Below are 57,671 nucleotides of genomic sequence, written 5' to 3'. Positions count from 1 at the left end.
GTTTCAGCTGGGAATTTCGCCAGCAAATGGCGCACGGTAGCGGGCAGGGTGCCGATAAACACCGGCACGCTGGCTTTCGGCTGTGCCAGGGAACTGCCGCTGGCATCCATCAGCAGGCAGGAGTAGTCGCCTACTTCACGGATGATGCTGGAAAACGCCATGTTAACCAGCGTGGCCGCCGCTTCTTCAGAGATACTCACCAGGCGATCCCAGGTAATACGCAGGCTGATAGGATCATCGAGAAATCGCAGATTGTCAGGGGTGGTTGTCGCCATCAGTTCAGCTCCATCAGAATATTGCCTTGTTCATCCAGCTGCGCAGAAGCACCCGGACCGACATAAATTGCACACTCTTTCTCCTGCAGCAGTGCCGGACCCTCTACTGCCACGCCCGTGACCAGCAAACTGCGTGGGATCACGCGGCACGGGCGGTAGCCCTGTTCACGGCCGAGATAGACCTGCAGGCTTTTTTCACGCGCGTCAGGTTCGGGGTGACGCAGTTGATCGGTAGTGTTGAGTTTCGGAGGCGTGGTTTGTACACGCCCACGCCAGTTCACCACTTCCACACCTTGCCCCGGCAGCGTGCGGCCAAAGCGCGCCAGATGGGCGGCTTCGAAGGTATCGACCAGCGCTTGCACATCGCCGTGGCTCAGGAAGGTGTCAGGCAGGGTGATGGTCAGTTCCGATCCCTGACCGACATAACGTACGCCGGCGAGCTTCTGCTGTAGCGCGGTGGCAGGATCGGCATTCGCTGCGGCCAGTGTGGTCATCGCTTCGTCAAACCCTTCGGCGAATATCGCGCTGATGGCTGCAACATTAATACCGGGTTGCAGGCGGCAGCGATCGGCACGCACAAAGTCAGCACTCGGCGGCGCGGTTAACAGACCGAAGGCGGAATAAACGCCCGCGCCGTTCGGGAAATAGACGCGTTTGACACTGAGCTGTTTGGCCAGCGACCAGGCGTGACTCGGGCCCGCGCCACCAAATGCCAGCATGGTCATCTGCGACGGGCTGACGTTTTTCTCAACCGAATGAGTGCGCAACGCTTCGGACATTTTGCTGTTAGCGACTTCGTGGATGCCCCATGCGGCCTCTTCAACACTCAACCCCAGCGGTGCCGCGATACGTTGGATCGCGGTGCGGGCAGCCTCCACATCGAGTCGCATCCGGCCGCCAAGGAAGGCATCCGGATCCAGCAGGCCCAGTACCAGGTTGGCGTCAGTGACCGTTGGCAGCTCTCCACCACGGCCATAGCACGCCGGTCCCGGCCAGGCGCTGGCGCTTTCAGGACCAATCTCCAGCAGGCCAAGTGAATCGACACGCGCGATGCTGCCGCCACCGGCACCGATTTCAATCATGTCCACCACCGGCAATTTGACGGGCAAACCGCTGCCTTTCAGCAGTCGATCGGCGCGACCCACTTCATAATCGGTGGTGATGGAAGGTTCGCCGTTGCGCACCACGCAGGCTTTTGCGGTAGTGCCACCCATATCAAAGGCCAGCACCTGATGTTCGGCGTTTTTACGTGCAAAGGCGGCAGTCGCCACAATCCCGCCAGCCGGACCGGATTCGATGATGCGCGTGGGGTAATCAGCCGCTACCTGCGGCGCCATCAAACCACCGTTAGAGCCCATCACCAGCCAGTCACAGGCGAAGCCGCCTTCGCGCAGTTTGTGTTCCAGTCGTGCCATATAGCGGCGCGCTTTCGGTTGCACAAAAGCATTCATCGCGGTCAGCACGCCGCGATCGTATTCGCGGATCTCACGGGACACCTTATGAGAGACCGAGATCGATACGCCCGGCAGCTCACGGCTGAGAATCGCCTCGATTTGATTTTCATGTTCAGGCCAGGCGTAAGCGTGCATACAGAGCACCGCCACCGATTCATAACCTTGCGTGCGCAGTTCTGCCGCCAGTTGCACCACTTCTTGCTCATCAAGCGGGGTGACCACCTCACCGCGTGCCGTGACGCGCTCAGTGACTTCATAAGCCTGCGAGCGTGTCAGCAGTGGTTTAGCGGGTGCACCGTTCAGGTCATAGATGTCGTAGCGATACTCACGTCCTAACACCAGCACATCGCGGAAGCCACGTGTCACCACTAATGCGGTTTTGGCGCCGTGACGTTCCAGCAGTGCATTGATCGCCAGCGTGGTGCCGTGGGTAATGGTGTGAATGTCACTGGCGCTGAGTCCCGCCATCTCCACCAGTTGAGTCAGCCCGGTGTATGCGCCCTCGGAAGGGTCTTCCGGCGTGGTCAGCGTTTTATGGCGAATGGCTTCGCCGGTGATGTCGTTTAACAGCACCAGATCGGTAAAGGTGCCGCCAATATCAAACCCTATCCGCCAGGGTGACGCGTTTTTCATAGTGACCTCGAAATCCTGAGTGAATACTTGTGTTCAGTGCTTATTCGTCAGCCAGCGGATTGCCGGCGGTCTCTTTCAGATACAGCGCGCTGATCAGCGTCAGCGCCGCGGTGAAAATCACCATGTAGCTGGGGATGCTGGCGATACCGGTCATGCCGATAAGCCAGGTCATCAGTAGGGGGGCGGAACCGCCGAAGATCACCGTCGAGAGGTTGAAGCCAATGCTGTAAGCGCTGTAACGCACGTTGGTCGGGAACATCTCTGCCAAGGTGGCCTGAATCACGCCCGCATGTCCGGCGAAGGCGAAGGCCAGCAGAATGGATGCCATGCAGGCCAGCGGGAACATACCGAGCGTCAGTAACCAGAAGCACGGCCACGCCAGTACGGCCATGGCAATCGCGGAGGCAATCAACAGCGGTTTTCGGCCGAGGCGATCCGAGAGCCACGCCATCAGCGGGATGGCACCGACGATGGTTAACAGACCGCAGGCCGTCACCATCAGGCTCTGGATCTGCTGGAAGTGCATCACCTTGTTAAGGTAGGTCGGCATGTAGACAAACAGGATGTAGTAACCCGGACCGTTTACCGCGGGTAACGTGATTGCCAGTCCAATCGCCTTCAGATGACGTTTTGAGGAGAGCACTTCACGGAGCGGGTTACGTACCACGCGGTTGCTGGCCTTCACCATCTGGAAATGCGGTGTATCTTCAATGCGGGTACGGATGTAGACGCCGATCAGCGCCATCGGAATGGCCAGCAGGAATGGCACACGCCACATCCAGCTGTTCATGGCATCAACGCCAAACACATTGATTAGGCCGCTGATTAACAGACTGCCGAACAGCAACGCAATAAACGATCCCATTACCAGCGGTGACATCACTACTGCACGACGATGGTCTTCCGCATATTCCGCCACGAAAGAACCGGCTCCGGACACTTCGCCACCGGCGGAGAACCCCTGCACGATACGCAGCAGGATCAGTAGTGTGGGTGCGGCCCAGCCGATGCTCTCATAGCTTGGCAACAGACCAATGGCGGCCGTTGCCAGAGAAATCATCAGCAACAGGATCGCCAGCAGTTTTTGGCGTCCAATTTTGTCGCCGAGATAACCACAAATCACGCCGCCAAACGGACGCACTACAAAGCTCACCGTGAAGCCGACATAGGTGAGCATCAATCCGGCGTCGCTGGTGTTCATGTCACTGGCGGCAAACACCAGTACCAGTGAACTCACCAGCAAGCCGTAAATACCGTAGTCATACCACTCTACAAACGAACCGACTCCACCTGCGATTGACGCGCGGCGTACAACATTGTTCTTGGTCTTTCCATCCTTCGGCAGTGCGTAATTCATTGTTGCGGCATGTGATTTCGTCATCTGTTTTGCCCTGAGTTAAGCGTGGTTAATCCCCGGAAGGCCTTTAACGGTAGTGGCCTGGCTTTATTTATATTGACGGGTCACTTCCGCCGTCATTTCTGCTTCACGTCGGGCAACTTCGCGAACCTCCGCCAGAACCGCTTCAGCGCGCCAGAAAGGGATAACAATAATGCCGTCGTCATCACCCACCACTATATCGCCTGCCGCGCACACCACGCCGCCAATCGCCACCGGTTCACCGATCACGCCGGGCCCATTTTTGAACGGACCGGCAGGGGAAACGCCGCGACAGAAAGTGGGTAAGCCTGTGGATTCAATCACTTTGCGGTCACGCACTGCGCCATCAATCACCTGTGCGACGGCGCCAGCATGCTGAAATCGTTGGGTGAGCTGTTCACCCACCAGCGCACGATCAATGTGGCCCTGGCCATTGATCATCATCACATCGCCCGGCTGGATATAATCCAGTGAGCGAATGACGGCAGCGTTATCGCCGGGCGTGACCAGCACAGGAAAAGCAAAGCCGACGAACGCGGTGTGGGTGGTGACCGGAACGATCCCGGCATCGCACATGTTCAGTCTTTCCATCGCATCGCCAATATTGGCAACGGGAAAATCAGCGAATGCTGCAAGCCATTTTTTATCTGGACGGTTCCATGCTTCTGGAATACGGACGTAAGCTGTTTCAAGTGCCATGCCAACCACCTTTTAAATGAAAAGTATTTATCAAGTGAGAATGTTTTATCACTTTTAAATTTGCGTTAGCAATACGTTAATCACGTTAATAATGGGGTGTGCGAGCTGAGCTTAGGAATGTTTCCATGAAAGGGTAATTACGTATTGCCATGAAAATAATGACTATTTTTCTTTGACGTCTCTGTATAAACGGCAGCCTGAATTTATAAATTCATTTCTATATTATTTTCTTATGGATTTATTTTGACATAACGCACAAAAATAGCGCACCAATGGTTAAATATGACGATTGCATCACACTTATGGTGCATAAAATTATAATTGTTTAGCTATATCTCTCTTTATAACGGCTATTTTCCATTACTAAAACGCAGATCAACTGCACCGTTTAAGGGCAACCTTCATTGAGGTGAATGAATCTTACCGCCTATCACTTATTACTCGGCAGTTCGTCGGGTAGCTTTCTCTTTTATGACTTAAATTATCATTTTCAGCGTTCAGAACGATTTTGTTAGCATTTTAGAGCATGGATTATCAGAGTCGCATCGCGATGTTAGTATTTTCGCGCTATAGTGCGGATAAATTATCGTTTTCACCTGGATGTTAAAGGATTCAGCCGATGCTGGTAGGATTTAAAGCGCTCTGCAAGCGCTATCACATTGAACTGGTTCAGCCACTTCGAGTGGAATCGGCTATTGGCACGGTTCGGGCCACGCATGAGAATCAGGGACGCATCGAAAAGCGCTATCCTCCAAGCTATCAACCTGAGGATAGCTTCTCAGGCCACTTTGCCTTTGGCCTCAAATATGAAGAGATCCATCTGGAATTTTTTGCCAGGCTCTTCGCTGCCACCGGCCCAGAACCGATCGAAAGCTGGTGCTTACGAGAACCCTTTGGCCAATACGCACGCCGTACCGGCTTTCTCTATGAATGGCTGACCGGCAACACGCTCACTAATGTCCCCGATGTCGCTAACGGCGGGTATATTGCGGCGATCTCCGCGAAGGACTATCTGACGCGCACCTCAGCGCTCAAGAATAAACGCTGGCGTATCAATGATAACTTATCAGGCTCGCCTGACTTCTGTCCTGTGGTTCGCCGCACGCCTGAGATTGAGAATGCCATTTCCTTCGATGTCACAGCTGCACTGCACGCACTGGATGATGCCTTTGGCGCAGATATTCTGCTGCGAACCGCCAGTTGGTTAACCTTCAAAGAATCCCGCGCCAGCTTTTTGATTGAGAAAGAGGCGGAGCAGGCCGATCGTATTCAGCGCTTCGCGCATGTAATCGCGCAATATTGCGGCCAGATCGATGATCCTCTTAGTGATGAAAGCCTGCATATTCTGCAAAGAGGAATTCTCGGTCATGACGCGCTAGGGCTAGGGCTACGCCGCTCGCCGGTGTTTGTTGGACAGGCGACGATGCGCGAAGACATCGTGCATTACGTAGCGCCGCAGTTTGACTATTTGCCACTGTTCATGCGCGGACTGCAGGAGTTCGAACTCGCCACGCGTGGTGCAGAACCTCTGGCCAGAGCGGGCGTGATTGCCTTCGGCTTTGTGTATATTCATCCGATGCGCGACGGCAATGGCCGTATTCACCGCTTCCTGATTAATGACTCGTTAATCCGCGACGGCGCCATTCCTGAAGGCGTTATTCTGCCGGTCTCCGCCAGCATTACCAGCTCACTGGATTTCCGTGTTGGCTATGACCGCACGCTGGAAGTGTTCTCTAAACGCCTGATGCGCCGCTACGCAACCTCATGCCATTTTGGTGAGATTGTGACGTATGACGACGGTACACCGAGCAACTTCTATTTCATTGATTATGAGGATGCGCTTTACGCCTGGCGTTACCCTGATCTAACTTCTCACGTGCTGTATACCGCTAAAGTGATTGAGCACACCGTGCGAGTCGAAATGGCAGATGAAGCCAGAGTGCTGACGATATTCCAGAAGGCACAAGAGCGGCTGAAGGAAGTGCTGGAGATGCCGGATCAGGATGCCAATCGGATAATCCGATCATTAAAAGAGAATGGCTGGCAGGTGTCAGGGAAGTTGAGGAAAGAGTACCCGCAGCTGGAAGATGCTGTTAGGGCGGAAAAGATCGTTGAGGCAGTGAAGTCGGCGTTTGAGGATGGGAGTTAGGTTCAATTTTTGGTTAGATAACGAGAACATACCTGAAAAGGATTTCGCTTTATTGCACAATCTTTCAGAAATAATACTGAATATTAACATTTACAGCGTAAATCACCGTTTTGGATAAGGAGAATACTGCGACTCTTCTTTATATTAAATGCGAAAAAATAATATTGCGCGCCCGTGTTAATATTATTTCGATATGATTATAAGGTAATTCCCCATGGCCTTTTTATCTTCAGTGGTTATGCTTTAGAAGCATTAACTAACAGGAGGAGCTATGGACGATTGCATCATTTTCAGAGAAGGACAGAAACCCTTTATCACGAAAGCGCCACGCAGTAGCACCCATATTGACGTACAAAATCCTGTAACGGGGAAATATGAGAAATTCAGATTCCATGCTGTTTTGAAAGGAAGAATGACGAATAATCCTCAGCGATATCTCTACGCAGGGAGCGGCAACGTAGACCCATTCGATAAATGGGATGTTTGGCTGCATATCAATTATTTAAAACCACAGCCTGTATCTATTTGGTGATATTGATGAGTTCTCATTTCGGATGTTATGTTGAAAACTGCAAATTTGGCGACTCATCGAGTTCGGCGGGAGCAAGTCAGGCACATTAAATCGATCCGCCTGGGATCCGTTCCGGATCGGTTTTCCGGCTTTTATCCCGTATACGGAGAATAACCTGGACGGCGCGAAATAAAAAGCGGGGCGATCGGCGGTGATTTCGGTACATAACGTGATGTAAGCAATTGATATAAATTTCATTTTACTGAAAAAGACCCCGCAGCGATAGTACCAGGTACTTCTGTCTGCATGTCTGGCTGGCAACCGATAATCGGTTAAGCGCGCATACGGTTACTTTTCTGCGAGCCCTTCATCTGGTACAACAGTGACTCACCTTTTCGCAGGATCCCGCAAACCCCGACGAACAAAAATTAGTCATAGCCAAAACGGCATCTTCCCGGCGCCGTCGTGCCCAATCAGGCTGAACGTCACAAGAACTATTGAAGGAACAAACATGAAAATAATGGCAGCGGAAATAAATCACATCGGTGGAATTAAAAGACTGGGCGTGAATTTCACTCATGGTATGAATATCATCTGTGGTCCGAACGGCATTGGAAAGTCGACCATTCTTGAGTCCATCAGTTTTTTGTTTACCCGAAACGGATCGGATATTAAAAAAAATATTCGCAGCAGCGCGGACGGAATAATTAACCTTCACGTGGAACTGCCGTCCGGAAGACACTCTTTTATGGGCTCGGCCAGCACCTTTGCCCCCCTTGAACAAACGGGAAATTACCAGCAAGATCTTAATATTCGCTATCTGATAAGGTTCGGTACAGAACGTCATCTGCCTTACAGCCGGCTGGAGCATATTGGAACGGACCCACTACGGAGTGAGCATGATGTCTCAGTACAGAATAACAGAGGCGTTTTATTGCATGACCTCAAGGGATGGCTCGGTAAACGTTATTTGCTCGAAGACTCAACAAAAAACTTTTTCACCGAAAATTCTAAACGGAATCTGGAACTGGCGCTATCCAGCATTAACGTACTGAACGCAGATTACAGCTTCAGTCATATTGATGGCAGAAACTTCGATATATTTGTTAACACCCCTAACGGGGTTATCTGGTACGAATACCTTTCCTCGGGGTTTAAATCCTGCCTGGCGATTATTATTGGCATCATAAAGGAGATAGAACTTCGTTTTACTGATGAGGATCTTTATGCTGAGGAGTTTGACGGCATCGTCCTCATTGATGAGGTGGAGATGCATCTTCATCCGGAATGGCAGGGAAAGATCACAGAGGTACTGACCACCCTTTTTCCTCAGGCCCAGTTTATTGTCACCACGCACAGTCCCCACGTTGTACAGAATGGCAAACCCGATCAAATCATCGCCCTTGAACAGGCCGGAGATGGGGAAACACGCGTGAGAAGCCAGCTTGGTGGAGAGTATGGTTATACGGGATGGACAGTCGATGAGGTGCTGCGAGACGTCATGGGGATGGAAAGCACTCTCAGCAGGGAACTGGAGCAGAAGTTGGCAGAATTTTACGGTTATATTGATGCGGAAGACGGTGAAAATGCCCGCTCGTCTTATGCGTATCTTGATAAGATTTTGCATCCTAAAAATGTACTACGTAAATCCCTGAGCATGAGCCTGGACATGCTTCTAGACAGCGGGGAAGACGCGTGATCAAAATTGATAGGAATTTTACGCCCCTTTTTTTCACCCCGGATAATGTCGCCACTCTGACCAGTGCTTTTAAAGAAAATGACGCGCATGTGTGGCAACATAAAGACGTAAAAGAAGCCTGCCTGAGTATAGGAAATAAAAAGTGCGCCTATTGTGAAGTCGTTCTTAACCAGAAAAGCACCTATCTTGAAATTGATCACTTCAGGGATAAAAAGGATTATCCGGACGAAGTTATACAGTGGGAAAACCTGCTGCCGGCGTGTCGTCACTGTAACGGAACCAAAAGCGATCATGACGTTGTCGACGAACCCATAATTAATCCGGCAGTGGATAATCCTGCCGATCACGTTTATATAAAAGCATACAGACTCAAAGGAAGGGACACGCTGGGTGAGATGACGGTTGAGGTGTTAAATCTGAATGACAGCGAACATTTTGTCATTGAACGGTGTAAAGTTGGCAGCTTTATAGAAGAGAAAATTGAAGAGGCCGGAATAAAACTGCAAAATTATCTTTCTTCGCCAAACTCTGCGAGAAAGAGAGAACTGAATAAAATTATCAAGGCTCTTCTAAAGCAGTGTCAGAAAAATGCGCTTTTTTCGGCGGTTTCGGCTACGAGTTTACATGAAAGTGAAGAGTATGCTGGTATCCGGGCAGAGATGATCAGGCAAAGTATCTGGATAACGGACTATGAATGCCAGCATCAGGATTCGCTTACGCTCAGGCTTCCCGTTAGTAAATAATACTCAGATTTGACTTACATGCCTGGCGACGTTTAACCAGGCACTTCCGGCTGCATGCCTGGTGGGGGTCAGCATTAAAGAAGAACCGTAAACGTCGACGGGAAGCACAGTGAAAAGCTGGCGGAGGAGCCCTGCTTCTTCCGCAGATTTTACGCAGCGACGTCGGTGCTGAATGTGCCCATTTTCGCCCAAAATCCCGGCGCAGGCAGCGCAATAATCCGCGGAGCCGCGATCGCAATATTTCCGGCTTCACGCTATATCCCATAAAACGGAAACAGATAGCTGGACAGGGGATCGCAGAAAGGATCCGCTGCGGTTCCTTTTGTGCCTGAAAGTGGAGGCGCAGAGGGCTGCCGGGCACCACATCGTGGGGTGTGGCAGGAAAACCGCCCCCCTGACGCGGCCTTTCCTGAAAATACAGAAACCGGAAAGGCATGAAGAGGATGACAAGAGAGCGGCAAAGCCGTCCGGGTAAACCGGTTCAGACTGGAGTTAACACTCAGGGGCGCGTATTCTGTCGGCTGCGGCTTTTCTCCGTTATGACGCCGGTGAGGCGGTCAGACAGATAGGAGATAACTGGGGCCGTATTTATGGCAGGGAAAGTATATTCAGACACAGCAGCATTTAATGAACAGGAAGAAATAAATGCCGATTGAAAGACTTCACGTAAAGAACCTCAAACACTTCCCTGAAATTAACATCCGCTTTAACGAAGGATTTAACTTTATAACCGGGCCCAACGGGTGCGGTAAAACATCGGTGCTGGCGGCCATCGCGCACAGTATGCACTGGAATGGAAAATATTCCCGGCATAAAGAAGACAGTGAATACTGGATAGATATCAATGAGGCGGGGAAAAACTACCGTTGGGGCTTAGGTCCGGGTTTTATAAAGTCTGTTTCATACAGGAATGACCAGATAAGGATATATACTACACCCCCATCTGAAGATGGCAGGGAGTCTAAACATGTCCACGATGCGCTTTCAACATTTAAACTCCCTCCGCTCATAATAGGTGCCCAAAGAAAAATAGCCTATAAAAATCTGAGTGGGGTCATTAAAGAAAAAAGCATACAGGAAAGCCGTGAGGCATATTGCACAACCGGAGTCTCTTCACTTTACAATGAACATGAAAGAGAAGTGAAACAGTGGCTTGTTAACCGGTATTTTATGGTGGATAAACCCTGGGCAAAAGAAGAAAAACAAAACTGGGAACACTTAATGAATTCACTGCCGAAAATTGGCCCGTTCAGCAGCGAGTTTGGCTATGTGGAAACAGGGCGCGATTTAGAACCCATATTCACAATTTATGATAAAGCATGCTTTCTGGAAGAGCTATCTTCAGGTTTCCAGGCCGTGCTTTATATCATTATCGCGATATTTGAATGGGTGGAGTCCTGCCTGCCGGAAGGTGAACGCATCGTCAGCCAGGCGTCCGGGACGGTGGTGATTGACGAGCTGGACAACCACCTGCACCCGGAATGGCAGCTCACGGTCCGGCAGGGGATCGAGACGTTATTTCCCAATATGCAGTTTATCGTGACGACCCACTCGCCGCACCTGCTGGCCTCGGCGAAGGAAAATGAAATCATTCTGCTTCCCTCTTCTTATCCCGATGAAAAATATGATTTTCAGCCGTCCGAAAAAGCTTATTCAGGCTGGAGCACCGATTTGATCCTGACCGACCTGATGGGCGTGGAAAGTCTTGATAACAAGGATTATGAAAAGCTGGTCAGGGCCTGCTACGACAGCATCAGAGAAAATAATCTTGCGGCCCTGAAGGACAATTATGCACGTCTTGAATTCATCAGTCATCCGGGAGATGAGGTGTTAATTGTGCTGAAAACCCGTATTGCCGGTATGGAGGCCAGAGCCGATGATTAAACTCAACAGGCCTTCTGAACCAAAGATATTGTGCGATAACGCTGAAGGCTGGACGCAGAACCTTATGGAACTGGTAAAGAAATACGGTGATTACAAAAGTATTCCGAAAGCCGAAAAGGAAGCGGCCCTGAAATTTTACCGGCATGAGGAGATCAGGACGGCATTACGGGATAGCTCATCCGGAAAATGTGCCTTCTGTGAAGGTATACCTGCTGAGACCGGATTTGCCGAAGTAGAGCACTTTCATCCCAAATCCCTCTATACGGACAAAGCCTTTGAGTGGAACAACCTTCTGTACAGCTGTAAGGCATGCAACAACAGCAAGCTCAGTCATGACACGCAGAAAGAGCCGATTATTAACCCCTACGATCTTGATCCCCGCGACTGCTTTACCTACACGGACGTAATGATCCAGCCTGGAGCAGGTGTCCTTCATAGCATGGCTGAAAAGACCATAGCGGTGTGCGGTCTATCAGGGAAAAGGCTGATCTCGGCCAGAGCAGCCATACTGGCCAGCTTTCGCATCTTCGAAGTGGATCTGCGCGAAGCACTGGATGAATTTGATGCTGCACGCACCGCCACCAGTATGAAAAATAAAGCTGCTAAAATCAGTGATTCGCTTTGCACGATTGAACAGCTTACGCATCCCGGGGCACGGCTTTCCGGATACTGTTCTTACCTGCTTGAAAACTCAGCAGCGTATCACCAGGCCAGACAGCGGTTGCAGGAATACACAGACGACACCCTGTAAATACCCTGAGGCATAGCCGGAGAGGGGTTGGCAGGTATGCGGAGAACATCGAATTTCCGCTTTTAGCTGTGAGTTCAATGGCTCGATGCAACGCTATCCTTAATCAAGGGGGGACGTTGCCATGAAACGAAGAACTCGGATTAACTACACGCCAGAGCAGAAGGCGATTATCTGGGATAGATATAAACAAGGTGATTCCCTGCATGATATCGCCAGAATGTTTGACAGATTTCATTCTTCTATCATGCCCACAATCCACCAGACAGGTGGCTACCGTCCTCCCGTTCGAAAGCGGCATCGATTAGCGCTTACGCTTGATGAAAGAGAAGAAATATCCAGAGGATTGGTAGCAAAACTCAGTATCAGGGACATCGCTGCCAACTTATCAAGAGCACCCTCAACGATTAGCCGCGAGGTCAGGAGGCACGGAGGTGCCAAGCAATACCGTGCAGCAAAAGCCGATACTGCTGCGTGGGAAAATGCTTTGAGACCAAAACCTTGCAAGCTAATTGAAAGCCCCACATTGTGTAAAATCATTGCAGAGAAGATGCATCAGGACTGGTCGCCGGAACAGATCGCCGGTTGGCTGAAACGCTGTTATCCGGATAATCAGGAAATGCATGTGTCACACGAAACGATTTATAAAACGCTTTTTATACAAACCCGGGGGGCATTAAAAAAAGAGCTGCAGCAATGCCTCAGAAGCGGAAGAGCGGTTCGTAGATCCCGAACGTCATCACTTAAAGGGAAAGGATTAGGGAAAATCCCGAATGCGATACCTATCAGCGAAAGGCCACCGGAAGCCTCAGACAGAGCCATCCCTGGTCACTGGGAAGGTGATCTGATCCAGGGCTCGAAAAACTCCTATATCGTCACCCTCGTAGAACGCCATTCCCGCTTTGTAATGTTAGCCAAAATCAGGGACAACAAGACCATAACGGTTATATCTGCACTCAACAGACAAGCTCGGGAATTACCTGTTGAGCTATATAAAACATTAACCTGGGATCGGGGAGCTGAAATGACCAGCCACACCCGGTTTACTGTAGCAACAGACATCCAGATTTACTTCTGTGATCCTCAATCTCCCTGGCAACGTGGCTCAAATGAAAATACGAACAGGTTGCTAAGACAATATTTTCCAAAGGGAACTGACTTATCGGTTCACAGTCAGCAGAGACTAAACAGCGTTGCCAGACAGCTCAACGAAAGACCGAGAAAAACGCTAGAATTTGAATCACCCGCAGAACGGTTCAATAAGTGTGTTGCGTCCATCAGTTGAACTCACAGCTGAAAGCGGAAATACCGATAAGTGAAAACAAGGTCGTAAGCGCCTGTTCGATCCTGTCCGGAATTGCGAAGGGACATGACCCGACAAAAGTGCAAATCAGCTGTATACATCCTGTCATTTAGGAAAAAGTACAATGCAATATTTCGATCTTGCTCAACATTTTAAGCGAAGCGCTGTATTACTCTAAATATGCCCCCTTCTGGGTAATAACAACCGGCAGAGGTAACAATATGAGAGCAATAATGGCCGTTGTCTGCCTTGCGTCCGTATCATGCACTTCGCCTTACCCTAATGCCATTCCGGAGCCGGAGAATGATGACTCAATCAAAATAGAATATAATAAATATACCAGCAAGTCTGACAATAAATATATGATGGCTGCCAATCAGGTAAAAATATACGAGTTGCAGTTACGGCAGAAAGAGCAAAAACTGGCGACACAAAAATATTCGCTGAATGATATCAGTGCGGTCGGTGCTGTCACCTCAGTGATTGCGGCTGCCAGTGGGGCACTGACCACAGCACTTTATGCCGGTGGGGTTTCAGTCGTCGGTGGTGCTGCAGGCCAGCGATATAATTACGATGTTCAGCTCCTCAATTATCGCACCACCCGGCAGAAACTAAACTGTATCTATCGGTCAATGACAGATATAACTACGCAACAACTGGCAGTTGCCATGAATGATAACAATGCCCCATCAGTAATTGGAGTTTTAAAACCTTATCTGAACAGCGTAACATCAGATCTAATTTTCGAACTTGAATCTGAGCAGGCTGCCGTCAATCTGGTTGCCCCGGATTTAAATTCTATTGCCGCCACAGTTAATGAACGGAACAGCGCAAAAAACAAACTTGAGTCTCCTCAGGTAAATTTTGATTCAAGTAATCCTGTCGCAGTTCTGGCCCTGGCTGAGTTGATCCGCACCAATATAAAAATGTGTAAATCATCGCCTGCTACTGCGCCGGTAGTTGCAGTCCTGGCAGCTAATACCGGGCAAAGCGGAAGCGCCGCTACTACTGTGGGTAAATAATAATGATACCTATCAATAAGTTTATGCAAAGCAGACAACTTAAGGTTGCAGGATTCACTGGTCGCATATTGCTGCAGCTGGGTATAATTGGTCTGGTCAGTTCCTGTATGCCGTCTGCACATATTGGAAATCAGGAATATCGTATACTGACGCCGAATTTTCAGGACACCTTTGATATTCCGCCTCCCCCGGATGACTCTACAGGGAGAACAATACAGCTTTATTCGACTAACTTTTATACCACACAACCCGAACAGGATAAAAACGGCGTCCCGTTCCGAAATAAAAATGGTGTCCCGATATCGGATAATGTCAGTAAGCGTAACTGGTGCCTGGGTGCTCAGGAAGGCTCCATCAAAACAACATTTCATGGAGAGGAAATCAGGCTCACGCATGCAGGGGCATTTAATCAGGCACCTCCCTATTACATCGACTGTGATGCGGAATATAACACCCATAATCATGATCTTTCTGCGTATGGTAAAAGTTACCATGTCAAAACTGACGCTCCCTTTGGTCTGGGCATTAACAATTATTTTCTGGTTCCGTACCGGACTATGGCTTTACAGAATGGTACTAATTCCCCTTTAAAATTAGAGAAAGGAGACGTTATTTATGTTAAGGCTGCGACTAACAGCATCGTCACAGATCCCTATACAGGTCTGAAGTACAGGCATGACGGATATTTCTTTATCGGAGATGTTGGCGGCAAAGTTAAGGATATCCATGCTGATACGTTTTGTGGTTTCCAGAAAAACTGTCTTTTCCCGTTTACAAGCAGTGATAACGATCATCATTTGATGTTCACAGCCCTGGTAATCACTGACCCGTCAATCATAGAGAAACTGAAAAAAATGCACCTAAAATCCAGCTACAGATAGGGGGATATCCTGTGCTGCAATGTGTTGCTTAGGGTGTAGACTCAGCTTCCGGCTATTACAGAAAACGGAAAGGCCGTGGGCGGCAAAGCTACAAAGGGGAAGGCAACGGTGAACGCCCGGGCGCACACAGTTTCGGTGACATTCTGCGGAGTTTAACCGGCGGCGTCTGGAGCCACCTCCCGCATTTTTACAAAGACTTTACCGTCATCCCTGAATTCAGACTCCTTCATCATTCCGGCCTGCTGTAATTTATCGAGCAGCCGCAGACAGGCATCCCGGTTATTCAGCGAAAGGGTGGCCGTTTTCTGGGTAAATATTTTATACAGCTCTTTCTCGTCCATTATCTTCGTCATTTCTGCAAGGCGGATTCGGTCACGACAGCCCCCGGAAATAATGGATGTCATCAGGCGGGTCCGCATTTCCTCATCAGAAGCCACGTAAAAAGCCGCTCGTTTAACTTCTTCAGATAGATTAATACTTTCTTCATCTACTTCACGATAATAATCTTCATACTGTCGGTACAGTGCCATCTTATTATCCGGTGAAAGGTGGGGGGAATACATTACCCCTCTCAGGATCTTTTCAAAAACTTTCCCGTCATCATGATATTTAAGATAATGATCCGCATCAGACATGAATTCCGTTTGATACGTCACTAACCAGGCCGAAATCGTTTCCGTCATGTCACCGCTGAGGTCTGAAATATTATTCATCACGTGGGTAAAATCGTTGGGGGTCAGGGGGATCTTATCCATTCTCAGCAGCTGGATAATAATCTCGTCGCTGATATTTTCATCGAAGTGAGCCGTGTTGATGTCCACGTTCCGGATGATTTGTTGATAACTTTCTTCGTTCAGAAGCTGATTGCAGATAATTTTCACATAAAGCAGCTCGTACAGCTCGCCGTCTGCGATCCCGGGTCCTGAGAGCGACAGCGCGCCGGCGTGGCGCGACAGGTAACCGGCGAGAATCTGCAGGTTGCACTCTGCGGCGACATACGTCATCAGCTCAGGCCAGGAGGCTTCTATCCGGTCATAACGGTAAAACAGATCGTGGAACGACAGCTGGCGGCCGTTTTCAGCATGACCCGGCGCTTCGGGTATGCCTGAAAGCGTGGCGAGGTAGAAATTCATCTCACTGACGATACGTATTTTCAGCTCATCGCTGAGTGAGTTAATCGCAAGAACCTCAGTAATTGCGGATTCATGTTCTTCTGAAAGCAGAAAGACGTTGCGCGCAAAGTCATCGGCCTGCTCCTCAAAATACGCCCGCGCGGCCAGATTGTGCTTCTGCGCAAGCGTCCACGGCGTCTTCTCACACTCCGTCGCGGTGTATCCGTATTCTCTGAGCTCTGCGGCAAGGGCTACGCCCGTGTTCTCCTGCGTAAGCCGGTAGAGCGCGTTCTCACTGATGAAGCGTAGGCAGGCCAGCTCCCCGTCAGACAGGGGATCGTTAAGCGCCGCATAACAGACCCCCAGGGCAGCAATGTGCTGCATAAACGCGTCAAGGCGCCCGGGCCTGATCAGGTGAACGATACCGGTTCCCAGCGACTCCACAAAGCGCCGGTAAAGGCCGGATTCCTGAGAGCATTCGGGGCCTATCAGCGATACCACTTCAGCCGAAATCCCCCTGAAAGCATCTGAATCACCCGAGACTTCAAGGTGAGCGAGCAGCACGTCCATATATCCGTTTTTATCGAGCGCCCGTTTCAGCAGTGACGTGAAACTCTCAGGAACGGCAAAGCGGTACTCAAGAATGCTCAGCATGGTGAGCACGTGCTCACCTGGCCTGGCGAACAGTGTGGCAAGCATTTCATCCAGCCGCTCGTCGCGGGTTTTCAGCAGATGGGCGACGATTTGATGATGCATCACAGCATCATGATGCAGGAGATGCTGCGCGCTGATTTCCAGGATGACGCCCGGCACATCATCGATGGCCACTTCCGCATTGGCCTGCTCGCCGGAAAGACCGAGAGCGATGTTCTTCACGAACTCATTGTCTGCGGAGGACAGGCCCCCTTTATGGAACACCGATCGCGAACGCATGAAATCCTGGTCGAGATAGCCACGTGACAGCAGGATAAAAAGCGCATCGTAGCCACCGTAGAGCATTTCATTGTGAACGGCCTCCTTCTGCTCTGTACTGAGTAAATCATGCTGGCTGATGTCGCTCATATACTGCCGCGCAACCTCGGTGAACTTCTCTCGTTTCATTGACGTGACCAGACCAGCCAGCGACACCGCATTTCTCCGACGCTTTTCTTCTCTGGCCTCCCTGAGCGCTTTTTCAGCCTTTTTAAAATTCAGTCCGCGTTCTTCACCGATCGTTTTCTTGCGCTGCTGATAGCTTTCAGATATTTCAGCGCGATAGGAATCGGCTAACGCGATAATGTTATTCTGGTTCTGATACTGATAGCCAAGGCTGACCTGTGTCGAGTTATCAAATAAATCCTCAAACGCCTTTTCATCACGGATGAGCTGACGCGTATCTAGCTGCTGAAACGCAGACTGATAATATACCTGGGCGGTTTGTGGCCTGTAAAAATGAACAATGCCCGTAAGGTTCTCAGGTATAAGCGAGTAGATAATGCTTTCCCTGACGTCTTCCGAGTTTCTGGCTTTTTCCCTGCTAATATCATTAAGCACTCCGCTTAATGACAAAATTCTCGCATCAATGTCACCAAAATAGTTTTTATGCAGCTGCAGTGTTCTGTACTGGGAAATAAACCGATAAAGAACGCTGACTTTCCTGTCGATGAGGCTGTAGTCATGAGAAAACATGTTTTTGTAAAAAACCATGGCATAGAGGCTGACTTTTCTTTTGGTGTTGTCCACCACTTCACTGAAAACCAGGTATTCATTGACTATGTTCTGCAGGGAGCGCATATCACTGATATAAGCAGCCGTACTACGCAGGCATTCCTCTCCGCCGGGGATGAGATTTTTCATTTTTTTATTCAGCAGCGGGAAGGCATTTCTGCTGTCCATCACAGGCACAACGGGAATGATAAAATCAAAGAATTTCGTGCGCGCCTCTGCGCCTGAAAAAATGTCATCTCTCACGGCATAGATAAAGCGAAGGGGGTTATCATCTGAAAGATTATTATTAACGATTTTATTAATCTCCCGAAGCTTAACGAATATCTCCGGATTTTTTAATCGATCCAGGTCTTCAAATATGACTAGCCGGTAATTATCAATTTTTGAGAAGAAATAAACGATTTCATCAAGGCAATTATTCAGAAGTGATGACGTTTCAGCGCTGCTGAGGTCCATTTCACCACTCAGCAGGGCCACTTTGTTGAGCTTGATTTTTTTATCGAATATCCCGACCTGTGAGGCACATTCGGTGATGAAATAAAGAGCAGTCAAAACGAAAGCCAGAAGAAAGACGGCTTTCGGATAGGGTATCACGTCAAGAAAACCGAATGCTTCAGCCGGGATCCCCGTGATTTTCATCATTTTTTCGTGATAAATAATCGCCAGAATACCGCCCATTGGAGCGGCCACTTTCAGAACGGCCCAGAAGACGCGTCGGATGTGCGCCCGGTTTCTGTTCAGGATCCGATCGATGCGTGAATCCGGGAGCGCGTCACGGTTTTTTTTGTAGAGTATCTGCTGAAGTATGCTTAATTCGATTTCCTGAGCCTTCGCCGCCTCCCCTTTTTCCTGCATTTCAAAACCAGCAAGGGAGACGTTAATAAACGCCTCAGGTCTGAATTTCTCCATGTAAGACCGGATAATGGTACTCTTTCCTGCACCATAACTTCCTGTTACGGCAATATTTCTGACGTCATTTTTTGACAGGGCAAAATCCATTGCATTGAAATATTCATTTCCTGAGGTTATTTTTGATGGTGTCAGCGCCACATAAGGAGCCTTTAATAATGGCTGCCTCTTAATCAGAGCTTTGACAGTTTTAAATCTTATTATTTTGCAAACTCTGTAAACAAACACCAGAGCCCTTCTTTTAATTTTATCCATGATTAATCCTTTAACTAATGCTGTATGTTACTTATATACGAGCCTCATCTGGCGAGAGTTTTTTTCTTTGGGAGAGAAGCGCAGCGTATCACGCGCCCGGAAAAGGCGAAAGCGTGACTATGGGTTTTTCGTCCCGGAGCGGAGCCGAATGTTTTTGCTCACTTCCTGCACCTGCAACATCTGCGCTCCAGGGGTGTACAGCGTCAGGCTTCAGAACTCCGTCCTGAACGTTCAGCAGCGCTCGCCGCAGACCATGGCTGAGCTTGCTCGCGAATGCTCGAGGAAGCGCAATATCATCTGAACCGGCATTTTCTGCTTATGCGCGGTTTAGTTATTCAACTTATTAACAGGCTTAATTTTTAAGAGCTTTTTACTATTTTTAAGTGTTTTAAGCTTTTTAGCACGGTCTTGGGCTGCACCGTATAAGGCATGGAGGGGAAACGTCATGGGATCCCGAATAAGATCCCGTGGGAAAGGCATCAACAGATTGTGGGATCCGGCACCAGTCGGTAGCCCATAGCCGTCTGACTAATTGAAATAGTCAGCTTACAAAGCATCCTCCCTTAACTGGGCGAATGGGCTTGACGGCCACGCTTTAAACGATGATTTCGGTTGCACCTTATTTACAGCGGGAGGAACGGGGAACTTTGGTGTTCAGGCTGAAGGGGGGTGCGGACGATTTCCTGGACCTTCAGGAGATAATTCATGCACTCATATGAGGATCGTATCCGTGCTGTCGAGCTTTACTTCAGGTATGGCAGAAGGCTGACCGTTGTTGTCAGGGAGTTGGGCTATCCGTCCGTTAAACAGCTTGGCCGGTGGGTTCGGATTTTTGAGGAATACGGAGACTTACCCAGGGAATTAAAACCCAGAAAACGCTATTCGCACGCCCAGAAAGTCGCTGCAGTTGAGCATTACCTCACGCACGGCGGTTGCCTGGCCTATACGCGCCGCGCCATTGGCTTTCCCAGCAACGAAGTACTCAAGAGCTGGATCGAAGAGATTTATCCGGGACGTCAGCCCCTGATTATTCGCTCAAACACCAATAAATGCTTCAGTCAGGAAGAAAGAATTCAGGCTGTCCGCGAGCTCTGCACCCGACGCGGAACGGCACTTAAAGTTGCACAAAAGATAGGTGTCAGCGTTCCGCTCCTGTACAAATGGAAGAAAGACCTGATCGACGATGAGGCCTATAAATCCATGCGGAAACGTAAATCAGCTCCACCGGATAAGCAGCAGGATGCACTGCTCGATGAAGTAAAGCAGCTTAAACAGCAGGTTCATCAGCTACAGCTTGAACGTGACATCCTGACAAAAGCGAATGAACTGATAAAAAAAGACATGGGCATCAGCGTCCTGACCCTGAAGAACAGGGAGAAAACCCAACTCGTTGATGCCCTTAAGGAAAGTTATCCCGTTGCTGAACTGCTCAGTGCTCTGCAGCTTGCACGAAGTTGCTATTTTTATCACAAAGCGAGCCTTCGTCTGCATGACAAGTACGCGGAAATACGCATAACCATAGCTAAGATCTTTGAAGGAAATTACCGCTGCTATGGTTACCGGCGTCTCCACGCGATGCTCCGTCAAAACAACACGCACATCTCAGAAAAGGTTGTCCGCAGGCTGATGGCTGAAGAGCAGCTGATAGTTAAGCGTGCAGGGCGGCGGCGATACAGCGCTTACTGCGGAGAAATCGGCCAGGCACCTGAAAATCTTCTCGCCAGAAACTTTCGCTCCTGCAGGCCAAATGAGAAGTGGCTGACCGATATTACTGAGTTCCAGCTTCCGGCCGGCAAGGTCTACCTGTCGCCAGTCATTGACTGTTTTGATGGCAAAGTCGTGAGCTGGACCATAGGAACACGGCCGGATGCAAAGCTGGTGAATGCCATGCTGGATGATGCGATCGATACGCTCAGAGAACATGAAAGACCGGTGATACATAGCGACAGAGGCAGCCATTACCGGTGGCCGGGATGGCTGGATCGTATCAACACATCGGGTCTTATAAGGTCCATGTCGCGCAAAGGTTGCTCGTCGGATAATGCAGCGTGTGAAGGCTTCTTCGGGCGGGTCAAAAATGAAATGTACCACGGCAGAAACTGGGCGGGCATAATGCTGGAAGATTTTATGTGCTTCCTGGACAGGTACATACGCTGGTATAACGAGAGCCGGATCAAAATATCATTAGGTGCAATGAGTCCGGTAGGTTACCGGCAGCATCTGGGGATCACAACATAACAGTCCAGGAAAACATCCGCATCTCCCCGTACGACATTAGCGTTTTGGATGTTAAAGCTAAGCAGAGATGACCGCTATTTGGCAAACCTGAGATGTCCGGATTAGATGAATTGCAGCCTTTCAAATCACAGTATGATGTGGAATTATTGGCAGATAAATTTGATTATCAGGGAAGCCAACTTTGAGGCATGAACTCTGGGTCGAGCCTGATGGATGCCAGACCTTTTGTCTGAAAGGTGCCCAGGGAAATGCAGCAAGATCATTATTGGATCCTGGTGCAAAACTTATATGGGAAGTGGATGCGGCCAGCCATTATGAAGCAATGACCCTTTATTATAAATATATGGATTGGGGCCAATATATAACGTCTTTTCCTGAACAGGATTGTAAAACTTATTCCGAACTGGGTTGGGAATAAAGCTACTGAACAAGCCTGATTTAAGTATCTTTCCGCCCAAAAATTTCCTCGCTGCGGCTCTGTAAGTCAAATAACGCTTCCAGTAAATCATCCTCATTCACCGCACGTTGCCGCTTTTTAGCTGGATCTTTCTTCGCACTTCTCCGACTTGGCCCGGTTCCGGCCGGAAGGCCCTGAGACCGCGTATTATCACGCTTGTCCTGCATCAGTTTAGCCACGGCCAGCGCGTGTCCAAGCCGCTTGTTGTCAACGATCGCACCCTGGTCAACTTCAGACAGCCGGTCGTAGGCAGAGTAGGGAAGCACCGTGCCGTGACTCCTGAGTTCAACGCGACCATCCGGGTACTGCCAGGCATCCAGATATTTACCCATCGCACGGCGGCTGTCATCGTTATCCTCAAGCAGCAACAGCATTTTATCGTAGCGGACCGTCAGCGCTTTCGAAACCTTGCGCGGTTCGCGCCAGGTAAATATCTGGTTCAGGTTGTCGTCTGCATCGAGCGGGCGGTGCACGTCAAAATCATGCCTCGGAGCCTTCGCGAAACGCCGGTTGTAATCCGCCATAAACTCAGCGGCAAAGGCGTTAGCAGCATCGGGCGTACTGATATCATGCAGTCTGAGTTCCTTAACCAGCCGGTCCTGCAACGTGAGATGCGCACGCTCCACACGACCCTTGGCAGAGCTGGTGTTGGCACAGATGCCGGTGATGTTCAGCTCGTTCATCGCGCGACCGAACTGCGTCTGACCGTCGCCGCCAGCCGCATTTTTATTGTTGATGCGGAACACGCTGGCCTTGTCGCTGTAAAACGCCAGCGGCTTGCCGTGCTGCTCCAGGTAGCCGCGCGTGGCTTCGAAGTAGGTGAAAGTGGACTCGGAGCGGACGAAATGAAGCTGCATCAGGCGACTGGTCGCGTCATCCACATAAACCAGCAGCGTGCAGGCCGGGCCGCGTTCCTCGAACCAGCGGTGATCGCAGCCGTCGATCTGTATCAGCTCGCCGACACAGGCGCGCCGATAGCGGGGTTGCTGAATTTTTGGGGCGCGATGCCTGCGCGGGATCCAGAGTCCTGACTGCATCATCAGCTTGCGTACGGTCTCTTTAGACAGCATCACGCCGTGCAGCTCGGCCAGCTTCTCGCAGGCCAGCGTCGGGCCAAAATCAGCGTAGCGCTCGCGGATGACCTGAACCGCACGTTCAGCAAGGCCAGCAGGCAGCTGATAGTTGCTGGGCTTACCGCGCCGACGATCAGCCATGCCCAGCGGACCGTCTGAACGATAGCGCTGAAGCAGGCGACGACAATGCCTGTCGGAAATACCGAGATGCTCAGCAGCGAGATGGGTTGTCAGCCGCCGGTCGACGACGTCCTGAATAACTTTAAGCCGGCTAACTTCGTTCATCGTGAAAAACTCCGCACCAGAAGCCGTCATATCAGGATCCTCAGCAGGTAGCCCGAAGCGGCCAGGTAAGCTTAGCTCAGAACGGCCAGATCAGCTTTGCTTCCATAATATAAGTACGCAAAATACTTATTATGTTAAATAATGTATCTGAAAACATCCTTGATGCTCTACAGCATTCTCAGGTGCATTCATAAACATTCCCCCGTAACTTCCCCCCTCACCACTTTTTGAAGCGGAGCATTCTTCGAAATATTTATTATCTTATCCGTAAGCAATCCCGCCATTTCTTTAGAGCGGCGGCGATATGATTAGCCAGCTAACTTAACTTCACCAGCCCAATCGTTTTCTCAATCACTATTAAAATTAGCACTGCGAAGATAATGAAAATCACCGAAATAGCATTCACCGTTGGGTCGAACGTCTGATCGACATAGTTAAAAACCCGAACTGGTACGGTGATGGTGTCTGGTGCGCTGAGAAACAGACTCACTGATACTTCACCAAACGAGGTCACCGCTGCAAATACAGCACCGGCTAGAATGCCGGGCTTAATCAGCGGCAGCGTGACATGGCGAAACGTATACCAGCGCCCCGCGCCCAAACTCATCGACACCGCTTCAAGCCGCTTATCCATCGCCGCTAGACTCACGCTAACGGTGCGCACTACATACGGCAGCGCCACCACGATATGTCCTATCACCAGCCCGCTGATCATTCCGGCTATACCTGCCGCCGTCAGCACATAGAGTAGCGCAATGCCCAGCACCACTTGCGGGATCATCAGCGGCGACAGGATAAAAGCCTGCAATGCCTCGCGATAGCGAAACTCTAGCCGCGCCAGCGACCAGGCGGCAAAAGTGCCGAGCACTACGGTGACCGGCGTGACAACCACCAGCAGCAATGCGCTAATCCACAAGGATGCTACCCAGCCGTCATCCTGCAACAGCGCGCTAAACCAGCGTAGCGAAAATCCCTGCGGCGGGAACTGCGGATAAGGTTCCGGGCTAAACGCCGACAGCACAATCACCAACACCGGTAGCGCCAAAAAGGCGTAGATGACCATGCCCGCCAGCGTCACGCCAAACTGCGTCAGCCGTTGTGACAAGCTTTGCGTATTATCCATGGTTTTTCTTCTCCCAGCGTTTCAGAAACGCACCCGCAATGCCGGCGACAATCAAGGTCATCACCAGCAAAGTCAATGACAGCGCCGCTGCCAGCGGTAGGTTGGCGATCTGCATCGCTTGCTGATAAATGGCAATCGGCAGTAGCGGCTGTAAGCGCCCACCAATTAGCAACGGCGTGATGTAGCTCCCCGCAGCAAGGGAGAAAACGATGATGAAACCGGTCAGCATGCCTGGCAGCGTCAAAGGCAACACCACGCGGCGAAAGGTCATCGCTGGCGTCGCACCAAGACTCATCGCCGCCAACCGCAGCGAAGGCGCGATTTCGTTCAGTGAAGTTATCAACGGCAGCACAGCAAATGGCAGCATCACTTGCACATAGGCGATGATCACCGCATTCATGTTCCATAACAGGCTGAGCGGTTGAGGAATTAAGCCGGTAAACAACAGGAAGCCATTGATTAAACCGTTCTGCGCCAGCAACACAATCCACGCGAAGGTGCGGATCACCACGCTGGTGAGCAACGGAGAAATCAGAATGACATACAGCAGCGTGCGCCAGCCGCGTCGCTGCGTCGTCACCAGCAACCACGCCGCTGGCCACGCCATTAGCACGGTAATTGCGGCGGTAAGCAGCGAGACCCACAACGTGGTCCAGAGCGCGTGCAGATACTGCGGATCGGCAAACACCGTTACATATTGCGCCAGGCTGTAACCCGGCAACGGATTGAGCAGGCTATCGACGTTAGTCAGGCTTTGGTCGAATAACAAGAGCAGCGGCACCAGCAAAAACAGCAGCAGAAACAGTAACGATGGCGTCAGCAGCAGCCAGGGAAACAGATTGCGCGTTGCGATCTTCATCAGGCTCTTTCCTGCGCGGGCAGCACAATGACATCCGCAGCTTGCCAGTACAAATAACAGCGATCACCCGGCGCGGGAAGCTGTGAAAAATGCGCTTCTGCGGGCTGAACGCGGATCTCGCCGCCGCCCGGCAGCAGACACAACAGGCGCAAGGTTGCACCGGCAAAACTCACCTCTTTCACGTTGGCAACGCTGCCGTTGCTGGCTAATTGCTGCGGCTCGGTGGAGAACTGCACGCGCTCCGGCCGCACAATCAGCAACGATGAGACGGTTGCCGGTTGCGTGGCGGCCAGTTGCAGCCCTGCACCGGCGGCAACAAAGTGATCGCGCGCATGATAAAGCCCATTCTGCGCGGTGACATGGAACAGATTTGCCTGTCCAACAAACTCAGCGACAAAGCGATTCGACGGTTGGCGATACAGTGCGGCTGGCGAGCCAATCTGCTGCAGTTCGCCTTGCCCGAGAATGCCGATGCGATCCGACAGTGTGAGCGCCTCTTCCTGATCGTGCGTCACCAGAATTGTGGTGATGCCGACGCGCTGCTGCAACGCGCGCAGTTCGTCTTGCATCTCCTTGCGCAGGCGCGCATCGAGGTTCGACAGCGGTTCATCCAGCAACAGCACCTGAGGTTGAATCGCCAGCGCGCGCGCAATCGCCACGCGTTGCTGTTGACCGCCCGAAAGCTGATGCGGCATGCGCTGCGCCAATCCGTCCAGTCGCACCTGCTTCAGCGCTTCAGTGACACGGCGCTGCTGTTCGCCCCGTGACACTTTGCGCACCTTCAGTCCGAATGCGACGTTATCGCCCACGCTCAAATGAGGAAACAGCGCGTAGTTCTGGAACACCATGCCGATGTGGCGCTGATAAGGCGGTAGCGCAGTGACATCCTTGCCACCTATCAACACGCGTCCGTTATTCGGCGACAAAAATCCAGCGATGATATTCAGCAAAGTGGTTTTGCCGCAGCCGCTCGGCCCGAGCAGGGAGAAAAACTCGCCCTGCTCGATGGTGATGCTGACGTCATTCAGGGCGCGGTGGTTATCAAACTGCCGCGCTACGCCGTCAATGACGACTGAACTCATTTCGCACCACCCAGCGCCTGGCTCCACCGACGCGTCCAGTCCGCCAACTGCGGCGTGGCGGTGCTGTAGTCAATCCAGATCAGTTTGCTGTATGCCTCTTCGCCTACTTTCACTTGTTTCTTAAGGTTGTCGCTGTACTGCACGTCCTTGTTAGTCATGCCATACAGTGATTTATCCGAGAAGGCTTTCTGCACTTCGGGTGCAGACATGGCGTTAACGACTTTATAGGCGTTGGCGAGATTTGGCGCGCCTTTAGGAATCACCCAGTTCGCTGCACCCACAACAGGGCCGTCGGACGGATAAACGAAATCAACTTTCATGCCTTGCTGCTTCAGCGCAAACACGCGGCCATCCCAATACGGCACTACCCACGCATCGCCTCGCTCCAACAGGGTTTGAATCGCGCCCGGGCTGTCCGGGAAAGCTACCGCGTTGCCGCGCAGTTCTGCCAGTTTGGTGAAGGCTTTATCGACCGCAGCGGGTTGATTGAGCTCGCCGCCTAACGCGTGGACCAGGCCTGCGAAGAACTGCAAACCGGCAGCGTAGGTCGGCGATGAAATCGCCACGTGGCCTTTGTATTCTGGGTTCCACAAGTCGAGCCAGCTTTTCGGCGGGGTTTTCACCAAATCGCTGCGATAAGCGAGGCCGAGCTGGCCGAGGCTGAACGCGGCGGCGTAGGTTTGATTGTCATAAACAAAGCGCGACTGCACGCTTTTATACAAATTGTTCAGGTTGGGGATATCTTTATCATTAAGAGGCTGCAGCAAACCTGCTGCCTGCGCGCGCTGCACGGTATCGGGCTGGAACACCACCACGTCATACGGCGAACGGCGACCTTTGGCGGCACGTAATTTGGCGAACCATTCGGCATCCGCGCCTGGCACTACGGTCAGCTTGAGGTGATTATCCTTAGCAAACTGCTCCAGACCGGATGCGCGGATATTTTTCTCCCAGTCACCGCCGTAAACCCCGACGATCACCGAGTCCGAAGTTTCAGCTGCGCTTGCCGCACCACTAATCAGTATGCCCATCAGCGTGAGCAGGACTTTCTTGTTATTTAATAGGCGCATGAACCTCTCCAGGTATTGATGTTAGTGACGCTGAAAATTCACTTTCCAGCGCGCGCAGCGCATCGGCAAACGCCTGGCGTGCAGGCGCGGTATCTGGATAAGTTGAACGGGGAAAATCTGCCGGTAACTGCGATAACGCGGCGGCAAATACCGCTGAACGATATCGCTGGCGTTCAGCCGGACTGAGTGAATAAAGCAGCTGATTGAGACGCGTCAGCAGATCGCTATCAAACAGCGCCTGCCAGTTCTTGCGCGCCTCACCGAATGAAGATGACACCGCTCGCGGCTCGCTGCGCAAGGCGGCGGTGGCCGCCGCATCAATGCCCTTATCGGTAAACACTACGCCATAGTGCTGCGCCGCATGTGCGTGGCTCAGCAAATGGTTATCGACATCACGCTGCACCGCCAGCGGATCGCGCTTGAAGGGATCGCCCCAACCGCCACCACCAGGTGTTTGCAGCAGCACTTCATCACCGGCGTTGACGCTCAGTAGATCGATCTTGCCGAGTGATTCACCGCCAGAGACATCAGGATTGAGCGTCAGCGTGGTGGATTGACCCGGCTGGCCGCCCTGCACGCCCCACGGCTGAAACAGCATGCGCTCCATGCCACGCGCCAGCAGCGTGCTGTCATTCTGCAGAATGCGCACACGGATCTGCTGACCCATGCCGCCTCGCCACTCTCCTGCACCAGCAGAATCCGGTCGCAGCGCGTACTGGCGGATTTCGATATGGGTTTCCGCTTCCACCATTTCCACCGGATTATTGGCCAGATTTGAGATGCTGTTGTCGCGCCCATCAATGCCGTCGCGCCCAAAGCGCGCCCCGCCGCCACCGACCATCGGTTCAATCACCTGCACGTTCTGTTCGCGGCCATTGCGCGCAACTTCGGCAATCACCAGCGGAATGATAGTGCCACCGCTGGCGGCGGGCATGACGTCAGGCAAAGGCTGAGCCAGCAAGCCGTTCAGCAGATCGTTGACACGAACCGCTGCTGCATGACGTACGCCAACCGCTGCAGGATAATGCGGATTGACCAGCGAGCCAGCGGGCGCAAACAGGGTCACCGGCGCGAGTAAACCGGCATTTAGCGGCACGCCTTTATCCAGCGTGCAGACCAGCGCCAGCATGCGCAGCGTCAGCCACGCATGTGGATCGCCGTGGCTGGGAATATTGATTGCTGCGGCTACCTGCGCATCGCTACCGGTGAAGTCAAGATGTACGCTGCCATCGTTGAAGGTGGCGGTGATGACGAGCCTCACCGGCAAGCCGCTGCCTGCGGCGTCATCAAGGTAATCTTCAAACTGATAAATGCCGTCGGGAATGCGGCGCAACACCTGGCGCGCGCGTCTGGCCGAGTAAGCCTGCAAATCCTGCTGCGCCTGAACCACGTTCTGTACACCATGCTGCGCCACGATGCGATTGAGGCGATCGCGACCGGCATTCAGCGCGGCCAGCATCGCCTGAATATCGCCGCTAATCGCATCCGGCGTGCGGCTGTTGGCGGTAAGAATATTCATCACATCGCGATTGAGTTCACCCGCGCGCAGCAGCTTAACCGGTGGAATTTGCAGCCCTTCCTGATAGATATCGCTATTGGTCGGCGAGATGCTGCTTGGCACGCGCCCGCCAACGTCGGAGGCGTGTAAGAAAGCCCAGCCCCACGCCACCAATTCGCCGTCGATGAACCATGGCGCCAGCACCTGCAAATCCGGCAGATGCGTCGCCAGCCCGCGCGAGCGCCAGGGATCGTTAGTCAGAATGACGTCGCCGGGCGCCACCTCGCCGACCGCCTGAATCGCGGTTAGCGCATTCAACCCAACAAAACCCGAGACGCCAATGCCTTTCGGATAGGCAAAGAAGCGTCCCTGTAAATCGGCCACCGCGCAGCAAAAATCGGCGGTTTCCTTCACGTACAGCGTGCGTCCGGTGCGCTGCAGGATGTGGCACATCTCTTCGGTAAGGGCCGTGAGTTTTTGATTGAGAATTTCAAGGGTGATGGCATCCAGTTTCATGATGCGTCTCCCGTTAGACGTGCGATTAGCAGGTTGCCGCTGACATCGGCGTGCGCCGACCAGCCAGGCAAAATCAGCGTGGTGGTATCCTCTTGTTCAATCACCGCCGGGCCGTCGATGTGGATCTGCTCGTCGATGTTGATGCGCTGCCAGATACGCGCATTCACCCAAGTTCCTCGCAGATAAAGTGGGCGCGAACGTGACTCATCAAGCTTAGTTATGGCGTTAATGGGTGTATCCGTCGGACGTGGCAGCGCGGCATTCAGGGACAGGCGCAGCGTGGTGAGTTCAATGGCCGCATCGGGCGTGTTGAAGCCATAACGCTGCTGATGAAGTTGTTGAAAACGTTCCAGCAAAAGTGGATGCGTGATGCTGACCGGTCTGCCGAGACTGACGCTGAGTTCGTACGCTTGCCCGGCATAACGCATATCCGCTTCTACCCGGTAATGGGCGCGATCGCTGAGGCGGCTGGCCTGTTCGGCAAACCACATCTGTGCCAGCTGATCCAGTTCCGCAACGGTAGCGGCGATTTTGCCGTAGCTTTCAGGCGTGACGTTAAGGCGCAGGCTGCGCACAAAGTCGCGGCGGATGTCGGCGCTGATCGCGCCCTCTGCGCAGAAAGTCCCGGGACGCAACGGCACCAGAATGCAATTGATCCCCGCTTCTTCAGCGAAGAAGTTGGCGTGCGTAGGTCCCGCGCCGCCAAAGGGAATCAGCGTCAAGCCATCGGCGGTAAGTCCGCGCTGCGCCAGTGCTTTGTTCAGTTCAGTTGCCATTTGCGCCGTTGCTACTGCAATAGCGCCGTTCGCCACCTGTTCGGCATCCAGACCCAAGGGTTTACCCAACGCGCTCAGTGCGCGATGCGCTGCATCATGATCCAGCGTGATGGTGCCTGCCAGCGCTGCGTCAGCGGATAAGATGCCGCTCACCAGGTAGCAATCGGTAAGCGTGGGCTGCGTGCCGCCACGTTGGTAAGCAACCGGGCCCGGATCGGCGCCCGCGCTTGCTGGCCCGACTTTGAGAATGCCGAAATCATCAATATGCACGATGGAGCCGCCGCCGGCACCAATTGCCGAGACGCCCACTACCGGCAGAATCAGCGGCAGGCCGCCAATCTCAGTGCGGTTGACTCGTTCGATTTCGCCCTGTTCCGACAGGGAGATATCGCTGCTGGTTCCGCCCATATCGAAGGAGAAAAAGCCTGTACCGGATGCCAGATGTGCCGCAGCCATCACGCCCGATGCCGGCCCGGAGAGCAAGGTGTCCACTGGCCGCTGTTGCGCAGCGTCCAGCGGTAGCACACCGCCATTGGAGGCGGTGATCAGTAAGGGAACGTCAATTGCCTGCTGCGCCAGCAAATCGCTTAGCCGGTTAAAGTAGCGCTGCATCAGCGGCTGAATATAGGCATTCAACCCGGCCACTAGTGTGCGTTCATATTCACGAATCTCCGGCCACAGCTGCGCCGAAGAGAGCACCGGCAAATCGCCTAATTTTGCCGCCAGTGTGCTTGCCAGTTCCGCTTCGCGCGATGGATTGGCATACCCGTTGATGGTAACCAAAGCCACCGCGCTGACGTTGAGTTGCAAAACCTCGGACGCCACCGTTGCCAGCTCAGCATCAGTAGGCCACTGCGTCACGTCTCCGGTGGGGCTAAAGCGCGCCGGGATCTCCAGCACGCGCTGACGCGGTAAAAAAGGCGGTTCGCGGTCAGCATGAAAATCAAAAGAGGACGGCATACGTGCACGCGCGATTTCCAACACATCGCGAAAACCTGTGCTGATAACCAGCGCAATGTCGGCGCCGCGTCGCTGAATAATGGCGTTGAGGCCCAACGTGGTACCGTGCAACACCAGTGATAACGCGCTGGCGGGCAGACCGCTTTTCAGCAGCACGGCGCGCAGCCCGTCACTCACCGCCAGCGCGGGATCGGCGGGCGTGCTGGGCTGTTTATGAAAAAAGCGTTGCTGGCGTTGCGGATCAAATAAAACAAAGTCGGTAAAGGTTCCACCGACATCCACGCCGACTGTTGCTCCGGCTGCGCGGCTGTTATCCACCTTAATTCTCCTGCATTACTGGTGACTTAGCGTAATAAGGAGTTAATCTCCGTTGCTTTGCCGTGCAATACGAGCAACAAAAATGACTAAGCTTTGCTGGAATGCGCATGAAGCTGCGCTTAGCTGTGTGATAGCAATGGTTCGCGCAAATGCGTCTAAGCCAACGCGGTGGAATGTTTTATGTTGTGCATAAATTGAAGGAGAACCTTTATGTCCGCGTTGTTATCACCTCAGGAAAGCGCGCTGTTGCCGCAGATTCAGCAATGGATCGCGGATCACCGTGCCGCATTAACCGATGATTTGGCCCAATGGATTGCGATTCCCAGCATAAGCCGCGTCGATCGTGCAGCGCCAGGCGCGCCCTTTGGCACTGAGTGCGCGCAAATTTTGCAGCAGGTGTTAGAGCAGGCTGAGCAGGCAGGTTTCAAAACCGAGCAGCACCAAGGTTATGCCGGTTCGGTGATTTATGGCGATCACGCACGCGATATCGGGCTAATTAACCATCTGGATGTCGTGCCAGCGGGCGATAACTGGACCTTCCCGCCTTTTGCGCTAACGCGGCACGGTGATTTTGTCATTGGGCGCGGCGTCGCCGATAACAAAGGGCCCGGCGTACTGAATTTCTATTTGTTAAAGCTGATTCGCGATCTCAACATCCCACTGCATCACAATCTGCGCATCGTTTATGGTCTGGCTGAAGAAACCAACATGGCCGATATGGCGTGGTTCGCAGAGCATGGCCCGGTACCCGAATATTCGATCGTCACCGATGGCATGTTCCCGGTAAACAATGCGCAAAAAGGGCAACTCAGTTTTACTCTGAATGTCTCGGAGTCTGGTGTGCTGGCGGATATTGTTGCCGGATCGGCCAGTAATAGCGTGCCAGATTTCGCCAGCGTGCGGATTGCCAAGGGTAATGGGCATGCCGTCAGTGAAAAGCTGGCGCTGCTAGAGGGAATTACCGCACCCGCTGTGTCCATCAAACCTGAAAATGGCGGCGCTTTCACGCTGGAAGCGCGCGGCAACGGTGGGCATGCCGCCTTCCCAGACGGCACGCTGAATGCTACGCAAGTGCTGCTCGCGGCGTTGATCGAGTTGGAATTATTGGGCGCTCACGAACGTCAACTGGCAGAAACGCTGGTGCAGCTGTTTGCTTCACCGTATGGCGAGAGTGCCGGGTTGGCACTGGAAGATGCGGAATCCGGCAAACTGACGCTGAACGCGGGCCTGTGGTACACCCAGTACGCCGAAACGCTGAGTATTGATTGCGATATCCGTTATCCTGTTTCGTGGCGTGGAGAGCAGATCGTCGAAATGTTGCAGCAGCAGTTAGCCGGCACCACCATTACGCTTGATCCCGATTGGCGCGATGTAGCACCGTTCTTCCTGCCGACATCTCACCCGGTGATTTCTCTGCTGCAGCAAGTGTGGAATGACACCACCGGAAATGACGATCGTCCTTATGCGATGGGCGGTGTAACGCATTCGAAGAGGCTACCGAACGCCATCACCTTTGGTCCTGGCTACCGGAAAACTGCGGCAAACACGCCAGACTTTTTACCCGAGGGCCACGGATTGCCACACGGTGCTGACGAGACTATCCATTTGCCATCGCTACTGGACGCGTTGCCGAAATATGTGATCGCGTTGATAAGGCTAGATAGTTATCTGGTTACCAACGCTCACTGAGCGCTACCGCATTCCCCTATATTTCCGGTACAGACCCTTATCTGACTAAAGAATCTGGTATGGGTAAAATGAAAATAATACCTGATTGAAAGTCAGCATAACATGGATGTGAACTTAACACTAAGCGTCTAAATACAGTTGCATGGTATGGCACTCCCCTCAAAAAAATGGATCCTGGAATATAATTAATGAGATGGATATGGGAATGAGTAAAAACGTTTTGTTCGATCTTGATGGTACACTCGTCGATTCTCTTCCTGGGATACAATCAAGTATTCTTTATGCGATAAATAACAGAGGGTATGAGATTGACGAAAATTCCGATATTAAATCTCACATTGGTCCCCCCATGCAAGAAATTTTCTCTGGATTTTTACCGAAGCTTGATGATGAGTTAATCGATGAAGTTGTCGCAATCTACAGGGAAGACTACCAAGAAAGGGGGTTATTAAAAACAACACTTTTCGATGATATATTGCCTGTTCTTTCTGGATTACATGAGAGTGGATATAAGCTTTACATAGCCACATCAAAACGGCAACAATTCGCAGAGGATATAATCAGGAATCTAAATATTTCAGAGTATTTTGAAGCGATTTATGGCACGCCGTCGGATGGTGCTTTGGATAACAAAGCAGATCTTCTAAGGTATATTTAGCGCCATGGAAGACTGTCACAGCGGCATACTGTTTTCATTGGAGACAGAAAAGAAGATGTCATCGCAGCGTCAATCAATAAAATAGCATCAATTGGCGTGAAGTGGGGATATGCTAATCTTAATGAGCTTGAAGGATCCGGTGCTAATTATATCTGTGAGCAGCCGAATACACTTCAGAGTATGATTGATTATGTATTTAAAGAGTGTCCTGAAGACTAAGCATTGATGGTGAAATTTTCACCAAAATTATCGTTATACCAGGCAATTAACCAAGAGATGACCAAACTTCTTTAACCACTGAAAAACCCTGCTATTGGCCCGCAGAGATAGTTCAACGATGAACTATCTCTGCGTAATTACAGGATGCAAGCCTGAGAAACGGCGAAGCTGTCTTCAAACATTCTAAAGCGCGTAATTAGCCCATCCTTGACGATGAAGTCAAAAATGAAATCAGTCTCAATCAGTTTGCCGGTCTTAATGACACGTGAACTGAGCCTTCCGGGCACTAACACGCGGTCGCCCTGAATGAAAAAGTCGTCAAGAGAAAAATCTTCGGATTTAATCTGCTCACGAATCTGTGAATAGAACTGCGCAGCGCCTGCCTGGCCCTCTTTTCTACCAATCCACGGGACGTTTTCAGTATCACCGGCAATAAACCAATCAATGTCAGCACTCACCAGCTTCCCGATTTCCGACGTGTCCTGCGCGGTGGCCGCCACATTGAAAAAGGCTTTGATCACTGCCTCGTTGCTAATGTCGGACATTACTTTTCTCCTGAAGGTTAATTAGACAGGCCCACGCATCTTATCAATGCTGAACTGTAGGACAAATAAAACGTCAGGCAGATCTCCGCTCGTGGACTAGAGGTGCATCGCCGTTAACCGCTGATAATAACTGCTGCGTATAGGGATGCTGCGGATTGTGCCAAATCTGCCCAACTTCTCCTGATTCCACAATCTGACCCTGATTCATCACCAGCACGTTGTCTGACATATAACGCACCACCGCCAGGTTGTGCGAAATAAACAGATAGCTCAGCCCTAACTCCTGCTTCATCTCCAGCAACAGGTTCAAAATTTGCGCCTGAATGGACACATCGAGCGCGGAGACCGCTTCATCGCAAATGACCAACTTCGGTTTGACGATCAGCGCACGCGCAATGCCAATGCGCTGGCGCTGGCCACCAGAGAACTCATGCGCATAACGATGCAGTGCCTGTTTAGGCAGCCCAACACGATCCAGCATGCGATGAATACGCTGCAAGCGCTGTGCTGCAGGGGCCGGATCGTGCAAACGAAGCACTGAATCAAGAATGGTGAAAATGGACTGACGCGGATTCAGTGAAGCATAAGGATCCTGGAAAATCATCTGCACACTCTTACGCAATGTCTTTAAGCGCGATTGTGGCTGATGAGTGATGTCAGTACCCTCAATGCGAATGTTTCCGCTATCTGCGTTTATCAGGCGTAAAAGAGTACGTGATAAGGTGGATTTTCCACAGCCAGACTCTCCCACCAAACCGAGCGTTTCACCGGCATGCAGATCAAAGCTAACGTGCTGGAGTGCCGGAATGCGCTTGCGGCCCTGTTTGTAGCTCACCGCCAGGTCATCGACCGACAAAAGTGGGACATCGGTCTTGCCTTCACTGAGAGGCGTAAACGGCAACATCTCGGGCTGGTACAGGTGGAATCGCTCCTTGCCATCATAACGAATCTCGGTGAGCAGGCGCTGGCGATAATGCAGGTCGTTTTCGCCGCTTAATGAGGCTTCCATCAATCCACGCGTGTATTCATGTTTTGGCTGGCGAAAGATTGCCTCTGCACTCCCCTGCTCGACAACCTTTCCCTGGTGCATCACCGCCACGTGATCCGCCCACTGTGACACCAATCCAAGGTCGTGGGAGATCATCAGAATACTCAATGAAAGCTCGCTGCGCAGACGATCCAACAGCATCATAATGTTGGCCTGTACGGTGACATCCAGCGCTGTGGTGGGCTCATCAGCGATAATAAGTTTCGGTTCGCAGGCCACCGCCATGGCAATCATGACGCGCTGTCGCTGGCCGCCAGAGAGTTGGTGGGGGAAATCATCGACCCGGCGGGCGGGATCGGGAATATTGACCAGGTCCAGTAGCTCGATTGCACGGGAGCGCGCCTGTTTACGGTCGAGACGCTGATGTAATCGCAGACTCTCTGCGATCTGCGCCCCCACGCTATACACCGGGTTAAGCGAAGTCATCGGCTCCTGAAAGATCATGGAGATTTGGTCGCCGCGTAAACCGCGTAACACCGGTTTCGGCAGGCTGAGTAGATCCCGGTCTTCGAAGAGGATGCGCCCGCTCACCTCTGCCTGGCTGGCAAGCAACCCCATAATCGACAGTGCGGTGGCGGATTTGCCGCTGCCGGATTCCCCGTCCAAAGCGAGCATTTCACCCTGCGCCAGATTGAAACTCACGCTATTCACGGCAGCGTGGTGTCCGAAATGGACCTGCAGATTTTCTACCGACAATAGTGCTGACATCATTGCTCACTCAGTCTGGGATTAAAGGCATCGTTCAGCGCATCACCCAACAGGTTCAGGCCGAGTAAGGTTATCACCAGGGCAAGCCCAGGCACGGCGGTGAGATACCAGGCGGTACGCAACATTTCGCGTCCACTGCCAATCAGAAATCCCCAGCTCACCACGTTGGGATCGCCTAACCCGAGAAAGGAGAGTGCAGCTTCCATCAGGATGGCGGAGGCGACCATTACCGATGCGGTGACAATGATGGCGGGCAGTGCGTTGGGCAGCATTTCGCGAAAAATAATATGCCATGGCGAGTAACCCTGACAGCGTGCGGCCAACACAAAATCAGACTCGCGCAGGGTGCGAAATTCTGCCCGTACCAGCCGTGCAATGGTCGGCCAGGTGGTCATGCCGATGCTGAAAATGATCAGGGACACTGAAGGGGTGGAGACGGCTAAAATAATGATCACCAGAAGAAAGGCGGGCATGGTTTGAAACAGCGTTGTCACGCGCATCAATAGATTATCGATGACGCCGCCATAATATCCGCTCAGGCTACCAATCAGTGTGCCGGCGCAGAGACCAATCAGCGTGGCGCCCAAGCCAATCATCAGCGAAATTCGGGCGCCATGAAAAATGCCGGCGGTCAGATCGCGCCCCATTGCGTCGGTGCCTAATGGCCATGCCCAGTCATGACCGGGTAGCACTAATGGCGTGGCGACCATATCCAGCGGATCATCGGGAAAAAGCCAGGGGGCGATCACCGCCATGGCGACCACCACGAGCAGAATTAGCAAGCCAAGCAGACCGGCTGGGTTGCGGAGAAACTGTCGCAATGCACGATGATTGATCGAATGCGTGACGGGGAGTGAAGATAACGTGGTCATTTATTGTCTCGCAACACGGGGATCGAGCCAAGCATGAACAATATCCACCACAAAGTTGGCAATCAGCACCAACATTGATGAGAAAAGTAAAATGCCCAGTAAGATATTAACGTCACGTGCCATCACCGCGTCGAGTGCCAGCCTGCCAAGGCCCGGCCATGAAAACACCGTTTCCACTACCGCCGCCCCACTTAATAGCGTCGCGATGTGCATGCCGCTTACCGTGACCAGTGGAATCAACGCACAGCGCAGCACATGAACCAGGGTAACCCTTAATGGCGACAATCCTTTAGCGTGCGCAGTGCGGACAAAATCCTGATGAGCCATCTCCAGCATCGCGGCTCGGGTTAAACGCGCATAGATCGCCAGAAAAAAACTCGCCAGGGAGAACACCGGTAATATTGCATGATAAATGCGGTCGCTGATATAAGCCCAACCATGCAGATCGGCACCGATGGTCATATTTCCATTGCTTGGTAGCCAACCTAAATGAACAGAGAAAAGGACCAGCAACATTAATCCTATCCAGAATCCAGGCAATGAATAGAGTAGTAAGCTGGTAAGAGATAATAAGCGGTCAGGCCAGCGCCCGACAAACAGCGCCATTATTACACCAAAAAACACACCTATAATTAATGCAAAAAACTGGGCTGCCAGCATTAACATCAGTGTGGCGGGTAAGCGAGATAATATTAATGTGGTGACAGGGGTATTAAACCGGGGAGAATAACCTAAATTACCCTGCAAAATATGGCCTCCCCAGTTCAGGAACTGCTGCCATGCGGGTAAATTGAGACCGTACTGTTCGCGCATCAACGCTATGCTCGCCGCGCTGGCACCGCCGGACTCGCCTGCCAGAACGTCAACGGCATCGCCGGGGATGGCTTTTAGAATCACAAACATGATCAGTAAGATGCCGATAAATGTCGGTACCACCTGAAAAGTGGTTTTAACCAGCAGTGAGAGCAACCAATGACGCGTTTGCTGCATAATCAACGTCCTTGCATCAAGGTTTTGAGAAATAGCGAAACTAACAGGCGATGTTTTTTTGTCTTAATAATTATTCTGCAAAAGGATTGCTGAAAAAAGGATATCCAGGAATTAAGCCAGCTTATGCAAATCGTGCATGAGTTAACCCGAAATATTCAGTAGTCATCCAGTATTCGATGTCTGTTAATGACGCCCACAACTTTCAATTATTTAACAGGCAGAGGCATGTCAGAAAGACCTAATATAAACCCCGTTAATCGGGTCGCTGTGGATGTCGGCGGCACTTTTACCGATATTGTGCTGTTACAAGGCCAGCAGCAATATTCAGCGAAGGTACTGACCAGCGCTGAAGCCCCAGAACGCGCCGTGATTGCGGGTATTGAGCAGGTGCTGAATCAGGCTGCATTAGATTTTGCGGCAATCGATTTATTGATCCTCGGCACCACACTGGCAACGAATGCCTTAATTGAACGGAAAGGCGCACGCACCGCGTTGATTACTACCGGTGGATTCCGTGACCTGGTGGAAATTGGGCAGGAAGATCGCTTTGCGCAATATGACGTTTTTCTGCAGAAGCCAAGACCGTTGGTTGATCGGCAATGGCGCTTTACCGTAGAGGAGCGTATTGATGCGCAGGGTACGGTTCGTATTCCCCTTAACGAAGCGCAAGTGGTTGCCCTCGCCAGTGAGTTGAAAACGCTAAAAATTGAGAGCCTCGCCATTGGCTATCTGCAAAGCTTTATCAATCCACACCATGAGCAGCGTACTGCAGAAATCCTGCGTGATTTACTCCCCGGCGTGACGATCTCGCTCTCCAGCGATGTCTGCCCGGAAATTCGTGAGTATGAGCGCCTCTCCACAGTCTGCGCGAATGCGTACGTGCAGCCGTTAGTTGCTGGCTATCTCCAACGTTTACAGCAGCAACTCAGCACCCGTGGATTACGTGTGCAGCCTTACCTGATGACGTCTGGCGGCGGGATCACCACCCTGGAACAGGGCATCAACGAACCGGTGCGTCTGGTGGAGTCCGGCCCGGCAGGCGGCGCTATTCTCGCCAGTAACATTGCCAGTCAGCTCAATCTGCGGAAAGTGTTGTCATTTGATATGGGCGGCACCACCGCCAAAATCTGCTTTATCGATCACTTCCAGCCACAAATTTCCCGCAGTTTCGAATTTGGCCGCGTCCATCGCCACCAGAAAGGTTCTGGTTTGCCGATTCGCATCCCTGTCATTGATCTGGTCGAGATTGGTGCAGGAGGCGGTTCTATTGCGCGTATTGATAATTTACAACGCTTGCAGGTCGGACCGGACAGCGCCGGCTCTGCGCCGGGGCCGGTGAGCTATAACCTCGGCGGTGAACTTGTCACTATCACGGATGCCAATGCGCAACTGGGGCTGCTGGATCCGGCGAGCTTTGCCGGCGGTAAAGTCGAACTGAATGTTGGCAAAGCCGCGCAGGCGCTAGAGCAGCAGGTGGGAGAGCCTCTGGGGCTGGGCACGGATCAGGCCGCGCTGGCTGTGACCGAAATTATTGCCGAGAACATGGCTAATGCGGCGCGGGTGCATGCCAGTGAACTGGGAAAACAGATCGACAGCTATACCCTTGTGGCGTTTGGGGGTGCGGCGCCACTGCACGCGGCCCGTCTCGCCAGCAAACTGGGCATCGATCGCGTGGTCATCCCCCATGCGGCGGGTGTCGGTTCAGCGCTGGGTTTTTTATGGGCGCCGGTCTCTTATCAGGCGGTACGCAGTTTCTATCAGCGGTTGGATAATCTCAACTTTAGCGCCATCAACGCCCTGCTGGCCGCATTGAGTGAGCAGGCGCAACATATCGTTCACCAGGCTGACACGTCTGCTGAGGTCACGTTGGAGCGTCATGTCTATCTACGCTATGCCGGTCAGGGCCACGAAGTGCCGATTGCGATTGAGCATGACATCTTAGATGAGCAAGGCGTGTCCAGCCTGCACCAGCGTTTCACCGAGACCTACCGCCAGTTGTATGGACGCAGTCTCGACCATGTGGCGGTGGAAGCGATCAGCTGGACGGTCACCGCCTCCACGCCTGCGCCAGAGATCGCTTTCCCGGCTCCGGCCCATGAGGTCCATTCCTCACTGAATGCCACACCACGCAAACTTTATTCACTCCAACAACAGCGCCGTATTGAGGTGCCGGTTTATTCGCGTGCGGCGATAAACGTCGCGGGCAAACAGGCTGGCCCACTGTTAGTCGTCGATGAAGAGACGACCACGCTGGTTGATGAACTGTTTGCCGTCAGCAGCACCCCGGAAGGGCATCTGGTGCTGGAACGTCAATCTCTTGCAGGAGGTACACAATGAGTCAGGCCACTATTCAATACCAGGTCATCTGGAATCGACTAATCTCTGTAGTCGAGGAGCAGGCGCAGGCACTGATTCGTACCGCGTTTGGTACGGCGACGCGCGAAGCCGGCGATCTCTCCGCTGGCGTATTTTTACCTGATGGACGCATGGTGGCGCAGGCCGTTACCGGCACTCCGGGCCACGTCAACTCTATGGCGGAATCAGTTAAACACTTTCTTCGCGTCTTCCCCATCGACACGTTAGCGCCCGGTGATGTGCTGCTCACCAACGATCCCTGGAAAGGCACGGGCCATCTGTATGACATCACGATGGTGACTCCGGTATTCCATCTTGACCGCCCGGTAGCGCTTTTTGCCTCAACTCTACATGTGATTGATATCGGTGGACTTGGCCCCGGCCCGGATGGGCAGCAGATCTGGCATGAGGGATTGTTCCTGCCGATCATCAAATTCATCCACGCCGGTGAACTCGACCAAACCGTGCTCAATATTGTGAAAGCTAACGTACGCGAGCCGGCTCAGGTTGAGGGTGATTTTTTAGCGCTGGTGGCATGTAACGACGTCGGCGCACGCCGATTGCTATCGCTGCTGGATGAGTTTGCTTTACCCGATCTGGCAGAAGTCGGCGAATACATCTTACAACGATCCGAGGAGGCCATGCTGGAGGCGGTGCGTCGCTGGCCAACGGGCAGTTGGGAAAGCGAGTTGTGGGTGGATGGCTATGACCAGCCCCTGCGCCTTCAGGCCAGGCTGACGCTCAGTCATAGCGGGATTCATGTTGATTTCGCTGGCAGTGCGGGATTTGTCGCCAAAGGGATCAATGTGGTTAAAGCCTACACCGATGCCTATACCTCGTTTGGTATTCGCTGCCTGATTGGTGCCGATATTCCCAATAATGCGGGTTCGCTTGGCGTGATCACCATTGATGCTCCGGAAGGCTCCATTCTCAACGCCCCCTATCCTGCCGCCGTGACCTCGCGTCATATCATTGGGCAGATGCTGCCGGATGTGGTGTTCAACTGCCTGCGTCAGGCGCGGCCGGGTGAAGTCCCTGCTGAAGGCGCTTCCTGCTTGTGGAATATCCAACTGTCGGGCGGCCACATTCTGCCGGAGTACGATGCCAAAAATACCCTGACGCAGCCTCGTTTTTCCATCACCAGCTTTTCGACTGGCGGCACTGGCGCGCGCCCGCATTTGGATGGCTTATCCACGACATCATTCCCCAGCGGGGTGCGCAACGTCTCGCTGGAAATTCTGGAGTCGATCAGTCCCGTGGTGTTCTGGCGCAAAGAATATCGCCAGGACTCCGGTGGTGCGGGGACACAGCGCGGGGGCTTGGGTCAGGTGATTGAACTCTCCCATGGTCAGGATCTGCCAATGGAACTCGGTGCGGCATGGGATCGCATTCATTTCCCTGCGCAGGGTGCCGAAGGGGGATTAGCCGGTGCACCAGGGCGCGTAACCCTTTCAACAGGGGAGACGCTATCGGGGAAAGGCCGACAAGTGATCCCACCGGGCAGTCATTTAATTGTCGAAACGCCAGGCGGCGGCGGACTGGGCGATCCACAGCAGCGGGTTGCCGCGCAAATCTCACGCGATGTCGCTAATCAGCTGATTGGTACGAAAGTGGCTGTAGAACTTTATGGGCACGACGCTCACTTAACAGATAAAACGGAGTAACTGATGATTCCAGTTTTTCGCCGCACCCTATTAGTGGTGGCCTTAGGGGCTTCTCTATTGGGAGGGCCTGCGCAGGCGGCAGATCCTCAACCAGGCGGCACCCTCAATCTGGTGCTCAACTATGAACCACCGGCACTGATCGCGTTGACCACCGTGGCGACGCCTGCACTGAGCGTCAGTGCCAAAGTCACGGAAGGGTTGCTGAGCTATGATTTTGATCTCAATCCCCAGCCGCAGCTGGCAACGCAATGGGAGGTAAGCTCCGATGGTTTGCGTTACACGTTCCACCTCAGGCCGAACGTGAAGTGGCATGATGGGCAGGATTTCACCTCGGCAGATGTGGCGTTTTCCATTGAACTGCTGAAAAAAGTGCATCCGCGTGCCTCGAGCACCTTTGCCAACGTGACCAAGGTTGAAACGCCTGATGCACTGACCGCCGTACTGGTATTGTCTAAACCTGCGCCTTATTTAATCAAAGCCTTCGCGGCAGCAGAATCGCCGATCGTGCCCAAACATATTTATGAAGGCACAGACCCTTTAACCAACCCGCACAATAACGCGCCAATTGGGACCGGGCCTTATATCTTTGATAAGTGGGTACGCGGCAGTTACATCCTGTACAAACGCAATCCTCACTACTGGGATCAAAATCGCCCGTATCTCGATCAGTTAGTGGTGAAATTTATTCCGGATGCGGCGGCCCGGTCAGTCGCCTTTGAAACCGGTGATGCCGATCTGGGTTACCGTACACCTGTCGCGTTGAATGACGTGGCGCGCCTCAAGTCGCTGCCACAGTTGGGATTTGAAACCAAAGGCAACAGCTATTCCTATAACGTCAGCTCGCTGCAGTTCAATCTCGACGATCCGCATTTTAAAGACCTGAGGGTTCGCCAGGCAGTGGCACACGCCATTAACCGGAATGTTATTTTGCAGGTGGCCTACTTTAGTCTGGGCCAGGTGACGGCGTCACCGATTGCGCCGGGGATTAAAGCTTACAATGACCCTACCCCGTCACCCTATGCGTTTGATATTAAACAAGCTAACCAACTGCTGGATCAGGCAGGCTTGCCGAAAGGCAGCGATGGCACCCGATTTGAGGTGACGCTGGATTACAATCCTATCTCAGAGGATTTGCGTAAAACGGCTGAATATACCCGCTCGGCGCTGGCAAAAATCGGTATCAAAGTCACGCTGCGTGCTCAGGATCTCTCCAGCTTTGTACGCCGTATCTACACCGATCGTGATTTCTCGTTCACCATCAATGGTCACAGCAATCTGTATGATCCGACGGTAGGCGTACAGCGTATTTACTGGTCGAAAAACTTCCGAAAAGGGGTACCGTTCTCCAACGCATCGGATTACCACAACCCGGAAGTGGATCGTCTACTGGAAGCCGCACAGACCGAAAACGATCCGCAAAAGCGTGTCGAGGAGTTCAAGGCCTTTCAGAAGATCGTCGAGCAGGATTTGCCCGATGTTAATCTGATCTCACCGCAATTTATTACCATCTATAACCGTAAAGTCCACGATCATTCGGTGACCGCCGATGGCATCGAGGGCAATCTTTCACAGGTGTGGCTGGATCAGAAGTAACAGATAAGGAAGCCGTTGCAGCGGCTTCCTTATCTATATTAATTAGCAAGCTAAGCTTTGCGGAAATTCCTCTAATTGCTGAGGTACAACTCGTCTATGTTGGTCTCCTGTCTCAACCTCAGGAGAATGAAACACTATGCATCTTGCCGCATTTCTCAATGCCGGTCCGATGGGGACTTCAGGATGGCGTCATCCTGATGCCGATCCCGGTTTTTTAACCGCAGGTTACTATCGTCATGTGGCAAAACTGCTTGAAGCCGCGCGTTTTGACCTCGCCTTCATCCCTGATGCACTTTCGGTACCCCGTTCACTGGGAGGCTCTTTTGCACCCGCCGTGCAGTGGGGCTCTGGCTCACCTCGTCTTGATCCGTTGGTCATCCTGGGTGTGATGGCGGGTGTCACTGAGCATATTGGACTGGCTGCGACCCTCTCAACCGGCTACCACGAACCCTTCCATCTGGCACGTGCACTGGCGACATTTGATCATGTCTCGGATGGTCGTGCAGGTTGGAATATTGTGACCTCCTTCCAGGATGCTGAAGCGCAGAACTTTGGCCAACCCTCATTACCGCCCCGAGATGCCCGCTATGCCAGAGCTGAAGAAGTGGTGAGTGCTACGACGCAACTTTGGGACAGTTGGGATGATGGAGTACTGCAACAAAACAAAGCGACGGGCGAGTTCGGCTCGCCAGAAAAAGTGCGCTCAGTCGATTATCGCGGTGAATATGTCAGTACGCAGGGACCGCTAAATGTGCCGCGATCGCCACAAGGTTACCCCTTGTTAATTCAGGCGGGAGCCTCACCCAGCGGACGTGATTTCGCCGCCCGCTGGGCAGATGTGATTTTTTGCAGCCATGAGTCACTGGACTCTGCCATCACGTTCTATCAGGAGATGAAAAAGCGCGTGGCGGACCACGGACGTAACCCGCAGCAGGTGCGCATACTCCCTGCGGCTACCGTGGTGGTGGGTGAAAGCGATGCCGATGCGCAGCGCAAGCATCAAGCCTTTGCTGATCGGGTGCATCCGCTAGCCGGCCTGTCGCGTCTGGCTTACCACGTGAATGTCGATCTCACCCAATATGATCTTGATGGTCCGCTACCGGAACTCGGCGAAGTGGGTGTGCAGGGTCATTACGATGAAGTGCGTGAATTTGCGCAGCGCGAGAAGCTGAGTATCCGCGAAATAGGCCGGTGGTATGGGGCGCGCACCGAGGGCAACATGGTGGGCTCAGTGGATCGCGTGGTGGATACCATGGAACAGTGGCTGGAACGTGGAGCCGCCGACGGTTTTATGATTCAGGCCACCCATCTTCCCGGCGCATTTGAAGAGTTCGCCCGCGATGTTGTACCGGAGCTACAGCGTCGGGGTTTACACAAAACGGAATATCAGGGTTCAACGGCCCGTGAACACTTTGGCCTGCCGCGTCCGGGACGGGATGAATGGCAACATCGTGCCTTACGGAGCGGAAGATGAGCATATCATTACCCTCTTCACCGGTTGTTTCTGCCCAATGGCTGGCAGAACATCTGCAACACGTGGTGATGCTTGATTGTTCCGTTGCGCGGTCAGCCGAATCAAACGGCAAAACGGCATTTTCCTCCGGATATGACACCTTTTTACAGCAGCACCTCCCTAACGCGCAGTTCGCCGATCTGTTTGGTGGCTTCTCCGCACCGCAGGGCAGATTTCCTTTTACCGCTCCGGATGCCCGCCGACTGTCTGAGGCACTCCGGTTGTTGGGCGTCAATCAGCACAGCTTGATTGTCACTTACGATCAGCTGAATGGTGCATACGCTGCACGCGTCTGGTACTTACTGGCAGGCGTATACGGTTGGTGCAACGTCCGGGTGCTGGATGGCGGCTATGCTCGCTGGGTGGAAACACAAGGCACGATTGAAACGGGCCCTGCTCATTCTGTTGACTACGGCGATATCCAGCTTGATGCCGCACGTCCATTATTGAGAACGACCGAACAAGTCGAGCAAAACACGCAGCACCCCTTGGTGTGCGCGCTGCGCCGCGAGCTCTTTCTACAGGCCCACATTCCCGGCAGCATCAATCTGCCCTATCCCGAGTTGCTCAATTCTGACGGCTTAATCGATACCCTCCGGGTGGCTGAAGCTTTACGCGACGCAGGGATCACGTCCCCTCAGGAATTGCTGCTCTATTGCGGTGGCGGTATTAACGCAGCGGGTCTGGCTCTGGCGTTGGTTACGGCGGGATATCCGATTGATGCGCTTTTACTTTATGACGACTCACTTAATGGCTGGTTGAGTGACAACCATCGCCCAATTGCCACCGGCCCGGTTATTCACACGTGATGAGAGGAAATAAAATGCAAAACCTTAGCTGGCAGGATCGCGCTGTGCGTGACGCGCTTCGCCATATCAAACAAACCAAACCGTTTTGCTACGGCCTGACCAACTACATTGCGGCCAATCTTTCCGCCAATGTCTTGCTGGCGGTCGGTGCCGGTCCGGCGATTGGTGCCGCCCTTGACTGGCAAACCGCTTTTGGTCGCCATGCAAATGCCTTGTGGATCAATGCAGCGTGTTTAATGAGTAATTCTCCCCACGAGGTACGACAGGCCGCGCGGGCAGCCCATGAAGCCGGTGTGCCATGGGTACTCGATCCGGTGGCCGTTGGCGCCGGTGCCACAGAGTACGATCGTGTCGTACAAGGCCTGCTGGATTTTAAACCGACGGCCATACGCGGGAATGCCTCTGAACTGATCGCCCTTGCGGGGGGAAATGGCGGCGGAAAAGGTGTCGAGACCACGTTGACGTCACAGGACGCGCTCCCCTTCATTGAAGCGTTTTCACGCAGCCAAAGTACTGTCACAGCGGTGAGTGGTCCGATCGATTTTATTACCGATGGTCAAAGGACGCTGGCCGTGGAGGGCGGTGATATTCGCTTAACGCAGGTCACTGGCGCAGGTTGCAGCCTGGGGGCACTGACGGCGGCCTTCCTCACTACATCTATCGATACACTTACCGCAGTCGCCGCTGCGCATGTACTGTACGCCGAGGCCAGCGAAAGAGCCTCTGACGCCCGTGGTACAGGCAGTTTTGCCGTGAAGTTCCTGGATGAATTGTCCTTACTTAACCCTGACATCGCATGAAGAAGCGTCTCCGCCACGGAGACGCGTTTCGATTATGGTGCCAGCGTGATCACGTGGGCGGCAATATCGGGTTTGCTTTTGATAATTCCTTGCTGCAAATACCAGTCAGCAATGTGTTGAATATGTGCGATAGCGCTGGCATCAACCGGGGTGACGGGAACCGTGTTTACGCTTCCCAGCTTTTCTGCCAGCCCATCGCCAGATTGCCCCATCTGTTGAGCCCAAATCTTACCAGCCTCAAGTGGATGGGTTTTAGCCCAGGCGTTCTCTTGCTGCAATACGCCATAGAACCACGTCAGCACCTCCGGATGCGCATGCGCGAAGGCATCGCTGACAAAGTATCCCGCCGCATTTTCTGAACCGACCTGCTTACCACTGGCAAGCAGACGTGCATCGTAGCTTTGTTTTGCCAGTGACAGGAAAGGATCCCAGATGGCCCAGGCATCAACATGACCACCGACAAAGGCAGTGCCAGTATCTGACGGGCTGAGATAGACTTTCTGTACCGCATTCTCTGGAATACCTGCGCTGCTGAGTGCGCGTGACAGCAGGTATTCACCGGTTCCTCCTTTATTCACCGCCACTTTTTTTCCGCGCAAATCGTTTAATGACGCGATATGGCTTTCGTTTCGAACCACAATTCCTTCGCCGTCAGCCGGCATAGCTTGATAGGCAAAAAACTGCAGAGGCAAACCGGCAGCAATGGCGGTGACAAACGCGGTCGAGCTGCCGGTTGTGAGATCGATGGCGCCTGCATTTAGCGCTTCATAGGCGGGTGCAGCAGCGGAAAAAGGTCCGGCCCATTCGACTTTGACATGATGTGCGGCCAGCGCTTTTTCCAGCGTGCCCTTCTCTTTCGCCAGGGCTAAATCAGTGGGGCCTCGTAAAAAGCCAATGCGTAATGTGATGTCTTCTGCCGCCTGCGCGGTGCCCGCGCCAATCAGTAGCGCGGCAACCAGGCCGCGAATCAAGGTGCTCTTCATGCTGTTCTCCGGTGTGAGAGATTAACGGCGGCAGGAATAAAACCCACCGCAAAAAGGTCGTCGGCCTGTTGTTGTTGTTCCGCAATCAGACTCGGATTCGCGGGTGTGATCCCCCATGGGCGAGCACGTAATGTCGTCTCCCACTCGTTACGGGTTATCGAAGAGGTCAGGTGCGTGGAGAGCAACTGCGCCGCCTGGGCAATATGTGAGGCAATCCATGCATCATTAAGCTGTAATTGCTCCACCACCCAGGCTGCTACCTCCGGATGGCGTTCGGACCATGCTGCACGGGTCCAGAACAGTGAACGGTTGATAATCTCATCGCCGACACGGGCTAGCGTAACAATCTCCGGATTTTGCTGGGCTCGCGTTAGCCAGGGGTCAATGGCCAGCCAGCCGTCGATCTCACCCGAAATCAAAGCATGCAGCGCCGCTTCACCCTGAATATCCACCAATTGCACATCACGGCGACGTAACTGCTGTTTTCGCAGCAGTTGCGCTAAAAAGTGATCGGTAAAGAAACCGATCATGGCCGACAACCGTGCCCCTTTAAGTGAGCGAAGTTCGCGGCTCTGGTGAGTGAGTAAGGCACAGCTCGCATCACGTGAGGGGGAGCTGGCGAGATAGCCAACGCCCAGTCCCTCTGCCTGAGCATTAATGGGCGGCGTTGAACCGGTACCCACCACATCTAACGCGTTGCTCGCCAGCCAGTCGCCACTGCGGGCACCCTGGGTATAATCAATCCAGTTCACCGACCAATTTTGTTGAGCCGCCGCGCGTTCCATCACACCGCGATGCCGCAAAATAAACAGTGAAAGATTGCTGGGATGACTGCCGATGCGGATCTGCATTACGCTTTCTCCCCGATCGGACGATCCCACAAATTACCCCAGGTGAAACTGTTATCAGGTTGTTCGGCTTCAGGGGTGAGATTCAGGCGCGGCATTACCAGCTCACTGAAGCGATAGGCTTCTTCAAGCAAAGGGAATCCCGAGAGGATAAACACCTCCACTCCCGCAGCCTGATAGGCTCGCAGGGTGCGCTCAACGGTTTCCGGGCTGCCGACAATGGCGGTGCCTGGACCCGGGCGGACCAGACCAATACCTGCCCACAGGCCAGGATAAATTTCTAAATCACGGGGATCCGTCGGTTTTTGGTTGTCGTGTAACGCGCTCATGCGAGACTGGCCAACGGAATCAGAACCCCTTTCCAGCGTCTGGCGTGCGCCAATCGCTTTCTCATCCATGCTCTGGTAAAGCGCATCAACGGCCTGCCAAGCCAGCTCATCGGTCTCACGTACAATCACATATAAACGAATGCCAAAACGCAGTTGCCGCCCATGCTTCTCCGCGCGCGCTTTCACCTGCGCGATTTTTTCCGCAGCCTGTGGTGGTGTTTCGCCCCATGAGAGATAAGTATCGATATGCCTCGCGGCGACTTCTTGCGCGGCGTCAGAAGAACCACCAAACCACAATGGCGGTGGCGGATAACCGCCATTGCCTAGCGCCAGGCGAGCATTATCGATATGAATATGTTCACCTTCAAAGTTCACGGGTTGTTCCGCTAACAATGGGCGTAGCACCTGCAGAAACTCATCGCTCAGGTCATAACGTGCGTCATGATCGAGGTGCAAACCATAGGCGCCAAGGGTGTTCTTGTCGCCACTCACCACGTTCAACAGCACGCGACCTTTAGAGAACTGGTTAAAAGTAACGGCCATTTTTGCCAGCAGCGTGGGCGAAATCAGGCCTGGCTGAATGGCAATAAGGAATTTCATACGCTCGGTATGAGGAATTAATGATGCACCCAGGATCCAGGGATCGTGGGCACCGGTTGCCAACAGTGCACCGGTAAAGCCAAGGTGATCGACCGCTTTGGCGACCTGCTGGAAATAGGCGTAGTTGACCTGCCGGCTGCCGGAAGCGGTCCAGGGTTGTGGGCCATCGGGGGCGGTGAGGTACCAGTAAATTTCCATGCTGTCATCCTGTTAGGTGAAAAAACCCCATAGGATAAGCAAACGATTTGTTATTGGAGAAATGCTGATAACAGGAAAAGTTAGCGATAAAGTGGAAATGACGTCGGGTGGCTCAAATAATCACTTTATTTTTGGCGTCTGACGTCACTCTTTTTTAAAATTGGGTCATTTATGAAAAGCCTTATTTGAGCGGGCAGAACAGCGAATTCATTTATTGTTCCAATTTTGACTGCATCACCCCTTTCCATCATGTTTCCTGACGCAATAACGCTTTCTGTTGATGCAAACGGCTACCCACCCTAAATGCCAGTAACATGCCGATGCAAGCCCCGCCTGCCAGAATGAACATTACGATTCGGAATCCTGAGGCTGATCCCCCGGCCTGGTAAATTTGAGTCGTAACAGCCAATCCCATCGCCCCGCCCAGATTATGCAGCGTCCAGGAAATACCAATTCCCTGAGAGTGTCTTGATGGGTGGAGAGCGGCCAGTGCCGCGGCAACGGAAGGCCCCAGAATGGCGGCCCAGCCCGCGCCCATCAGCACCATTGCAAGGATTAATATCGGTATCAGTGAATCACCAAGGCTGAAAAGTAAAGCTGATGTCATCAGCAGAGTAAATCCTGTCGCCATAACTGGCCATGCACTGTATTTATCAGACAGACGGCCTGCCAGTGGGGAGGTGAGCGCCATGACCAACGTCACCGGCAGCAGCATTAAGCCCAGGCTGGCATCGTTAAGAAGGTAAAGCGTACTTAGCCGGAACGGGAGCAGCATGAAAGCACTGCAGTAAAACACCGCGAGTAATACTGAAAGCAGGCAGGCTGCCGCAAAGGTTTTGCTGCGCAGCATGTCAAAAGCAATCACCGGTTGCGCGGTTCGTCTTTCTGTCATGAAGAATGCCGCTAGCACGATGAAAGACAACAGAAGTGTGAGTAATGACGGTAGAGAAAACGCACCCCATTTCGTGACATAACTTGTCCAGATCAGCAGTGGTATTAACCCACCACACATAAGTAGCCAGCCGGGTAGATTGAGGGGGATTTCTGCGCGCTTAACGGAAGCCGGTACAGTGCTATTGCAAAAAGAGAAGCTGAGCAGAATGAGAGGAACATTTAACAGGAAGACCGCGCGCCATCCCAGTCCACTCACCAGAAGCCCACCTAAAACCGGGCCAAGCGCCAGACCCAATCCATTCGCCGCAAACAATAACCCCAGGGCACGGCCATGGTTGGATGCCGGTATCGCCTGAACCAAAATAGTGGCACTCACGGTATAGAGCACTGCACATCCCGCGCCCTGTAGTAGCCTGAAGAGGTTCAACACATTGAGTTGAGTCGCTAATCCCGCTCCCAAAGAGGCGATACCAAACAACAGCATCCCACTGTATAGCACTCTCCGAGCACCAAAACGTTCTGCCAGTCTTGCCGACATCACCATGCAGCAGCAAAGCGCCATGACAAACAGCGTCATGGCCCACTGCGAAGATTCAATATTGCTGGAAAAGTCACGTTGAATGGCAGGCAGCGCGGTATTCACGATGGTGAAATCCAGGCAGCCTAGAAAACTGGCGAGGCATATTCCAATTTGTAATCGGATTAGTTTCACCGAGTGTTGTGCTTTAGAGAATATCATCAGGTCGCTCGTTCAATTAAAACGTTAGACTGACACGATTTAAATTCGTCAGTTACGCCATCTGATCATTACACTGGCGAAAATGATTCGCCATTGGAGCGTGCCTTTATGATTAATATCGACAGATTAAATAGTATTAAGGCGTTTGTGCAGGCCGCTCAGGCTGGTGGATTTAGCCAGGCCGCCGAGCAACTGGGGCAGTCCCGTTCAACCGTAGGTAAAGCCATCGCCCGGCTGGAGTCTCGCCTCAACGTAAAACTGTTTCAGCGCACGACTCGCTCCCTGTCCCTGACCAGTGAAGGGCAGCAATTTTATCAGGATTGTCTGCTCATCTTGGCTAGCCTCGACGAGGCGGAAAATCGTTTAACGCGTCATGCAAGCGAACCCTCCGGGCAGCTACGCGTTTCGGCTCCCCCTTTATTAGGTGAAAAATGGGTGATGCCGGTTTTGCTTGACCTTACCCAGCGATGGAAAGGGCTTTCTCTTGATTTGAGGCTATCTGCGCAGCGTGTTGATTTGGCGGCGGAGGGGATTGATCTGGCCGTTCGTATTGGTGACCCGGGTTATCATGCCGATCTCACGGCTTGTCTGATTGGTCAGCAACCCTTGTTGTTATGTGCCGCACCAGGAGTAATGTCACCGAATACCGTATTGAACAATGAAAACGATCTCGCGCTTTACCCTCACCTCACGTTATTGGAACAAGGTAAGTCACAGTCGTGGTCACTCAAAAATCCACAGGGCGAAACGGTGTTTTATCCACCGCACCAGCGGTTAAGGTTGAGTACTATGAATGCGGTGTACGCTGCCGCTTTGGCGGGATACGGTATTGCACAGTTGCCGCGCTGGTTAATCAGTCAGGACATTGAAAGTAACAGGCTGGTTGAAATTTTGCCCACCACGCGCAGTCACAGCCTGCCGATTTACGCCGTGTGGCTAAAAACTGCAGCGATGCCACAGCGATTAAGGGTGGCGATTGATGCATTAAAAATGGCATTCGGACAGCACTCTTTTTAGCTTTAAGCGACATTCAAAATAGTGATGCTAAGGTTTAATTAGCTGATAGGTATAATGGCTCAATGTTATTAAAGCATTTGTGGCTTATTAATTACCGATTTAATTTTTAACGCTTACTTCAAATATGATATTTACTTTCTCATAATTCAGCTGAACCTGGCACAACACTTGTTGGTGCTAGTGTTGTTTTCAGCGCAGTTTAAAAATGCCACTGACAATAAACATGATGTTTTTTATTGGGTTATATCATGGCACGTTATTTGCCTCATCCTCCTGATGATTAATAAGGAGAAAGCATGAGCCAAATAGATAAAGCCTGGGGAGACGGTCCATCCGTTGACTATGAAAACCTGGCAGAACGCTTCAGACCTTTGTTTTCACGCATACGTGATGGGGCTATTGAACGTGAACTCAACCGGCAATTACCAACAGAACAATTAGCATGGCTCAAAGATGCGGGTTTCACTGCGCTGCGCGTTCCAACGGAATATGGCGGCAGCGGTATTACGCTGCCTGAGCTATTTAACCTGCTCATCGAGTTGGGTGAAGCGGACTCTAACCTGGTGCAAGCGCTGCGCGGACATTTCGGCTTTGTTGAAAGCATTATTAACAGCGAAAATCAGGAGAGACGCGCGCATTGGTTACCCCTGCTTGCTAAAGGTGACCTTGTTGGACCGGCATGGAGCGAAACCGGTGAGGCGCGTCAGCAAGCCTTCAGCACCCAACTCTCTGAACATAATGGCGTCTGGTCACTTAACGGTAAAAAGTTCTACACCACCGGTTCACTTTATGCTGACTGGATTGATATCGGCCTGCAGGATGAGCAAGGCAATTTACAGGCCATCACCGTCTCCCGTCATGCGACTGGCGTCACGGTGGTGGATGACTGGAACGGTTTTGGCCAAACCCTCACCGCCAGCGGCACGTCTATTTTTGAAAACGTCGTTGTTGCCGACCGTGATGTGTATCAGGAAAACAATTTCCGCTACGCCACCGGCTTTTATCAGTTAGTGCATCTGGCCACACTGGCAGGCATTGGCCGCGCACAAAGTCACGAAGTGGCACAGCAGGTCGCCCAACGTACTCGCACCTACAGCAACGGCAATGCACCTCATGCATCTCAGGATGCGCAAATATTGCAGGTGGTTGGCAAACTGCGCAGCGCGGCCTACTGCAGCGGCGCCATTGTGCTTAAGAGTGCGGAAGCCCTGCAACGCGCTTTTGATGCCCGATACAGTGATGAAGCGTTAAAGGCACAGGTGAATAGCATTGCGGAACTGGAAGTCTCGCAATCATTGAATGTCGTCACCGATCTGCTGTTGAACAGTTCGAGTATTTTGTTTGATGCATTAGGCGCATCCGCCACGTTAAAACCATTGGCGCTGGATCGCTTCTGGCGAAACGTTCGCACGCTCTCCTCACATAATCCACGAATCTATAAAGACCGCATCGTTGGCGATTTTGCGGTTAACGGTGCTTTGCCGCCCTTCCAGTGGCGCATTGGTGTGGCGGACGAACGCCAGGGGGAGCAAGCATGAGCCAACAGTTTCATTTAGCGGGTTTCATGATGGCATCCGCCGTGACCCACAGCCACGCGATGTGGCGTCATCCGCGCAGCAACACTGACTTTCTCAGCGCGCGCTACTATCAGGACGTCGCGCGCGCAGCGGAACGTGGCTTCTTTGATTTCGTCTTTTTTGCCGATGTGTTGGCCGTTCCCGGTCGCTATAACAGTGAGATTCGCCAGGCCGTGGAACAGGGAGTGCAATCTGTCGCCACACTCGATCCGTCCTACGTCGTCATGGCGATGGCCGCGGTAACGCGCCATTTAGGGTTTGGCATCACCCGCTCTACCACCTATTACAATCCCTATGACATTGCCCGCGCTTTTGCCACGCTGGATCATCTCACTGAGGGCCGCATTGCCTGGAACGTGGTGACGTCTAATGCCGATGCGGAAGCACAGAATTTTGGTTTTGCTCACCACCTTGAGCATGCGCAACGTTATAACCGCGCAGATGAGTTCTTGGAAGCGACCTGCAAACTGTGGGGGAGTTGGGAACCCGATGCGCTGATTCTGGATAAACAAGGACGTTTTGCCGACCCTGATAAAGTGCATGTGGTGAATCACCAGGGAGAATGGTTCAACACGCGTGGGCCATTGACGGTGCCTGCTTCACCGCAGCGCCGGCCAGCGATCATGCAGGCCGGTTCTTCCGCGCGAGGCAAGGATTTCGCTGCTCGCTGGGCTGAGATCATTTTTGAAATCGATCCCACACCTGAAGGCCGCAAAGCTTATTACCAGGATGTTAAAGCCCGCACGGCTGCTGCTGGGCGCGACCCGAACAGTCTCAAGATCTTCCCTTCCTTTATTCCTTTTGTTGGCGAGACCGAAAGCATTGCGCGTGAGAAGCAGCGCTATCACAACGAATTGGCCGATCCCATTGCCGGGTTGATTACCCTCTCGGCCCATGTTGATCATGATTTCTCCGGCTACGCGTTGGATGAACAACTACAAAACGTCGATGTCGGTGGCAATACCGGCCTGTTTGATGTGGCCCGTCGTATTACCGCGCAGGACAATCTGACGCTGCGCGATCTAGGCAAACTCTACGCACAAGGTGTTTTGTTGCCACAGCTGGTCGGTACGCCGCAGCAAATCGCCGATCAACTGGAAGCCAGCTTTGACAATGGGGAAGCCGATGGCTTCATCGTTTCGGCTGCATATCTGCCTGGCACATTCGATGAATTCAGTGATTTTGTCGTGCCTGAGCTTCAACGCCGTGGTCGAGTGCGTCAGCGTTATGAGAACACGCGATTACGCGATCACCTCGGTTTACCAGAAGTCTCTTTGCGCGAGTATCTGCGCTAATTTTGCCGTCTTCATCAGGGAAATCTCATGTTTAAAAATGTCCGTTCAACGTTGTTTCATCTGAATAATTCTCGCGCCATTGATGCGCATCTTGACCGTCTTGATGCCCATGGCGTCAGCCGTCGGGAGTTTCTCGCCCTTGCCACTGCCGGGGCTGCCGCCGCGGCCACCGCTAGCTTATGGAGCAGCCCTGCGGTAGCGGTAGTTGCGCCTTCGGGCAAGCTTGCCTATTTGGCGTGGACCAGCCGGGTAGAATTTATGGCGCAAGCGAGCCATGCAACCCAGGCCGCATCACAACTCTTCGGTCTCGGATACAGCTATCTTGATGGGCAAATCGACAGCCAACGGCAATTGAACCAGGCGGAACAACAGTTTGCGGATGGTGCTAATGCACTGATCCTGCATGCTCCGGATGGTAGTGCAGTGCGTCGTATCGCGCAGTTGGCGCAACAAAATAAAGCTTACTTCGCGAACGTCTGGGCTACGCTTCCCTGGTACACCCCGTTTGATGCCAGTGACTATTACACGCTTTATGCAGTGCCAGAAGAGTTCAGTGCGCACCGTGGTGTAACGGAGGTGTTGCTGAAAGCCGTGACCGAAAAGTTTGGCGGTGGCGATATTATTGGCGTTACAGGTGTTCCGGGGTTTTCGACGGACTCGGTGCGCAGCCGCGGTCGTGATGCAGCCTTTGCATCGTTCCCCAAAACCAAACTGGTTGACCAGCTTCCTGGATTGTTCAATCGAGAGGACTCACTGAAAGCCACTCAGGATCTCCTGTCGCGCCATAAAAATGTGGTGGGTGTCGTGGCGCAGAATGATGACGTTGCGCAAGGCGTGATCGCCGCTCTGCGAGCCAATGGCTTGAAGCCTGGCGAAGATGTGCTGGTGGTGGGTGCCGATGGCACGACCGAAGGCGCGCGGGCCATCAAAAGTGGGCAGCAGCTGGCAACCAGCGCTAACTGCCCCGCGTTCCAGGCCGGTTTCTTCACCGCGCGTCTGTATGACGTGTTGAATGGATGGCAGCCGCGCGCGGCAGAACGCATGCTTAACTGGCACTCCGTGACCATGACACGTGAGAACGTTGATATCTATCTACAGCGCTATGTTGATAACGGAGAGGTGCCGCCGTTTGACTATAAGTTAATGTCTAAAGTGGCCCATCCCAATGACTGGGATCCTCAAGGGCAAATCACACCGTTAGATATCGATGTTGAGTGGGCCGGGTTGCCCAAACCCGCTGGCTGGCAGTATCCGCAGGCTTATCTTGATGCCAAAAACAATGGCGAATGGCAGCGTGTGACAGAGGAGTATCGCGCCCATTACAAAATTCCTTTCTTTGGCCCCTCCCCGTTTAAGGCCAAAGCATGAGTACGATGCTCAGTATCCATGGTGTGAAGAAGCGCTATGGAGAAAACACGGTATTGCACGGCTTGTCACTGGAAGTGGCTGAGCGCAGTGTTGTGAGCTTGGTGGGTGAAAACGGTGCGGGGAAAACCACCCTGTTCGACATTCTCTCTGGGCTGACCCGTCACGACAGTGGTGAACTGCTGTTAAGGGGCACGCCCTATACGCCCTCCTCTCTGCAACAGGCGCAGGCGGCAGGCATCGCGCGGGTGTTTCAGGAACAAGCGCTGGTCAGCGATTTGGCGGTCTATGAAAATCTGCTGCTGGGGCGAGACCGCTACTTCTATCGCGCGGGTTTTTTACAGCGTCGCGCCATGATCCAGCAAGCGCAGCGACTCGCTGATGTCGCGGGGTTAGCATTAGACGTGCGTCAGCCTGTCAATCGACTCTCATTTTCGCAGCGTCAAACGCTCGAAATCACCCGCGCTTGCCTGGCACCGAGCCTGGTGGAAGATATTGCTCACCCGCTGATTTTACTGGATGAGCCGACAGCCACACTCGATCTGGCTGATGAACAGTGGTTCTTGTCTCTGGTAGCTAAACTCCGCCAGCAAGCCAGTTTCTTGTTGGTGTCACACCGATTGAATCGCCACGGATAATCTAGACACTTCCGAGCCGTTGATAATACTGGTTTTCATATTCTGTCGGTGACATCTGATCGCTAGAACCATGCCGACGCTTACTGTTATAAAACATTTCGATGTAAT

45 protein-coding genes (1 of these 45 running past the window's edge) are annotated in these 57,671 nt (G+C 52.5%); 24 read left to right on the top strand and 21 right to left on the bottom strand.

Annotated elements, in window-relative coordinates:
* The 4 genes from LBW88_RS24450 to LBW88_RS24435 form a co-directional block, all read right to left on the bottom strand.
* On the bottom strand, positions 1-275 hold the 5' portion of the coding sequence (locus LBW88_RS24450; RefSeq protein ID WP_224935245.1) for a hydantoinase B/oxoprolinase family protein. 1,408 nt of this gene lie to the left of the window's left edge; the window shows 275 of its 1,683 coding nt (coding positions 1-275); it begins with the start codon at positions 273-275; its stop codon lies beyond the left edge, outside the window.
* Positions 275-2,362, bottom strand: a complete 2,088-nt coding sequence (locus tag LBW88_RS24445) for a hydantoinase/oxoprolinase family protein (RefSeq protein ID WP_224935243.1) — start codon at positions 2,360-2,362, stop codon at positions 275-277. The genes LBW88_RS24450 and LBW88_RS24445 overlap by 1 nt, the downstream gene beginning before the upstream one ends.
* Positions 2,363-2,402: 40 nt before the next feature.
* Positions 2,403-3,743, bottom strand: coding sequence for an MFS transporter (locus LBW88_RS24440; RefSeq protein WP_224935241.1), 1,341 nt, complete (start codon positions 3,741-3,743; stop codon positions 2,403-2,405).
* Positions 3,744-3,806: 63 nt separating this feature from the next.
* Positions 3,807-4,439, bottom strand: coding sequence for an aldolase (locus LBW88_RS24435; protein ID WP_034823386.1), 633 nt, complete (start codon positions 4,437-4,439; stop codon positions 3,807-3,809).
* 619 nt (positions 4,440-5,058) lie between these two features.
* On the opposite strand from LBW88_RS24435, the gene LBW88_RS24430 reads away from it, so the two are divergent.
* The 9 genes from LBW88_RS24430 to LBW88_RS24390 all read left to right on the top strand — a co-directional run bounded on the left by LBW88_RS24430 (position 5,059) and on the right by LBW88_RS24390 (position 15,379).
* Positions 5,059-6,588 (top strand): Fic family protein, encoded by a 1,530-nt coding sequence (locus tag LBW88_RS24430; protein ID WP_224935238.1) that lies wholly within the window; start codon positions 5,059-5,061, stop codon positions 6,586-6,588.
* Between the two features lie 271 nt (positions 6,589-6,859).
* On the top strand, positions 6,860-7,120 hold the full coding sequence (locus LBW88_RS24425) for a hypothetical protein (RefSeq protein WP_224935235.1): 261 nt from the start codon (positions 6,860-6,862) through the stop codon (positions 7,118-7,120).
* 490 nt (positions 7,121-7,610) lie between these two features.
* Positions 7,611-8,798: an AAA family ATPase gene (locus tag LBW88_RS24420; protein ID WP_224935232.1), complete on the top strand. Its 1,188-nt coding sequence runs from the start codon at positions 7,611-7,613 to the stop codon at positions 8,796-8,798.
* Positions 8,795-9,541 carry an HNH endonuclease gene (locus tag LBW88_RS24415; protein WP_224935229.1) on the top strand — a complete coding sequence of 249 codons (747 nt, stop codon included), beginning with the start codon at positions 8,795-8,797 and terminating at the stop codon, positions 9,539-9,541. Before LBW88_RS24420 ends, LBW88_RS24415 begins: the two co-directional genes overlap by 4 nt.
* Positions 9,542-10,186: 645 nt before the next feature.
* Positions 10,187-11,425, top strand: a complete 1,239-nt coding sequence (locus LBW88_RS24410) for an AAA family ATPase (protein WP_224935227.1) — start codon at positions 10,187-10,189, stop codon at positions 11,423-11,425.
* On the top strand, positions 11,418-12,176 hold the full coding sequence (locus LBW88_RS24405) for a retron system putative HNH endonuclease (protein ID WP_224935225.1): 759 nt from the start codon (positions 11,418-11,420) through the stop codon (positions 12,174-12,176). The genes LBW88_RS24410 and LBW88_RS24405 overlap by 8 nt, the downstream gene beginning before the upstream one ends.
* Before the next feature lie 121 nt (positions 12,177-12,297).
* Complete coding sequence (locus tag LBW88_RS24400; RefSeq protein ID WP_224935222.1) at positions 12,298-13,458, top strand: IS30 family transposase; 1,161 nt, start codon at positions 12,298-12,300, stop codon at positions 13,456-13,458.
* Positions 13,459-13,709: 251 nt separating this feature from the next.
* On the top strand, positions 13,710-14,498 hold the full coding sequence (locus tag LBW88_RS24395) for a hypothetical protein (RefSeq protein ID WP_224935219.1): 789 nt from the start codon (positions 13,710-13,712) through the stop codon (positions 14,496-14,498).
* 2 nt (positions 14,499-14,500) lie between these two features.
* Positions 14,501-15,379, top strand: a complete 879-nt coding sequence (locus tag LBW88_RS24390; protein ID WP_224935216.1) for a hypothetical protein — start codon at positions 14,501-14,503, stop codon at positions 15,377-15,379.
* Between the two features lie 152 nt (positions 15,380-15,531).
* Here LBW88_RS24390 and LBW88_RS24385 read toward each other — a convergent pair whose 3' ends face one another.
* Positions 15,532-19,362: a hypothetical protein gene (locus tag LBW88_RS24385; protein WP_224935214.1), complete on the bottom strand. Its 3,831-nt coding sequence runs from the start codon at positions 19,360-19,362 to the stop codon at positions 15,532-15,534.
* Positions 19,363-20,067: 705 nt separating this feature from the next.
* Between LBW88_RS24385 and LBW88_RS24380 the strand changes: the two genes are divergently transcribed.
* Positions 20,068-21,600, top strand: coding sequence for an IS3 family transposase (locus tag LBW88_RS24380; RefSeq protein ID WP_224935212.1), 1,533 nt, complete (start codon positions 20,068-20,070; stop codon positions 21,598-21,600).
* Positions 21,601-22,038: 438 nt separating this feature from the next.
* Here the strand turns inward: LBW88_RS24380 and LBW88_RS24375 are convergent, their stop codons facing one another.
* The 7 genes from LBW88_RS24375 to LBW88_RS24345 all read right to left on the bottom strand — a co-directional run bounded on the left by LBW88_RS24375 (position 22,039) and on the right by LBW88_RS24345 (position 31,617).
* Positions 22,039-23,445 carry an ISNCY family transposase gene (locus LBW88_RS24375; RefSeq protein WP_224935209.1) on the bottom strand — a complete coding sequence of 469 codons (1,407 nt, stop codon included), beginning with the start codon at positions 23,443-23,445 and terminating at the stop codon, positions 22,039-22,041.
* A gap of 286 nt (positions 23,446-23,731) precedes the next feature.
* Complete coding sequence (locus LBW88_RS24370; RefSeq protein WP_224935206.1) at positions 23,732-24,538, bottom strand: ABC transporter permease; 807 nt, start codon at positions 24,536-24,538, stop codon at positions 23,732-23,734.
* On the bottom strand, positions 24,531-25,397 hold the full coding sequence (locus LBW88_RS24365) for an ABC transporter permease (protein ID WP_224935204.1): 867 nt from the start codon (positions 25,395-25,397) through the stop codon (positions 24,531-24,533). Before LBW88_RS24365 ends, LBW88_RS24370 begins: the two co-directional genes overlap by 8 nt.
* On the bottom strand, positions 25,397-26,479 hold the full coding sequence (locus tag LBW88_RS24360; protein WP_224935201.1) for an ABC transporter ATP-binding protein: 1,083 nt from the start codon (positions 26,477-26,479) through the stop codon (positions 25,397-25,399). Before LBW88_RS24360 ends, LBW88_RS24365 begins: the two co-directional genes overlap by 1 nt.
* Positions 26,476-27,549 (bottom strand): ABC transporter substrate-binding protein, encoded by a 1,074-nt coding sequence (locus tag LBW88_RS24355; protein ID WP_224935198.1) that lies wholly within the window; start codon positions 27,547-27,549, stop codon positions 26,476-26,478. The genes LBW88_RS24360 and LBW88_RS24355 overlap by 4 nt, the downstream gene beginning before the upstream one ends.
* Positions 27,533-29,563 (bottom strand): hydantoinase B/oxoprolinase family protein, encoded by a 2,031-nt coding sequence (locus LBW88_RS24350; RefSeq protein ID WP_224935195.1) that lies wholly within the window; start codon positions 29,561-29,563, stop codon positions 27,533-27,535. Before LBW88_RS24350 ends, LBW88_RS24355 begins: the two co-directional genes overlap by 17 nt.
* On the bottom strand, positions 29,560-31,617 hold the full coding sequence (locus LBW88_RS24345; RefSeq protein ID WP_224935193.1) for a hydantoinase/oxoprolinase family protein: 2,058 nt from the start codon (positions 31,615-31,617) through the stop codon (positions 29,560-29,562). Before LBW88_RS24345 ends, LBW88_RS24350 begins: the two co-directional genes overlap by 4 nt.
* A gap of 210 nt (positions 31,618-31,827) precedes the next feature.
* Here LBW88_RS24345 and LBW88_RS24340 point away from each other — a divergent pair, with 210 nt between their 5' ends.
* The 3 genes from LBW88_RS24340 to LBW88_RS26675 all read left to right on the top strand — a co-directional run bounded on the left by LBW88_RS24340 (position 31,828) and on the right by LBW88_RS26675 (position 34,183).
* Positions 31,828-33,306 carry a Sapep family Mn(2+)-dependent dipeptidase gene (locus LBW88_RS24340; RefSeq protein WP_224935192.1) on the top strand — a complete coding sequence of 493 codons (1,479 nt, stop codon included), beginning with the start codon at positions 31,828-31,830 and terminating at the stop codon, positions 33,304-33,306.
* Between the two features lie 205 nt (positions 33,307-33,511).
* Complete coding sequence (locus tag LBW88_RS24335; protein WP_224935190.1) at positions 33,512-33,964, top strand: HAD hydrolase-like protein; 453 nt, start codon at positions 33,512-33,514, stop codon at positions 33,962-33,964.
* A 12-nt stretch (positions 33,965-33,976) separates the two neighbouring features.
* Positions 33,977-34,183: an HAD hydrolase-like protein gene (locus LBW88_RS26675; protein ID WP_224935309.1), complete on the top strand. Its 207-nt coding sequence runs from the start codon at positions 33,977-33,979 to the stop codon at positions 34,181-34,183.
* A 137-nt stretch (positions 34,184-34,320) separates the two neighbouring features.
* Here LBW88_RS26675 and LBW88_RS24325 read toward each other — a convergent pair whose 3' ends face one another.
* The 4 genes from LBW88_RS24325 to LBW88_RS24310 form a co-directional block, all read right to left on the bottom strand.
* A complete protein-coding gene (locus LBW88_RS24325; RefSeq protein WP_224935188.1) occupies positions 34,321-34,728 on the bottom strand; it encodes a nuclear transport factor 2 family protein in 408 nt (135 codons plus the stop codon).
* Positions 34,729-34,801: 73 nt separating this feature from the next.
* Positions 34,802-36,484, bottom strand: a complete 1,683-nt coding sequence (locus LBW88_RS24320; RefSeq protein ID WP_224935306.1) for an ABC transporter ATP-binding protein — start codon at positions 36,482-36,484, stop codon at positions 34,802-34,804.
* The gene (locus LBW88_RS24315; protein ID WP_224935186.1) at positions 36,484-37,356 is read right to left on the bottom strand and encodes an ABC transporter permease; all 873 of its coding nucleotides are present in this window, start codon (positions 37,354-37,356) and stop codon (positions 36,484-36,486) included. The genes LBW88_RS24320 and LBW88_RS24315 overlap by 1 nt, the downstream gene beginning before the upstream one ends.
* On the bottom strand, positions 37,357-38,346 hold the full coding sequence (locus LBW88_RS24310) for an ABC transporter permease (RefSeq protein WP_224935183.1): 990 nt from the start codon (positions 38,344-38,346) through the stop codon (positions 37,357-37,359).
* A 225-nt stretch (positions 38,347-38,571) separates the two neighbouring features.
* On the opposite strand from LBW88_RS24310, the gene LBW88_RS24305 reads away from it, so the two are divergent.
* The 6 genes from LBW88_RS24305 to thiM all read left to right on the top strand — a co-directional run bounded on the left by LBW88_RS24305 (position 38,572) and on the right by thiM (position 47,080).
* A complete protein-coding gene (locus LBW88_RS24305; protein WP_224935180.1) occupies positions 38,572-40,683 on the top strand; it encodes a hydantoinase/oxoprolinase family protein in 2,112 nt (703 codons plus the stop codon).
* Positions 40,680-42,365: a hydantoinase B/oxoprolinase family protein gene (locus tag LBW88_RS24300; RefSeq protein ID WP_224935177.1), complete on the top strand. Its 1,686-nt coding sequence runs from the start codon at positions 40,680-40,682 to the stop codon at positions 42,363-42,365. Before LBW88_RS24305 ends, LBW88_RS24300 begins: the two co-directional genes overlap by 4 nt.
* A gap of 3 nt (positions 42,366-42,368) precedes the next feature.
* Positions 42,369-43,958 (top strand): ABC transporter substrate-binding protein, encoded by a 1,590-nt coding sequence (locus tag LBW88_RS24295; RefSeq protein ID WP_224935174.1) that lies wholly within the window; start codon positions 42,369-42,371, stop codon positions 43,956-43,958.
* A 136-nt stretch (positions 43,959-44,094) separates the two neighbouring features.
* Positions 44,095-45,432 carry an LLM class flavin-dependent oxidoreductase gene (locus LBW88_RS24290; RefSeq protein ID WP_224935171.1) on the top strand — a complete coding sequence of 446 codons (1,338 nt, stop codon included), beginning with the start codon at positions 44,095-44,097 and terminating at the stop codon, positions 45,430-45,432.
* A complete protein-coding gene (locus LBW88_RS24285; RefSeq protein WP_224935168.1) occupies positions 45,429-46,280 on the top strand; it encodes a sulfurtransferase in 852 nt (283 codons plus the stop codon). Before LBW88_RS24290 ends, LBW88_RS24285 begins: the two co-directional genes overlap by 4 nt.
* 14 nt (positions 46,281-46,294) lie before the next feature.
* Entirely contained in the window at positions 46,295-47,080 is a 786-nt protein-coding gene (gene thiM / locus LBW88_RS24280; protein WP_224935165.1) for a hydroxyethylthiazole kinase, read from the top strand.
* 32 nt (positions 47,081-47,112) lie between these two features.
* Here the strand turns inward: thiM and LBW88_RS24275 are convergent, their stop codons facing one another.
* The 4 genes from LBW88_RS24275 to LBW88_RS24260 form a co-directional block, all read right to left on the bottom strand.
* A complete protein-coding gene (locus tag LBW88_RS24275) occupies positions 47,113-48,063 on the bottom strand; it encodes an aliphatic sulfonate ABC transporter substrate-binding protein (RefSeq protein ID WP_224935162.1) in 951 nt (316 codons plus the stop codon).
* Entirely contained in the window at positions 48,060-48,914 is an 855-nt protein-coding gene (locus LBW88_RS24270) for an ABC transporter substrate-binding protein (protein ID WP_224935159.1), read from the bottom strand. The genes LBW88_RS24275 and LBW88_RS24270 overlap by 4 nt, the downstream gene beginning before the upstream one ends.
* The gene (locus tag LBW88_RS24265; RefSeq protein ID WP_224935156.1) at positions 48,914-50,038 is read right to left on the bottom strand and encodes an LLM class flavin-dependent oxidoreductase; all 1,125 of its coding nucleotides are present in this window, start codon (positions 50,036-50,038) and stop codon (positions 48,914-48,916) included. The genes LBW88_RS24270 and LBW88_RS24265 overlap by 1 nt, the downstream gene beginning before the upstream one ends.
* A 247-nt stretch (positions 50,039-50,285) precedes the next feature.
* Positions 50,286-51,671: an MFS transporter gene (locus LBW88_RS24260; RefSeq protein WP_224935153.1), complete on the bottom strand. Its 1,386-nt coding sequence runs from the start codon at positions 51,669-51,671 to the stop codon at positions 50,286-50,288.
* Positions 51,672-51,779: 108 nt separating this feature from the next.
* Between LBW88_RS24260 and LBW88_RS24255 the strand changes: the two genes are divergently transcribed.
* The 5 genes from LBW88_RS24255 to LBW88_RS24235 all read left to right on the top strand — a co-directional run bounded on the left by LBW88_RS24255 (position 51,780) and on the right by LBW88_RS24235 (position 57,563).
* On the top strand, positions 51,780-52,688 hold the full coding sequence (locus tag LBW88_RS24255; RefSeq protein WP_224935151.1) for a LysR family transcriptional regulator: 909 nt from the start codon (positions 51,780-51,782) through the stop codon (positions 52,686-52,688).
* Positions 52,689-52,984: 296 nt separating this feature from the next.
* A complete protein-coding gene (locus LBW88_RS24250) occupies positions 52,985-54,226 on the top strand; it encodes an acyl-CoA dehydrogenase family protein (RefSeq protein WP_224935148.1) in 1,242 nt (413 codons plus the stop codon).
* Positions 54,223-55,560 (top strand): LLM class flavin-dependent oxidoreductase, encoded by a 1,338-nt coding sequence (locus tag LBW88_RS24245; protein ID WP_224935145.1) that lies wholly within the window; start codon positions 54,223-54,225, stop codon positions 55,558-55,560. Before LBW88_RS24250 ends, LBW88_RS24245 begins: the two co-directional genes overlap by 4 nt.
* 27 nt (positions 55,561-55,587) lie before the next feature.
* Positions 55,588-56,928: a sugar ABC transporter substrate-binding protein gene (locus LBW88_RS24240; RefSeq protein WP_224935142.1), complete on the top strand. Its 1,341-nt coding sequence runs from the start codon at positions 55,588-55,590 to the stop codon at positions 56,926-56,928.
* Positions 56,925-57,563 (top strand): ATP-binding cassette domain-containing protein, encoded by a 639-nt coding sequence (locus LBW88_RS24235; RefSeq protein ID WP_224935138.1) that lies wholly within the window; start codon positions 56,925-56,927, stop codon positions 57,561-57,563. Before LBW88_RS24240 ends, LBW88_RS24235 begins: the two co-directional genes overlap by 4 nt.
* A 1-nt stretch (position 57,564) precedes the next feature.
* Here LBW88_RS24235 and LBW88_RS24230 read toward each other — a convergent pair.
* Positions 57,565-57,671, bottom strand: a 107-nt coding sequence (locus LBW88_RS24230; RefSeq protein ID WP_129942121.1) for an IS3 family transposase, incomplete at its 5' end; no start/stop codon positions are given.

The organism is Pantoea sp. alder81 (genome assembly GCF_020179835.1).
Lineage (GTDB): Bacteria > Pseudomonadota > Gammaproteobacteria > Enterobacterales > Enterobacteriaceae > Pantoea.
The sequence above is the reverse complement of the archived record's forward strand: the minus strand, read 5'-3'. Positions and strand labels throughout refer to the sequence as shown.

Coding starts and splice junctions, on each gene's coding strand:
- LBW88_RS24440 (WP_224935241.1), bottom strand. CDS start 3,743: ATGACGAAATCACATGCCGCAACAATGAATTACGCACTGCCGAAGGAT.
- LBW88_RS24300 (WP_224935177.1), top strand. CDS start 40,680: ATGAGTCAGGCCACTATTCAATACCAGGTCATCTGGAATCGACTAATC.
- LBW88_RS24275 (WP_224935162.1), bottom strand. CDS start 48,063: ATGAAGAGCACCTTGATTCGCGGCCTGGTTGCCGCGCTACTGATTGGC.
- LBW88_RS24360 (WP_224935201.1), bottom strand. CDS start 26,479: ATGAGTTCAGTCGTCATTGACGGCGTAGCGCGGCAGTTTGATAACCAC.
- LBW88_RS24335 (WP_224935190.1), top strand. CDS start 33,512: ATGAGTAAAAACGTTTTGTTCGATCTTGATGGTACACTCGTCGATTCT.
- LBW88_RS24380 (WP_224935212.1), top strand. CDS start 20,068: ATGCACTCATATGAGGATCGTATCCGTGCTGTCGAGCTTTACTTCAGG.
- LBW88_RS24310 (WP_224935183.1), bottom strand. CDS start 38,346: ATGCAGCAAACGCGTCATTGGTTGCTCTCACTGCTGGTTAAAACCACT.
- LBW88_RS24395 (WP_224935219.1), top strand. CDS start 13,710: ATGGCCGTTGTCTGCCTTGCGTCCGTATCATGCACTTCGCCTTACCCT.
- thiM (WP_224935165.1), top strand. CDS start 46,295: ATGCAAAACCTTAGCTGGCAGGATCGCGCTGTGCGTGACGCGCTTCGC.
- LBW88_RS24305 (WP_224935180.1), top strand. CDS start 38,572: ATGTCAGAAAGACCTAATATAAACCCCGTTAATCGGGTCGCTGTGGAT.
- LBW88_RS24385 (WP_224935214.1), bottom strand. CDS start 19,362: ATGGATAAAATTAAAAGAAGGGCTCTGGTGTTTGTTTACAGAGTTTGC.
- LBW88_RS24265 (WP_224935156.1), bottom strand. CDS start 50,038: ATGGAAATTTACTGGTACCTCACCGCCCCCGATGGCCCACAACCCTGG.
- LBW88_RS24375 (WP_224935209.1), bottom strand. CDS start 23,445: ATGACGGCTTCTGGTGCGGAGTTTTTCACGATGAACGAAGTTAGCCGG.
- LBW88_RS24405 (WP_224935225.1), top strand. CDS start 11,418: ATGATTAAACTCAACAGGCCTTCTGAACCAAAGATATTGTGCGATAAC.
- LBW88_RS24390 (WP_224935216.1), top strand. CDS start 14,501: ATGATACCTATCAATAAGTTTATGCAAAGCAGACAACTTAAGGTTGCA.
- LBW88_RS24270 (WP_224935159.1), bottom strand. CDS start 48,914: ATGCAGATCCGCATCGGCAGTCATCCCAGCAATCTTTCACTGTTTATT.
- LBW88_RS24420 (WP_224935232.1), top strand. CDS start 7,611: ATGAAAATAATGGCAGCGGAAATAAATCACATCGGTGGAATTAAAAGA.
- LBW88_RS24350 (WP_224935195.1), bottom strand. CDS start 29,563: ATGAAACTGGATGCCATCACCCTTGAAATTCTCAATCAAAAACTCACG.
- LBW88_RS24235 (WP_224935138.1), top strand. CDS start 56,925: ATGAGTACGATGCTCAGTATCCATGGTGTGAAGAAGCGCTATGGAGAA.
- LBW88_RS24290 (WP_224935171.1), top strand. CDS start 44,095: ATGCATCTTGCCGCATTTCTCAATGCCGGTCCGATGGGGACTTCAGGA.
- LBW88_RS24320 (WP_224935306.1), bottom strand. CDS start 36,484: ATGTCAGCACTATTGTCGGTAGAAAATCTGCAGGTCCATTTCGGACAC.
- LBW88_RS24325 (WP_224935188.1), bottom strand. CDS start 34,728: ATGTCCGACATTAGCAACGAGGCAGTGATCAAAGCCTTTTTCAATGTG.
- LBW88_RS24410 (WP_224935227.1), top strand. CDS start 10,187: ATGCCGATTGAAAGACTTCACGTAAAGAACCTCAAACACTTCCCTGAA.
- LBW88_RS24445 (WP_224935243.1), bottom strand. CDS start 2,362: ATGAAAAACGCGTCACCCTGGCGGATAGGGTTTGATATTGGCGGCACC.
- LBW88_RS24245 (WP_224935145.1), top strand. CDS start 54,223: ATGAGCCAACAGTTTCATTTAGCGGGTTTCATGATGGCATCCGCCGTG.
- LBW88_RS24260 (WP_224935153.1), bottom strand. CDS start 51,671: ATGATATTCTCTAAAGCACAACACTCGGTGAAACTAATCCGATTACAA.
- LBW88_RS24430 (WP_224935238.1), top strand. CDS start 5,059: ATGCTGGTAGGATTTAAAGCGCTCTGCAAGCGCTATCACATTGAACTG.
- LBW88_RS24355 (WP_224935198.1), bottom strand. CDS start 27,549: ATGCGCCTATTAAATAACAAGAAAGTCCTGCTCACGCTGATGGGCATA.
- LBW88_RS24295 (WP_224935174.1), top strand. CDS start 42,369: ATGATTCCAGTTTTTCGCCGCACCCTATTAGTGGTGGCCTTAGGGGCT.
- LBW88_RS24400 (WP_224935222.1), top strand. CDS start 12,298: ATGAAACGAAGAACTCGGATTAACTACACGCCAGAGCAGAAGGCGATT.
- LBW88_RS24425 (WP_224935235.1), top strand. CDS start 6,860: ATGGACGATTGCATCATTTTCAGAGAAGGACAGAAACCCTTTATCACG.
- LBW88_RS24285 (WP_224935168.1), top strand. CDS start 45,429: ATGAGCATATCATTACCCTCTTCACCGGTTGTTTCTGCCCAATGGCTG.
- LBW88_RS24315 (WP_224935186.1), bottom strand. CDS start 37,356: ATGACCACGTTATCTTCACTCCCCGTCACGCATTCGATCAATCATCGT.
- LBW88_RS24250 (WP_224935148.1), top strand. CDS start 52,985: ATGAGCCAAATAGATAAAGCCTGGGGAGACGGTCCATCCGTTGACTAT.
- LBW88_RS24340 (WP_224935192.1), top strand. CDS start 31,828: ATGTCCGCGTTGTTATCACCTCAGGAAAGCGCGCTGTTGCCGCAGATT.
- LBW88_RS24435 (WP_034823386.1), bottom strand. CDS start 4,439: ATGGCACTTGAAACAGCTTACGTCCGTATTCCAGAAGCATGGAACCGT.
- LBW88_RS24255 (WP_224935151.1), top strand. CDS start 51,780: ATGATTAATATCGACAGATTAAATAGTATTAAGGCGTTTGTGCAGGCC.
- LBW88_RS24370 (WP_224935206.1), bottom strand. CDS start 24,538: ATGGATAATACGCAAAGCTTGTCACAACGGCTGACGCAGTTTGGCGTG.
- LBW88_RS24240 (WP_224935142.1), top strand. CDS start 55,588: ATGTTTAAAAATGTCCGTTCAACGTTGTTTCATCTGAATAATTCTCGC.
- LBW88_RS24365 (WP_224935204.1), bottom strand. CDS start 25,397: ATGAAGATCGCAACGCGCAATCTGTTTCCCTGGCTGCTGCTGACGCCA.